This window comes from Thermoanaerobaculia bacterium, assembly GCA_035593605.1.
In the GTDB taxonomy this organism is placed as follows: domain Bacteria; phylum Acidobacteriota; class Thermoanaerobaculia; order UBA2201; family DAOSWS01; genus DAOSWS01.
Map to the genome: position 1 here is coordinate 1 of DAOSWS010000025.1, position 53758 is coordinate 53758.

At 54.4% G+C, this 53758-nt stretch carries 52 protein-coding genes and 1 tRNA gene; 28 read left to right on the forward strand and 25 right to left on the reverse strand.

Going from position 1 to position 53758, the window contains the following annotated elements; all coding sequences use genetic code 11:
* Positions 1-52: 52 nt before the first annotated feature.
* The 9 genes from PLD04_11940 to PLD04_11980 form a co-directional block, all read right to left on the reverse strand.
* Entirely contained in the window at positions 53-1270 is a 1218-nt protein-coding gene (locus PLD04_11940) for a sugar phosphate nucleotidyltransferase (protein ID HXK69045.1), read from the reverse strand.
* A 69-nt stretch (positions 1271-1339) separates the two neighbouring features.
* A complete protein-coding gene (locus PLD04_11945; protein ID HXK69046.1) occupies positions 1340-2203 on the reverse strand; it encodes a tetratricopeptide repeat protein in 864 nt (287 codons plus the stop codon).
* 64 nt (positions 2204-2267) lie between these two features.
* On the reverse strand, positions 2268-3203 hold the full coding sequence (locus PLD04_11950) for a PHB depolymerase family esterase (protein ID HXK69047.1): 936 nt from the start codon (positions 3201-3203) through the stop codon (positions 2268-2270).
* A gap of 27 nt (positions 3204-3230) precedes the next feature.
* Positions 3231-3377, reverse strand: coding sequence for a hypothetical protein (locus tag PLD04_11955; protein HXK69048.1), 147 nt, complete (start codon positions 3375-3377; stop codon positions 3231-3233).
* A gap of 6 nt (positions 3378-3383) precedes the next feature.
* A complete protein-coding gene (locus PLD04_11960) occupies positions 3384-3620 on the reverse strand; it encodes a hypothetical protein (protein HXK69049.1) in 237 nt (78 codons plus the stop codon).
* A 9-nt stretch (positions 3621-3629) separates the two neighbouring features.
* Positions 3630-4337: a hypothetical protein gene (locus PLD04_11965; GenBank protein HXK69050.1), complete on the reverse strand. Its 708-nt coding sequence runs from the start codon at positions 4335-4337 to the stop codon at positions 3630-3632.
* Positions 4338-4639: 302 nt separating this feature from the next.
* Positions 4640-5245: a LysE family transporter gene (locus PLD04_11970; protein HXK69051.1), complete on the reverse strand. Its 606-nt coding sequence runs from the start codon at positions 5243-5245 to the stop codon at positions 4640-4642.
* A 402-nt stretch (positions 5246-5647) separates the two neighbouring features.
* Complete coding sequence (locus PLD04_11975; GenBank protein HXK69052.1) at positions 5648-10720, reverse strand: hypothetical protein; 5073 nt, start codon at positions 10718-10720, stop codon at positions 5648-5650.
* A gap of 687 nt (positions 10721-11407) precedes the next feature.
* A tRNA-Asp gene (locus tag PLD04_11980) sits at positions 11408-11485 on the reverse strand.
* Positions 11486-11596: 111 nt separating this feature from the next.
* Here PLD04_11980 and PLD04_11985 point away from each other — a divergent pair.
* Positions 11597-12562, forward strand: coding sequence for a LuxR C-terminal-related transcriptional regulator (locus PLD04_11985; protein HXK69053.1), 966 nt, complete (start codon positions 11597-11599; stop codon positions 12560-12562).
* Here the strand turns inward: PLD04_11985 and hemG are convergent.
* Both hemG and PLD04_11995 read right to left on the reverse strand, forming a co-directional pair.
* A complete protein-coding gene (hemG, locus tag PLD04_11990) occupies positions 12494-13837 on the reverse strand; it encodes a protoporphyrinogen oxidase (GenBank protein HXK69054.1) in 1344 nt (447 codons plus the stop codon). The genes PLD04_11985 and hemG overlap by 69 nt on opposite strands.
* Positions 13834-14925 (reverse strand): NAD(P)-dependent oxidoreductase, encoded by a 1092-nt coding sequence (locus PLD04_11995; protein ID HXK69055.1) that lies wholly within the window; start codon positions 14923-14925, stop codon positions 13834-13836. Before PLD04_11995 ends, hemG begins: the two co-directional genes overlap by 4 nt.
* Positions 14926-15030: 105 nt before the next feature.
* Between PLD04_11995 and arcC the strand changes: the two genes are divergently transcribed.
* The 17 genes from arcC (at position 15031) to PLD04_12080 (ending at position 29527) form a co-directional block, all read left to right on the forward strand.
* A complete protein-coding gene (arcC, locus tag PLD04_12000) occupies positions 15031-15978 on the forward strand; it encodes a carbamate kinase (protein HXK69056.1) in 948 nt (315 codons plus the stop codon).
* Positions 15975-16886 (forward strand): ornithine carbamoyltransferase, encoded by a 912-nt coding sequence (gene argF / locus PLD04_12005; GenBank protein ID HXK69057.1) that lies wholly within the window; start codon positions 15975-15977, stop codon positions 16884-16886. Before arcC ends, argF begins: the two co-directional genes overlap by 4 nt.
* A gap of 67 nt (positions 16887-16953) precedes the next feature.
* Positions 16954-17469: a type II secretion system protein GspG gene (locus tag PLD04_12010; GenBank protein HXK69058.1), complete on the forward strand. Its 516-nt coding sequence runs from the start codon at positions 16954-16956 to the stop codon at positions 17467-17469.
* On the forward strand, positions 17470-18786 hold the full coding sequence (locus PLD04_12015; GenBank protein ID HXK69059.1) for an ATP-binding protein: 1317 nt from the start codon (positions 17470-17472) through the stop codon (positions 18784-18786). It abuts the gene before it with no gap.
* Positions 18779-20164, forward strand: coding sequence for a sigma-54 dependent transcriptional regulator (locus tag PLD04_12020; GenBank protein HXK69060.1), 1386 nt, complete (start codon positions 18779-18781; stop codon positions 20162-20164). The genes PLD04_12015 and PLD04_12020 overlap by 8 nt, the downstream gene beginning before the upstream one ends.
* Positions 20151-21113: a PhoH family protein gene (locus tag PLD04_12025; GenBank protein ID HXK69061.1), complete on the forward strand. Its 963-nt coding sequence runs from the start codon at positions 20151-20153 to the stop codon at positions 21111-21113. The genes PLD04_12020 and PLD04_12025 overlap by 14 nt, the downstream gene beginning before the upstream one ends.
* Positions 21110-23398, forward strand: a complete 2289-nt coding sequence (locus tag PLD04_12030; GenBank protein HXK69062.1) for an HDIG domain-containing protein — start codon at positions 21110-21112, stop codon at positions 23396-23398. Before PLD04_12025 ends, PLD04_12030 begins: the two co-directional genes overlap by 4 nt.
* Positions 23346-23741, forward strand: a complete 396-nt coding sequence (ybeY, locus tag PLD04_12035) for an rRNA maturation RNase YbeY (protein ID HXK69063.1) — start codon at positions 23346-23348, stop codon at positions 23739-23741. The genes PLD04_12030 and ybeY overlap by 53 nt, the downstream gene beginning before the upstream one ends.
* Positions 23738-24952: a hemolysin family protein gene (locus PLD04_12040; protein ID HXK69064.1), complete on the forward strand. Its 1215-nt coding sequence runs from the start codon at positions 23738-23740 to the stop codon at positions 24950-24952. Before ybeY ends, PLD04_12040 begins: the two co-directional genes overlap by 4 nt.
* Positions 24921-25211 carry a hypothetical protein gene (locus PLD04_12045; protein ID HXK69065.1) on the forward strand — a complete coding sequence of 97 codons (291 nt, stop codon included), beginning with the start codon at positions 24921-24923 and terminating at the stop codon, positions 25209-25211. Before PLD04_12040 ends, PLD04_12045 begins: the two co-directional genes overlap by 32 nt.
* Before the next feature lie 10 nt (positions 25212-25221).
* A complete protein-coding gene (locus PLD04_12050) occupies positions 25222-26238 on the forward strand; it encodes a GntG family PLP-dependent aldolase (GenBank protein HXK69066.1) in 1017 nt (338 codons plus the stop codon).
* The gene (locus PLD04_12055; GenBank protein HXK69067.1) at positions 26238-26654 is read left to right on the forward strand and encodes a S24/S26 family peptidase; all 417 of its coding nucleotides are present in this window, start codon (positions 26238-26240) and stop codon (positions 26652-26654) included. The genes PLD04_12050 and PLD04_12055 overlap by 1 nt, the downstream gene beginning before the upstream one ends.
* The gene (locus tag PLD04_12060; GenBank protein ID HXK69068.1) at positions 26635-27567 is read left to right on the forward strand and encodes a hypothetical protein; all 933 of its coding nucleotides are present in this window, start codon (positions 26635-26637) and stop codon (positions 27565-27567) included. The genes PLD04_12055 and PLD04_12060 overlap by 20 nt, the downstream gene beginning before the upstream one ends.
* Entirely contained in the window at positions 27531-27803 is a 273-nt protein-coding gene (locus tag PLD04_12065) for a PqqD family protein (GenBank protein ID HXK69069.1), read from the forward strand. The genes PLD04_12060 and PLD04_12065 overlap by 37 nt, the downstream gene beginning before the upstream one ends.
* Positions 27793-28860 carry a radical SAM protein gene (locus PLD04_12070; protein ID HXK69070.1) on the forward strand — a complete coding sequence of 356 codons (1068 nt, stop codon included), beginning with the start codon at positions 27793-27795 and terminating at the stop codon, positions 28858-28860. Before PLD04_12065 ends, PLD04_12070 begins: the two co-directional genes overlap by 11 nt.
* Positions 28857-28982: a hypothetical protein gene (locus tag PLD04_12075; protein HXK69071.1), complete on the forward strand. Its 126-nt coding sequence runs from the start codon at positions 28857-28859 to the stop codon at positions 28980-28982. Before PLD04_12070 ends, PLD04_12075 begins: the two co-directional genes overlap by 4 nt.
* A 5-nt stretch (positions 28983-28987) precedes the next feature.
* Complete coding sequence (locus PLD04_12080) at positions 28988-29527, forward strand: sigma-70 family RNA polymerase sigma factor (GenBank protein ID HXK69072.1); 540 nt, start codon at positions 28988-28990, stop codon at positions 29525-29527.
* 8 nt (positions 29528-29535) lie between these two features.
* On the opposite strand, the gene PLD04_12085 is transcribed toward PLD04_12080, so the two are convergent.
* The 9 genes from PLD04_12085 to PLD04_12125 all read right to left on the reverse strand — a co-directional run bounded on the left by PLD04_12085 (position 29536) and on the right by PLD04_12125 (position 36479).
* The gene (locus PLD04_12085; GenBank protein ID HXK69073.1) at positions 29536-30021 is read right to left on the reverse strand and encodes a superoxide dismutase [Ni]; all 486 of its coding nucleotides are present in this window, start codon (positions 30019-30021) and stop codon (positions 29536-29538) included.
* Positions 30022-30065: 44 nt separating this feature from the next.
* A complete protein-coding gene (locus PLD04_12090) occupies positions 30066-30377 on the reverse strand; it encodes a non-heme iron oxygenase ferredoxin subunit (GenBank protein HXK69074.1) in 312 nt (103 codons plus the stop codon).
* Positions 30367-30768, reverse strand: coding sequence for an iron-sulfur cluster assembly scaffold protein (locus tag PLD04_12095; GenBank protein HXK69075.1), 402 nt, complete (start codon positions 30766-30768; stop codon positions 30367-30369). Before PLD04_12095 ends, PLD04_12090 begins: the two co-directional genes overlap by 11 nt.
* On the reverse strand, positions 30768-31967 hold the full coding sequence (locus PLD04_12100) for a SufS family cysteine desulfurase (GenBank protein ID HXK69076.1): 1200 nt from the start codon (positions 31965-31967) through the stop codon (positions 30768-30770). Before PLD04_12100 ends, PLD04_12095 begins: the two co-directional genes overlap by 1 nt.
* Positions 31957-33006, reverse strand: a complete 1050-nt coding sequence (locus PLD04_12105) for a SufD family Fe-S cluster assembly protein (GenBank protein ID HXK69077.1) — start codon at positions 33004-33006, stop codon at positions 31957-31959. Before PLD04_12105 ends, PLD04_12100 begins: the two co-directional genes overlap by 11 nt.
* On the reverse strand, positions 33006-34406 hold the full coding sequence (gene sufB / locus PLD04_12110) for a Fe-S cluster assembly protein SufB (protein ID HXK69078.1): 1401 nt from the start codon (positions 34404-34406) through the stop codon (positions 33006-33008). The genes PLD04_12105 and sufB overlap by 1 nt, the downstream gene beginning before the upstream one ends.
* A complete protein-coding gene (gene sufC / locus PLD04_12115; GenBank protein HXK69079.1) occupies positions 34403-35152 on the reverse strand; it encodes a Fe-S cluster assembly ATPase SufC in 750 nt (249 codons plus the stop codon). Before sufC ends, sufB begins: the two co-directional genes overlap by 4 nt.
* Positions 35149-35553: an Rrf2 family transcriptional regulator gene (locus PLD04_12120; GenBank protein HXK69080.1), complete on the reverse strand. Its 405-nt coding sequence runs from the start codon at positions 35551-35553 to the stop codon at positions 35149-35151. Before PLD04_12120 ends, sufC begins: the two co-directional genes overlap by 4 nt.
* Before the next feature lie 194 nt (positions 35554-35747).
* The gene (locus PLD04_12125; protein ID HXK69081.1) at positions 35748-36479 is read right to left on the reverse strand and encodes a Stp1/IreP family PP2C-type Ser/Thr phosphatase; all 732 of its coding nucleotides are present in this window, start codon (positions 36477-36479) and stop codon (positions 35748-35750) included.
* 64 nt (positions 36480-36543) lie between these two features.
* Between PLD04_12125 and PLD04_12130 the strand changes: the two genes are divergently transcribed.
* The 9 genes from PLD04_12130 (at position 36544) to PLD04_12170 (ending at position 46786) form a co-directional block, all read left to right on the forward strand.
* On the forward strand, positions 36544-39162 hold the full coding sequence (locus PLD04_12130; protein HXK69082.1) for a CBS domain-containing protein: 2619 nt from the start codon (positions 36544-36546) through the stop codon (positions 39160-39162).
* The gene (locus tag PLD04_12135) at positions 39131-39766 is read left to right on the forward strand and encodes a hypothetical protein (GenBank protein ID HXK69083.1); all 636 of its coding nucleotides are present in this window, start codon (positions 39131-39133) and stop codon (positions 39764-39766) included. The genes PLD04_12130 and PLD04_12135 overlap by 32 nt, the downstream gene beginning before the upstream one ends.
* Positions 39735-40259, forward strand: a complete 525-nt coding sequence (gene rsmD / locus PLD04_12140; GenBank protein ID HXK69084.1) for a 16S rRNA (guanine(966)-N(2))-methyltransferase RsmD — start codon at positions 39735-39737, stop codon at positions 40257-40259. The genes PLD04_12135 and rsmD overlap by 32 nt, the downstream gene beginning before the upstream one ends.
* A 79-nt stretch (positions 40260-40338) precedes the next feature.
* Positions 40339-41010, forward strand: a complete 672-nt coding sequence (gene hypB, locus PLD04_12145; GenBank protein ID HXK69085.1) for a hydrogenase nickel incorporation protein HypB — start codon at positions 40339-40341, stop codon at positions 41008-41010.
* Positions 40959-43358, forward strand: a complete 2400-nt coding sequence (hypF, locus tag PLD04_12150) for a carbamoyltransferase HypF (GenBank protein ID HXK69086.1) — start codon at positions 40959-40961, stop codon at positions 43356-43358. Before hypB ends, hypF begins: the two co-directional genes overlap by 52 nt.
* Before the next feature lie 83 nt (positions 43359-43441).
* A complete protein-coding gene (locus tag PLD04_12155; protein ID HXK69087.1) occupies positions 43442-43669 on the forward strand; it encodes a HypC/HybG/HupF family hydrogenase formation chaperone in 228 nt (75 codons plus the stop codon).
* Positions 43666-44763: a hydrogenase formation protein HypD gene (gene hypD, locus PLD04_12160; GenBank protein ID HXK69088.1), complete on the forward strand. Its 1098-nt coding sequence runs from the start codon at positions 43666-43668 to the stop codon at positions 44761-44763. Before PLD04_12155 ends, hypD begins: the two co-directional genes overlap by 4 nt.
* Positions 44760-45779: a hydrogenase expression/formation protein HypE gene (gene hypE, locus PLD04_12165; protein ID HXK69089.1), complete on the forward strand. Its 1020-nt coding sequence runs from the start codon at positions 44760-44762 to the stop codon at positions 45777-45779. The genes hypD and hypE overlap by 4 nt, the downstream gene beginning before the upstream one ends.
* 350 nt (positions 45780-46129) lie before the next feature.
* Complete coding sequence (locus PLD04_12170; GenBank protein HXK69090.1) at positions 46130-46786, forward strand: hypothetical protein; 657 nt, start codon at positions 46130-46132, stop codon at positions 46784-46786.
* A 42-nt stretch (positions 46787-46828) separates the two neighbouring features.
* On the opposite strand, the gene PLD04_12175 is transcribed toward PLD04_12170, so the two are convergent.
* The 5 genes from PLD04_12175 to PLD04_12195 all read right to left on the reverse strand — a co-directional run bounded on the left by PLD04_12175 (position 46829) and on the right by PLD04_12195 (position 51321).
* Positions 46829-47287, reverse strand: a complete 459-nt coding sequence (locus PLD04_12175; GenBank protein ID HXK69091.1) for a hydrogenase maturation protease — start codon at positions 47285-47287, stop codon at positions 46829-46831.
* Between the two features lie 81 nt (positions 47288-47368).
* Positions 47369-48685, reverse strand: coding sequence for a Ni/Fe hydrogenase subunit alpha (locus PLD04_12180; GenBank protein ID HXK69092.1), 1317 nt, complete (start codon positions 48683-48685; stop codon positions 47369-47371).
* Positions 48682-49443: an NADH:ubiquinone oxidoreductase gene (locus PLD04_12185; GenBank protein ID HXK69093.1), complete on the reverse strand. Its 762-nt coding sequence runs from the start codon at positions 49441-49443 to the stop codon at positions 48682-48684. Before PLD04_12185 ends, PLD04_12180 begins: the two co-directional genes overlap by 4 nt.
* Entirely contained in the window at positions 49440-50288 is an 849-nt protein-coding gene (locus PLD04_12190) for an FAD/NAD(P)-binding protein (protein ID HXK69094.1), read from the reverse strand. Before PLD04_12190 ends, PLD04_12185 begins: the two co-directional genes overlap by 4 nt.
* Position 50289: 1 nt before the next feature.
* Positions 50290-51321 carry a 4Fe-4S dicluster domain-containing protein gene (locus tag PLD04_12195; protein HXK69095.1) on the reverse strand — a complete coding sequence of 344 codons (1032 nt, stop codon included), beginning with the start codon at positions 51319-51321 and terminating at the stop codon, positions 50290-50292.
* Positions 51322-51615: 294 nt separating this feature from the next.
* On the opposite strand from PLD04_12195, the gene PLD04_12200 reads away from it, so the two are divergent.
* Positions 51616-53758, forward strand: a 2143-nt coding sequence (locus tag PLD04_12200; GenBank protein HXK69096.1) for an FAD-dependent oxidoreductase, incomplete at its 3' end; no start/stop codon positions are given.

Consider the following 53758-nt stretch of genomic DNA (forward strand, 5'->3'; position numbering starts at 1 on the left):
ACTATGCCGACCCCTAACGGGGTCGGTTTTTCTTTTGTAGAAATGCGATAAATTAAATTTCTGAACCGGGAGGGATTACAACACTTTTGGGAATGATGACGATACCGTCTCTAATATGGTAAAAATCTCCATCCTCCTCCTTCACTCCCCGTCGATTCACGAGGATGGAACCTTCCCCTACACGTGCATTCTTGTCAATAATAGCTCCATGGATGACGCAACCTTTTCCGATACCCAGTGTCGGGATGCCGGGCTCGGAATCCACTTCGCTTTCATAGTAGTCGTTTCCCAGGATCAGGGTTTTAGAAATGGTACAGCCTGCCTGGATGACCGAACGAAGTCCAATACTCGTATCTTCGATTTTGCTGCCGTCCACCATTCCTCCTTCCCCGACAAGGACCCGGTTCAGGACGCTGTCCCGGATATTGGATACGGGGAGGAACCGTGGACGGCTGAAAAAGGGCCAGTCCGGATCCAGCATACGGAAGGAATTCTGGGCCGAAGTGAGCATAAGGTTGACATCATAGTAGGAACGGATCGTTCCAACATCTTCCCAGAAATCATCGAAGGGGTGAAGAACAAGTTTGTGGCTCTGAACCATGGAAGGAAGGATGTGCTGACCAAAATCCATGGCTTCATTATTGGCCAGAACTTCTTCCAGTATTTTGCGCTTGAAAATATAGATCCCCATGCTCATGGGAATGGAATCTCCAAGGTGGGCAATGGCGTCCGGATCGGGTTTTTCATAAAAACGGTTGATTGTGCCGTCTTTGGACCCGATAACCCCAAAGGCGGATGATCGTTCCCGGGGCATCATCTTCCCCGCGATGGTGACGTCGGCATCGGTAGTGAGATGGGTAATAAAGAAGTCGCGGTAGTCCATCCGGTAGAGATGATCCCCCGATAAAATCAGGACATGGTTGAAGCGCAGGTGTTCCAGATGGTGCAGGTTCTGGCGTACGGCATCTGCCGTTCCCTTGTACCAGTCACTCACCTGGCTCAGGGATGCCGCAAGAATGTCCACGTACCCGCTGCTGAAGTGGTCGAACTGGTACGTCTGGGCGACATGTCGGTTCAATGATTCCGAATTGAACTGGGTGATGACAAAGATTCGCCGGAAGTCGGAATTGATGGCGTTGGACAGAGGAATGTCGATCAGGCGATAGGCGCCCCCGATGGGAACCGCCGGTTTGGCGCGAAAATTTGTAAGAGGGAAGAGGCGGGAACCTGCGCCGCCCCCGAGAACCAGCGTGACGATATCGCTCTGCATGGGTGTATCGTACCGGAAGGAACCGGTCGGGTCAAACCTTGAAAGCAAACCTTGGAAAATTGTTACCGTTCACTCCTGCCGGGAAAGGTACTCCTGCTGCTCCATGGCCCTGGAGTACTCCGGGTCAAATTCAAGAGATTTTTTGTACATTTCCCTTGCCTGGTCCGGATCCTTACCTCCCTCACATGCCAGTCCCTTCAGGTAGAGTATGACGGCACAGACTCTTCGATTCACTTCATCCGATGAATCCACGGATTCAAAGAGATTGTCGAGGAGCTTTTTCGATTCATCGAATTCTCTCCTGTGTAACGTTTCGCAGACCATGTAGATCGATGATTTGATCATCCCGCCCTTCAGGGCGTCTTCTGATCCTCCTGAATTGGAATCAAGCGGAAGTCCCAGGTATTCAAGAACCGATGCCATTCTCCCCGGGGAGTAATCATCCGATGGTGTGGGTTGAGGAGGCAGGACCATCTGGGTCCTGGATGCCGGGCGGATCAGGAAATACAACACAGTCCACAGGGTGGTGATCAGGATAAAGAACAGGAAGACGGCGAACCCATCGACAAGGAGCATCATAAAAGCGCAGATCCCGGTAATAACTGCCAGCATTATGAAGAGGTCCGAAATCCGGTCTCTCCATCCATGTTTTTTTTGTGCGCCAGGACGGATGTCCCTATCAAGGTGCAGGTTATCTTCGTGCGCAGGTTTCCCAAAAAAGGAACTGATATCAAAGATGAATACACGATCCTTTCCGCACTGCCGGCACTCCGCGCGGAGATAGTCATAGGGTTGACCGGATGTTGCATCATGGATCAACTCCTGGCTTCTGGTTTGATATTGTCCCCCGCACGGACAGGTTGAGGCATGAATGATGTTGTACTCCTCCTGAACACTCTGAACCTTGATCGGGTTATTCACTGGCGAATCCATAGAATGTTAACCTCCAATGCTTCATTCGTCAGGATTTTAGATTCCGTCGGGATTCTTCGGAGAATCAAAAGGGTCTGACATGCCTTCGGCTCTCCCGTTTTCCCTGGATGTCGTACCGGGAAAAGAACTCCCAGATCTCTTCCGATGCGTCGATGTCGTTGTTTGTACCGGGGCTGGGATAGTTTGTTCCGGGCCAGGTGTGGGCACCGCCGATTACCCTGTAGAACTTGACGGCTGTGCCGCTTTCACAGTCCCCGTAGGTGATCAGTTCCACAGTACTCCCATCCGTGAAGTCAACATCGTCAAGAGGAATGACCACGGCCGAGGGTGAGCAGCTGTTTTCCTGTACCCAGAATTCCATGACATCTTCGACAGGAAGGGACCATGTATTTCCATTATAGGGAACGACGGGGTCAGCGGTTCCGTGAATCTGCAGAACCGGCACAGGATGGACCGGGTTGCATCCAAGATAGGTTTCGGGGGTCATTGAACCGGTCACCGATGCGATGGCTGCGATCCTTTCGGAAAGCTGACAGGCAAGGAGGTAGCTCATGTATCCGCCGTTCGACATGCCCGTCGCGTAGATCCTGGAAGAATCGATCGTGTATTCAGACATGAGGAATTGGATCAGAGCCTCCATGAATCCCACATCATCCACGGTGCTGCCCACCGTCCATCCCCCGACATTCCAGTGCTGGTAGCCCACATCGTCCTTTGTCCCATCCGGATGAACCAGGATGAAACCCTCCCGGTCGGCTATGGGTCGGAAATCTCCATAATACATCTGGGTGTAGGCGTTACTACCGTATCCGTGGAAATTGAGGAGCAGCGGAACGGCTTCCTCTCCTGTATAGGATTCCGGAACGTAGAGGATGTAATCCCGGTAAACACCGTCAAAATAAATCGATCCTACCGACGTGTGCTGGGCAAAGGCGGAAAGGGACATTCCAATCACAAGGATCCAGGTCAAAACGGGGAAAGGAAGGCAAATGCACTTCATGGAATTATTATACACATAGCTGAATTCTCAGTGGAGCCGGAACGTACGATTGGACGGGAAGAGCATCAGAAGGGCCAGAATCAAGGCGCCTGCGGTCAGGCCGATCTGGGTTCTCTTTTCGAAGCGGTACTCCCGCTTCAGAAGGCGGAGAGAATCCATAATCTGTGTAACCACAGGTCCTTACTGCACGAGGGCGTCATCGTGCATGACGCTCGTGACAATATACGCAACGTCCCGGCCGGGCACGCAGGTCTGGATGAACTGCGCGATCTTCTCTTTCTGGGTGATTTTATCGCTCTCGTTGTAAACAAGATGCAGTGTGCGGTTGTATTCATCCATTCCGTTGTCCCCGAGGGAATCCTGCCAGGTGTCCACGATCGATTGACTCTCTACCTGAAAGGCGTCGATGTCATCCACCGAAGCCAGTCAGATGGAGTGGATCTTGTAGCCTTTAAAAATTTGACTAAGCTGCTCCTCCAGTTCCGCCTTGAACCACTTGATGTTTTCTCCATCGACTTTGAAGGGCAATTTTCTGGAAACCGCGATATTGACCACCGGGGGGAAGTCACTCCAGTTGTTCACGTCATGGGCGATGACGGCAATATCCAGCTTTTTGAAGCTCATCTCCATGCTGATGATCGACGTCTGGGGATTTTCATTCGATAGTTCCTTATAATTGTCATTCGTGAAAACAGCCCGTCCCTCCGGAACGGAAAAGGCAAAATGGTTTTCCTCATCAATATAGGCATCGTTGGGAACATCTCGACCATCAGGAACCCGGAGCCATACCACAAAGGCCAGAGAAGAGACCATGAACATTAGAAAGCAGATCCCCCAGAAGATGGAGCGTTTCATTGGAAGGGTTTCATTTCCGGGAATCTTTTCCGCACCCATGATTTCGTAGGAGTCAATGCTCCGAAGAAGATCTTTTTCCTCTCTCAAGGCATAGAATCGGTTGGAGACGATACCGATCATCTGAATATCGGAGAGTGTGTATTTGCTTTGGTACCACAGGGCCATGGCGTATTTCAGTTCATCCCCGACGGTGTCGGCCGCGATCCCCTGCAGCATCACATCCACACGTTCGATGGTTTTTTTCTGGGGTCGTACAACCTGTGAGAAGCAAAGTTCCAAAAAGAAAAAGGTACGCAATCACAATTACCTTTCTGGACATGGTCGCTTCATTCTGTAGAATATTCTGGCAGTCTACCTTACAAAAAAAGTGAGTTCCATGAAAAAATATACTGTCGTAGTGATAATTGGGACCCACAGGCGCGAATTTTTGTGTCTTACACAAAAGAGGGCTCTTCAGTGACGCCATCCCGGTTCACGAGTGGTCCGTCCATGTCCCGCCGGGTTCATCAGGGTCTTTCCCACGTCCTCCAGGTCATATCCCCGGCGAAAACCTGCCGTCCTCTTTCCCGATGACCGCCTCCTTACCAGGGAAGGAGATCAGCCAGGTCCAGGGCTATATAGACGAGCGCGGAAGAGAGCACCACACCCAGGGCACGCGCTCTGCCCGGGGTTCCAAGCCGCTTCATGATCGCCTGACCACCAAAGGCCCAGATTGCATTTGCGGAAAATCCTACAAGGGCAAGGAGAATCGGCACCCAGAGGAGCGTGAGGAAAGAGGTGGACCATTCAGAGAGAAAGAGAGAAAAGAGGGTGAGGCCGAAGAAGGCGACCTTCGGGTTGACAAACTGTAGCGCAAAGCCGTTGAGGAAACCGAGAGGCCTGGCCTCCTCACTCTTCTCCAGGAGTCTGCCGCTGCTCTGGTAGACTCCCCACGCCAGCCACAGAATATAGCCCGCACCGACATATTTCAAAACTGGAACGGCACCCGGCACCAACCTGTTTAATCCCCCGGCGAGAAAAGCGCAGAGAGCCATGACCAGCCAGAACCCCGCGACCGCTCCCATGATGAAAGGTACGGTACGTCGATAGCCGTAGAGAGCCCCTAACGACGCACACAGAATATTGTTCGGACCGGGAGTATAGAGGGTCACGGCAATGAAGGTAATCGTCGCATCGAGATCTATCATCAAACGTGTGGTTTCCTTTTTAAAAAGAGAGCCGCGCACGGGGGCCTGTCCGCCCTGGCGGCTGGGTCATCTGCAGAAGAATATTCTTCTGCATGAGCGTAACGGCTCGCTGACATTAAGTCAAGAACCCGGGGTCAGCCATTTCACTTTACCCTGTGGGAACAGATTCGATTCGTTTTTCACGGCCAGCTCAGGAAAGCAAACCATGGAGTGCGAGGCGAGGAATTTCGAGAGCCAAGGTAGGGACACGATTCCGATTCCATCCCTGGAGGAAGACGGGGGGCCAGGGGTGAAGGAAAGTCAGCTATTTATCTATATTTGATTGAGGTTTAGCAGAGTTATTAAACGACTAAAATTAATAGTAACTGATAATTTTATACACTCTCCCCGTTCGAAGGTTCTTTAACGTTTGCAGGTATCGTTGGCGTCCCTCTCCGTGCCGGAGGAGGCAAATCCGAGGCTTCCTTCCGTCATAATCCCGGCATCAGCACTCATGAGGAAGAACAGTTTGGACGTGTCTCCGTAAATATCACCCTCCAGGTCGAAATCCTCCAGGAGCAGCATGCCGTTCTGTGAGGGAACCCACCCCGTGATACTGCATCGGGGCTGGCCGTAGGAGTAGTCGTCCACCTGAAAGGAGTCTGTCTGAGGAAAGGCGGAGACGTAGATATGATAGCTTGATAGGGCCAGGTCCTCAAAGAAAATATCAACGTTTTGTCCGTTTTTAAGAGCCTTCAGGTGATGGGACGCGTCACCGGACACCTCCGGGACCAGCGAACCGCAGAGGGCGTTGTGGGTATCGCACCCGCTCCCTGATCCAGCATCGCCGATGGACAATGTCGTAAAAGACAGATTGTCACTGTAGGAGTAAGCGCCGCCGTTGGAGGTGAGATCCGTCAGGTCCACCGCGGTGGACGCCCCGCAGGGATGGACGCCATAGTAATAGGCAGGATTGACGATGAACTGAAATGTGTAGTCCGCCGTCATACCGGCCGCAATCGTCCCGTAAGAACCGGGGTTGTTGCAGACGTGGAGACCCACACCCCCGAAGACAGCTTCCGTGCTTGTGGCGGAGCTTTCTCCCTGGTTCAGAAGGGAGACCGTGATCTGCCACTTCTCCCCGGCTTCCGCCTGTGAATCACCATCCCCGTCCACTTCCGATAGACCGGTGAAAGAGTGGTAAACAACGTCCGGCGGCCCGCATTCGACGATGGTGACACTATGATAGCCGGAGAGCCCCTGACAGCCCTCAGCGTTGGAGTAGGAAACGGTGTAGGAGCCGCTCAGTGAGGCGTAATGGACGGAGGACGTGGCACCGAAGATGGATCGGTTGTTCCGATACCACTGGTAGTTGGACATTCCCGTCTGCGTTCTGAGCTGTACCGTCGTATCGGGGCAGATATTGGTGGATGCCCCGGTGATGGTCGGCTCCGCCGGCGTGAGGGCGGAGTCCTTGACGCATGCTGTGTATGCTGAACGACCGCAACTGTTCCTGGACCGGACCTTGTACCCGTAGAGAGTCCCCGGGGTGGCCTCGCCGTCGAAATAAGCTGTGGTGGAGACGGTGCCCAGAACGGCAATGTCCGTGCAAGTCTTGTTCGTGGTCCGAACGACCTCGTAGGAACTGGCCCCCGGAACGGAATCCCACGCCACCTGAATCCCTCCGCACTCACCTACCGCAGTGATCGTCGCGGGAGCGTCAGGAATCTGGAGCATCATGGCCTCCACACAGGAGGGCAGGGGCGATTGTCCACAGCCATTCTCCGCCCGAACCGTGTAGTAGTAGGATGTGTTTGGATTGGGGGGCGTGTCCGTGTAAGCCGGGCCTGTTGCCGTACCCACAGGTGCGGGGTAGTTACAGCTGCTGTTTGATGAACGGAGCACGGTATAGCTGTCCGCGTCCGGCACCGGGTCCCATACGAGCTCGACGCCGGTGCATTCCGAAGAGGCTGCGAGGTTCTGAGGGGCGGAGGGGAGCCCTGCCGTCGTGACCGAGGCGCATTCCCCGTCTTCCGAATTCCCGCAGGTTGGATTCGTGGCGACAACATAATAACTGTACTGGGTATCGGGATCCACGTCGGTATCGAGGTAGGTGTTGTCGCCCTCGTACCCTACCTGCACGCCGGTCTCGCAGCCGCCCTCTTTACGAAAGACCCGGTAGGACATGGCACCATCGACATAGTCCCAGGAAATAAGCAGTGACTGGCAGGTCACATTGCTGAACTGGGGAGCACCGGGTGCCGCAGACGTATCAACGAATTTGACGTTTATGCAATCCGATGGAACGGACAGGCCGCAGGCGTCCTCCGATCGCACGTAATAATCATAATACAGGCCCGTTTGACCTGTCGTGTCGGTGAAGCTTGTTCCCGTTGTTGATACGAGCAGAGTTCCGCCCTCCGGGCAGTTGACGTTGGAGCGATACATCTTGTACCCGGATGCGCCCGCCACTGGATCCCAGGACATGTCAACCTGTCCGCAGGAAGTATTGACCGAGAAATTGGCCGGGGGGTCCGGTCGAAGGGAGGAGGCACTCAAACAATTGCTCGCCGGAGACCGGACCGTGCCGTCCGTGTCGCATGCCCCCATGACGACGTACGCATACGTCGTGTTGTAGGAGGCTGTTTCATCCCGAAAGGTGGTGCCGGAGATGGGGCTGACCAGGACCTGCCAGGTGCTGGTGCTGGAACAATCTCCCTCCCTGCGCCATACCATAAAACTATTGGTGGTGCCACTCCCCGCCGTCCAGGCAAGATCGACCCCTTCGCAATCGCCCGTTGCGGAAATGAGGGAGGGCGCACCCGGGGCCGAGCAGCAGAGGACGGTACAGTAGGATGATGCAACCGATCCTTCCGATTCGCACGGCCCGTTGGTGGTCTCGTAACTGACCACCCTGTAGCGATAATTCCTTCCGCAGACAGCGGAAGAATCGACAAAGGAGGTCACCGTCATGTCTCCGGAGACGAGAACCCACAGATGTTCACCCTCCTTTTTCCGGTAGACGCGGTAACCGTCGCCGGTCCCGTCATCGTTCCAGGTTACCGTGATGGCACTGCTTCCGGCCGAGCACTGAACGCCGGTGGGTGGAGCGGGCACGGTGCATGTCTCGCACCCGTAGGGAGTGGAGGAAAGGACATTGCTCACCGGTCCGGCGCACGAAGGGTTGCCGGAGACCGCCCGGACCGTGTAGTAGTAGATCACACCGGGAGCCACCGACGTGTCAGAGAAGGCGACCTTCGAACCCTTTACCGTCGCAAGGAACATGAACCCTTCGTCAGGCCCCGACTCGTTTCGATAGACCCTGTACTCGACGGCTCCGGCGACCCCCGTCCAGGCCAGGTCCAGGCGGCAGGGCTCCGCTGTTACCGCCGTGAGCGTCGGAGCCCCGAGGGTCGGGCAGTCGGTATGGTCGATGTTTTCGTCCGGGCACCCGATGGAGGGCGGACACGCGATTCCATGGCGATTGAAAGCCTCGTAAATCGCAGCCCCGTGGGGCGTTCCGTCGCAGAGGTTGCCGTTGTCGTCGTTCACGACGCGGAAGGTCCGATACCAGTTACCCACGCTGCACCCATTGGAGAGCCACCCAGCACAGACGAGGTGGGGCAGGCAGGTATACATTGCACCGGAAATAGGACGCGAAAGGAAGAAAAGACGCTGAAAATCGATCCAGGCCGTTTCCTGTGAAAGGTCAGATACGCCGGGAAGATCTCGGACGGCCAGATCGTACATCGTCTCCCCCATGCCCGAAGCGGTACAGTGCCCTTCCCTTCCGCATGGATCGAAATATGTTGACTCCACACAATCAGTGCAGATAAAATTCTTCGGTGTGGAAGGAATGCCGCGGGTTTTCATGGCATAATCCATCTCCCGTATACCCGAACAGTCCAGGCAGGTGTTGCCATACCCGTCGCAGTCCACGAACCAGGCATACTCCGCGTGGCAGGAGTTGTGCAGGTAGAGAAGGTCCATGGTATCGGCATAGACTTCGCTCGATCCCTTGTCTACGACTTCCAGGCCGTCATAGTGGTCGAGGCCGTGCCCTGTTTCGTGGACCAGAATTCCCGCATTGAGGCCCAGGTTATTGCATTCTGGATCCCCCTGCCGATCGTACAGCTTCAGGTACGTATTGTCTGAGAAGGCGGCATTGCAGGTGTAGCCGCCGCTTATATTGACCATGATGCGCAGCGGATCGTTGAGCCATGTGTTGGTCGGGAGGTAACTGTACGCGAGGAGTTTAGCCATCGTTACATGGTAGGCCGCCATGAGGGCTTCTTCCGTGGCGTACCCGTAAGAAGCCCCGGTGTTGTCACAATCCTGCCCCGTCGTCCCTCCCCAGTCGAGAGAGCCGCTGGTACTGGAAAGAGAAGGTTTCACGGTGCACTGTTCATCGATCCAGACCAGCGCATCGCCGTTGTCGTGGTGATTGCCATTCAGGGAACAGGTGACCGTTCCTCCCGGATACGTGTAGAGGCCGTTTCGCCCCGTGGAGGTCAGGGTCGAGTCCTCCACCATGTAGGGAAAGACGCGGGTCACCAGGGTGGCCCCTCCTCCGATCTGTTCTCTGTATACATTTGCGCGGATCCTGCGGTATACATCGAAGAACGTAGTATCCTGAAATTCCACTACCTCTCCCGTGTGAGCGTCCACCCGGCAGAGCCGTGATCCGTCCATTCCTTCGCGTGAAAAGACCATCTCCCATACGAGACGGTAGCCTACGCGGTCTCCTTCCGCCCGATCCTCTCCCAAATAGACCGGGACAAAGAGCGGGCTTCCGGGGCCTGCGACATTATCCCCCGGAAGAAAGCCTCCCAGGTGCTCCTCGAGAATGGCGAGAGCTTCTTTGGCGGAGACCAGTGGAGCCGGAGAAATGGCGGGAGGGCTGTAGTGTCCCGTAAAACCCATATCCACCAGATTGCCGTGGTTGATCCTGACCTGAAAAAGAGCCCCGTCCACTTCGATGCCCTGATGATGGATCCGGTAGTTGAGATAACAGAGGTAGTGCCCTTCTCCAGCATACCCGGATCCTTCCATTAGGACCAGGTCGTCGGGGTGGACACCGAAGAGATCGCTGTGACTGAGGAGCAGGGTCTTCACCCGGCCCTCAACGATATCCAGCGGTACCGAATCATCACAGGAGAGGTCACTGAGACCGAGGTCCTCCATCGACAGGCTGTTTCCCTCTCCCGGAATGACCGGAATACCCTGACCACCGATGTAGGAGGGGTACCCTGTATTACCGTCTATGAAGATACTCCACCCTGCACCATGTTGTATCCGGAAGGTCTCGTAGGCGCTGCGGTTGGGCAGAAGGGTTGCAGAAGCGTTGTCCATAGAAATATTCTCGCCAGGGATAAAGCACGTCTCACAGGCAACTTCGGCGTCAATGAGACCGGCCGGTCGTTCGACCGCCACGTAGGCCGTGACCGCAGGTGGTAAGACATGTATCACGAGGGCCAGAAACAGCCAGCGTCTCATCTGCACCTCCTCAAGAAGCAGGCGGGCGTGGATCAAAGGGGATGGAATCTTCCTGGTGAATGCCCTATATAGTAAAAAAGTATATCATGCGCATTTCTCTACCTTAGAACCAGGTGGACGACCAGCCTTCGCTCATGAAGCCCTGGCAAGGCCCGCCGTCGCCCTGCGGGCTATGTCGAGGCAAGCAGGCGAGACAAGCCCTTCCTGAAAACACCCTCCAACGGGGAGAGGATACAGATGTAGCATCAATCCCAGCTCCTAAAACCGCTCACTTCAGGGACACGATCCCGATTGAAAACAGCCCTTGAGGGACACGTAGCCAGCACATGTCCCGTCGGGCTTCAATCGGGTCATGTCCCACGTTCGCTCATAAATTTTCGACTGGGGTGTGAATGGCCCGCCTTCGTTAGAAGACAACTACGGCGTGGCAAATTTTACAGGGAAAAATTTGGCGGGGACGACGGGTGGGTGGGGAGACTCGTTCCGGTGGGCAATCCCGCGATGAGGCATACCGTTCCACCGCCGAGGCTCGGCGTCATGGGGGGAGGGTGATTGGGAGGGGTGAGAGTGGCGGGGACAACGGGTGGGTGGGGAGACTCGTTCCGGTGGGCAATCCCGCAGTGAGGCATACCGTTCCACCGCCGAGGCTCGGCGTCATGGGGTGAGGGTGGTTGGGAGGGGTGAGAGTGGCGGGGACGACGAGACTCGAACTCGCGGCCTCCAACGTGACAGGCTGGCGTTCTAACCGAACTGAACTACGTCCCCGCGCGGGGGGGAGTATACACCACTCCCGTCATGAAATGCAAGATGGCACGATGAATACTGCCGCCGTCCCGCAAAAGAGGCTCCGTTCACCCGTGATATACTGAATGAGGCATGCCTTACTCCTACCTCTCCTTCATCTCGGGCGAGACACTCTACGATAATATCCGCTCCGAGGTTCAGGATCTGACCCGCTCCCTCTTTGCCTCACTCTCCCTGAGACGCATCGATCTCTATATCCGGGTCCATGTTCTCCAGCTCAACATCCTTTTCAGCCGTGTCCCCGGGAAGGACTGTACGGTCCAGAAGCTGGAGGATAATCCGAACTGGACGATTCCTGAGCCGGAGTGCAGAATTACAGGAGATGTGGAAAATCTTATCGATTATGACCTTCTCCTGACGCCTGAAAAAAATGTCCCATCCCGGAGAGAGCGGACTCTTTTGAAGCATCTGGTTTATAAGTCGCTGCAGTCGCTCTTCCTGCGGGAACAGCTCCTTTTTGCCCTGGTTCTGGAAGAGAATCAAAAAATTGCCCTGATCGTCTTTGGCCCGGGGGGTCAGATCCTTGCCGTGAATCGCCGGGGAGACCGGATCCTGGGGGAGCAGACAGAGGACCTTCTGGCTCTTCCCCTGGGAAACCGCAATTTTATTCCTTTCATCACTTACCTGTCTACCCTGGACGATCAGGTCCGGAATGAGAACCTCTATCTCACCTCCGGCCAGCAGTACGTGATCGACGTACTGAGCATCGATGATGCACTCCTGGGTCCGGTCCGAATGGTGATTCTCAGGGAAATGCTTCCCTTCGATCACGAAGCTCTCAGCGAACACCTGGACAAAATGGGGTTCACCCGCCGGGAGCAGGAAATTTCCTTTTATCTTCTCCGGGGTCTGACCAATGAACAGATTGCCGACATCATCGGAATCTCAGCCCTGACGGTAAAGGATCACCTCTCCCACGCCTACAAGAAGCTGGCCGTCAAGTCCAAGCATCAGTTTATCTGTAATCTCTTAGGAATGAAGCAGCCGGTCCATCAGAACGGAAGCATTTCCGATACAATCGGCAACGGATACGCCTGATAAAAGGTTTCCTGCAAATTCAAGGCCGGGGTGGGTCTTCCGCATTTCCTCCGCCCACCGGACCCTTTCCCCGTGTCCAATCGTGTACTGTGGAATGGCCCGGGGCCAATGCTTCATTCGGACAAAGGACGGATCTCCTGTAATGCCCAGCAGGGGGCGAAGGAAATCCATCGTGGTCGCCATGACCCGGTCGTCCTCCCAGTCCAGGACATCCATATGCATGCTGCCTCCCAGAAACGCGGTCAGGAGCACACGGTCTTCTGGAGCCCTGCCCGGGAACAGGGTGCTGGGGAAGAGGCAGCCCAGAATTGGTTTGTTGTAAAAGGGAGGCACCAGGAATCCAAATCCATCGAGGGGGTGTTTCACCGCATCCCTTGAAAACCCCATTCCCACCACAATGACACCTGCGTAGGGCATCGAGGACAGGGGCTCCGTTTCCCCCAATGGATCCAGGATTCTGGCAGCATCTTTTGCGTCGCCCGTGATGATCACCCGGTCTGCCTGATAGGTGCTTCCATTGTCAGAAATTATGGAGAACCCTTTTCCGTCCGTGTGGATCGACTGGACCGCGCAGCCATGGTGGAGATTGGACCCCAGGTAATTCCCCAGGGCATTGGGCAGGGCCCCCAGGCCTTCCCGGAAGGATAGAAGGCCGCCTGCCGGCTGGGGGCCTTTCCGTTTGGCCAGGGCGCCCCGGATGAGTCCCCCGTATTTTTCTTCCAGCGCATAGATTTTTCGCGTAGCCCAACGGACGGAGAGGCGGGATGCGTCTCCGGCGTAGACGCCGGATACGAAGGGACCCACGGCCCAGGTGAGAAACTCGGGTCCGAGACGCCTCGTCACGAATTCGGCAATGGTCTCTTCCCTTTCCGCCCGGCCGATGAAGGGTTCTGCCAGGAGGCGGAATTTGGCTTTCCAGGAAAAGACGGGCGTCGTGAGAAAACCGATCGGACCCCCCGGAAGAGGGACAAGCCGATCGTTTCTGAAGATAAACCGCTTTCTGGAAGTCTGCCCTGCGATGAGCTTTTCTTCCTCCAGTCCGACTTTTCGGATCAATTCGTCAATAGCGACGTTATTGTTGAGGACGGTATTGGGTCCAAGCTCAAGAAGGTACCCATCTTCCTTGAGGGTTTCGATGCTTCCCCCCGGCCGTTCCGACCGCTCCAGGACGGTAACCTTCTGATTCGCTTCGTGAAGCAGACAGCCGAGGGTCAGACCACTGATGCCCGCCCCGACGATCAGCGAAGAGAGAGGCCTGGATTCTTCATGGTTCACGAGAGGTCGAAATACTCCTTAATCCAGGGTTTGAGAGGCGTACCCAGGTGAATGTACGTCCCTGTATTGATTGCGGGCATCGAGACGAAGGCCTCTTCAAAACCGATCAGGGTCATCTTCTTCAGGTAGGGAAGAAGAGCTGCTGTCAGGGCGTGCGTTGCCGTACGCGGAACGTTGGATGACATGTTGGGCACACAGTAATGAATGATGTTTTCGAACTCGAAGGTTGGGGAGGAAAGCGTGGTTGGACGAGAAGTTTCCGATATGCCCCCGTGATCGATCGACATGTCAATGAGGATACTCTTGGGTCTCATCAGCTTGATCATATCCTGTGTGATCAGGACGGGAGCACGCTCTCCATGGACCGAAGCGGCTCCTATGACCACATCGGCAAAGGTCAGGGCACGTTTGATGTTGTACATGGTGGATGCCGCGGTGATAACCCGGCCATTGAAGGTGTCATAGAGAAATCGCATGGTCTCCGTATTGGTGTCCAGTACCATGACCTGGGCTCCCAGACCGGTGGCGGCTCGAGCGGCAGCACGCCCCGCCACGCCGCCTCCGAGGATGACCACGGAAGCGGAAGGGATTCCGGGGCCGCCGCCGAGAAGGACACCACGACCCCCTTCGGAATCCTGGAGAAGAAACTGGGCGACCGAGGCTGACAGCTGTCCTCCGATTTCACTCATGGCCCAGAGAATGGGAAAATTTCCTGAATGATCTTCGATAATTTCAAGACCCAGACAGGTGATTCGCTTTTCGATAAGTTTTTTGATTACGGCCTGTTTTGCCATGACCAGGATCCAGTAACATGCGACAATCTGCTCATCCTGCATGGCGTCGACTTCTTCTTCTGTCGGTGCAGAGATCTTCAGGACCAGTTGAGATCGACCCAGGGTCTCCTTGAAGTTATAACAGATGGTCGCTCCGGCTTCCCTGTACGCGTCATCGGGAAATCCGCTTCCGTTTCCAGCTCCGGTTTCGACACAGACACTGTGTCCGGCACGAACCATCGCTGCAACCCCCATGGGGGTCAATGCCACCCTGTTTTCATCTTTCTGGCGTTCTTTCAGTATGCCAATATTCATAGTTCCCCCTTCCGGCCAAGGATACCAGATTCATCAAGGATAGAAAAGGTCTGAGTATCTTAAAACAGGGACCATGTGAAAAAATGAATTTGATATAATGGCGCGATGATCGCCGTTATTGCGTTCGGAGGGAATGCCATGCTGCGCCCTGAGGACAAGGGCACGCACCTGGATCAGCTTGCCCGGGCCGAAGAGGCAGCACGACTGCTGGAACCTCTTCTGGCCAAGGGCTACCACCTGGTCGTGGTCCATGGAAATGGTCCGCAGGTGGGAAATATTCTGATCCAGATGGAAGCGGCATCCAATCAGATTCCTCCATCTCCTCTGGATGTATGCGATGCCATGACCGAAGGTTCCATGGGATACCTTCTTGAACTTGCCATCCACAATACCTTCCTGAAGGCCGGACGCTACGTGAGGGTTTCAACAGTCCTGACACCGGTTGCCGTCAGTGGGGACGATCCAGCCTTCCGCCATCCGACCAAGCCTGTCGGTCCCTTCTACACCATGTTCCGGGCTCATCAACTGATGAAGGAAATGGGTTGGCAAATGGTAGAAGATTCCGGAAGGGGGTGGAGGAAGGTGGTTCCCTCTCCAAAGCCCCGGGAAGTCATGAACATGGATGTCATTCGTCAGAGTCTCAAAACCCAGGATGTTATCATTGCCGGGGGAGGGGGCGGGATCCCTGTGATCCTGGAACCTGATGGCTCCTGGAAGGGAACCGAAGCTGTGATTGACAAGGATTACACGGCATCACTCATCGCAAGAGAGCTCTGTGCTGACCTTTTTATTATCCTGACCGGTGTACCCCGTGTCTACGATCACTTTGGAACGCCGCAGGAACGCCCACTGGACAGGATTAACCTTGCCAAGGCACGGACCATGATCGAAGAAGGCCAGTTTCCCCCGGGATCGATGGGTCCCAAGATTCAATCCGCCATCCAGTTTGTCGAAGCCACGGAGCGGGAAGTTCTGATCACTTCCGCCGAAGCCCTGACCGAAGCGATGAAGGGCGAAAGCGGCACCTATATCGTTAAGGAGATCCAACCATGACTCAACACATGATCTGTCTCAGTGACTGGTCCACCGATGAAATCAATCACATCCTCCAGCTTGCCGCCACCGTAAAACAATACCCCGGCCGCTACAGCGGAGCCCTGTCGGGGAAAACCCTGGCCATGCTCTTTGAAAAACCTTCCACGCGGACTCGTATTTCGTTTACGCAGGCCATGGTGCAGACCGGAGGATTTCCCCTCTATCTCTCAGCGTCCGATCTTCAGCTTGGCCGCGGGGAAACCATCGCCGATACGGCGAAAGTCCTGTCGCGGTATGTGCAGGCCATCATGGCCCGGACCTTCGCCCATTCCACAGTTGAGGAACTGGCCCGTTTTGCCACAATTCCTGTGATCAATGGATTAACCGATCAGTATCATCCCTGCCAGGCCCTTGCGGACGCCCAGACCATTCAGGAGCGATTCGGAACTCTCAAGGGTCTGACCCTTGCCTACGTAGGTGATGGAAACAACGTGGCCCATTCTCTCATGATGGTCGGAGCCAAAACCGGCATGAATGTGGTCGTGATTTCCCCGGATAACTTTCAGCCTGACCCTCATGTCGTTCGTATCGCGAAGGAGGCTGCCCAGGAAACCGGAGCCGTAATTTCTGTAACCAGCGATCTCCAGGCCGTTCGAGGAGCCAACGTCGTCTATACGGACACCTGGGTGTCCATGGGACAGGATACCGAGCGGGAAGCCCGTTTAAAGGTGTTCACGCCTTATCAGGTAAACCGCGATGTCATGGCGATGGCCGATCCCAAAGCGATCTTCCTCCACTGCCTGCCCTGCCATAGAGGAGAAGAAGTCTCCGCCGAAGTCATTGACGGTCCGCAGTCCGCCATCTTTGACGAAGCCGAAAACCGTCTTCACGCCCAGAAAGCCGTTTTAGTCCATCTCTTATCCTGATGGCACCGACCCCGTTGCGGGTTGAGTTGCCAGGAAATCCGAAGTCGGACTATAATAGTTTTGGCCCATGAAATCGAGCCGAAAGGGAGGGATTACCCTCATTGAACTCGTAGTTGTTGTTACCGTGATCGCCATTCTGACCATGGTGGCTGTCAGTGCGGTTCTGTATGGACTCAAGGAGGCCCGCCAGAAGGTGAGCATGGGGGAACTTCAGGAAGTCGCCCGGGCTCTCGAACTCTACCAGGTGGACAACGACGGATATCCTCCCCTGGGTGTTCCCCCCGTCGCCATCGCCGCTCTGGAACCCTATCTGGTGCCAGCCTATATCCAGTCTCTACCGGAGCATGATCCATGGGGTCATACCTATATCTATTCCAGGGCAACCCCGATGGAAGGCGCATGGCGTGTGGAACCGGGTGGTGGAAAGTTGAACACCACCTATTTTCTCCTCTGTTCCGGTATGGACGGAGCTGTCGAGAACGATCTCAGCACGCTCTTTCCAGGGATACCCACCGAAGAACCCCTTGACAAATACGATGAGGATATCGTCATCAGTCAGGCTTCCTTTATTCACCTTCCCTGAATGTGGATCCGCTCTCGGCTTTCTTTACTCTTTCTCACACTTTTCCTGATTTATCTGGCCCTTGCCCTGATCTTCATCAGAATTTATCAAAACTATGAAAGCAGTCAGACGGCAGTGTACTTTATCAACATGGCGCGGTATGAGGTGCAGCATTACCTTCGTGATCTGCAGGGAGGCATAAAAAGTGTTGATGTTCTGCTGGAGCACAGGAACCGCATGATCTTTATTGCGAATTCAAGCCATGGCCTCACGGAAGAAACGCGGATAAAACTCTTTTCCTTTGGATCGAGAGATTTGGGTCCCGAAGATCCGGATCTGGTCCTGGACCTGCAAAACTTTCAGAATGACCTCTCCTCAACCCTGATCACCATGGAACACAGGCTCGCTGCGAGCGCAATGGTCTGGCCCACGGCCATGGGTGTGATTCTGATCCTTGTTGTGGGCGGAACTCTGATTGCCATCTACTCCATCAACCAGAGTATTCATATTCCTATTGTACGACTGGCGCAACGAGCGGAAGCCATCGGAAGGGGAAACCTTTCGGAACCTGTGGAAGTGGGTCGGGAGGATGAAATCGGTCTGATGGCGAGAGCCGTGGAGGCCATGAGGCTGGATCTTCTTCGACTGATCAGTGATCTGGACGAAGCGAACCGAAAAATGAAGGACCAGGAAAAGATGGCCTCGCTGGGTGAAATGAGTGCGGCCGTCGCCCATTCCATAAGAAATCCTCTTGCCGCGATCCGTTCTTCCGCACAGCTTGCCGCACGGACGGAACGGTCCGAGGCCCTGGACGACATTATCCGGGAAGTGGATATTCTGAGTGAACGCCTGACGATCCTGCTCCATACGGTTCACCCGGGCTCCGATGTTCCGGAATCCGATCTGGAACAGGTCGTCCGGGCCGTTCTTCCATCCCTTGATCGACTATTCAGTTCCAGGGCCATTCTCTATCAGGTGGATGTTCAATCCGGGCTCAAAGTGGAAATTCCTCCATCCCTGCTTGAATTGAGCCTTATGACTCTCCTGGAAAATGCCAGCGAAGCATCTTCCCCTGGAGGGGTTGTTCGTCTGGCAGCAGGTTTTCAGGATGGATCTGTTCTGATCGAGGTCCACGACAGGGGAAAGGGAATGGATTCGGAAAAACTCAGGCAGCTCTTTGTGCCTTTTACCTCAAGAAAACCCGGTGGGGCCGGAATTGGGCTCTCTCTGACACGAAAGATCATCGAATCCTACGGTGGCTCTATTCGCGTCGAAAGTGAGGTTTCCAGGGGTACATGTGTATGGCTGACCCTTCCGGGAAAGGAATGTCATGCGTGATGTCCTGTTGATTGAGGATGAAGAAGTTCTTGGAAAGAATCTACAGAAATTTCTTGAGATGGAAGGATGGAACCCAACACTGGCTCGAACCGGTAAGGAGGGGATTATCCATTTTTCCGCCTCTCATCCTCAGGTCGTTCTTCTCGACCTGAACCTTCCCGATATCCATGGACTGGATGTTCTGAAAAATATCCGCCGACTCGATGGTTCCATACCCGTATTGATATTGACCGCCTATGGGTCAATTGAAAGCGTCGTTTCAACTATGCGGGAAGGAGCGACGGATTATCTGACCAAACCGATTGATCTGGATACCCTGGCGATGACCCTTGAGCGTGCGGTGGAGTCGTACAGGATGAAAATTCAGCTCTCCTATTACCGTCGCTCCCGGGGCTTTTCCGAGCAGATCGAGGTCATCGGGTCATCACCTGCAAGTCAGGAATTCCGGTCGAATATTCAGAAAATTCTTCAGATCCTTCAACACCAGGGCAGGGACCACAATCTTGTCATCGTCGGGGAGACCGGTTCCGGAAAGACCTTTACGGCAAGATCGATTTTTCATATGAGCCCCAAAAAGGACGGGCCCTTTGTCGAAGCCTACTGTCCTAACCTTCCGGAGGAGGATCCGCTTCTTGAAATCCTGGGGTCCGACGGAGAGCAACCTCTCCTGGGACTTGTGGAAATTGCCGCAGGCGGTGCACTGTTGCTGGATGGGATCGATCACCTTCCTCCTTCAGCCCAGGTCAGACTTCGACCGTTGCTGGAAGAGAGGCGATACCGGAAGCGGGGAGGAGGCAGAGAATTTCAAACGTCCCTCTTTTTTATTTCGACCATCTCTGCAACCTCGCTTGAAAACGAAGATCCGTCCCTGTGGGATCCATCCTTTCGCGAGACAGCTTCACAAATTGTTCTCAGGGTCCCTGCATTGAGGGAAAGATCGGAGGATATCCTCGAATTGATGGATATCTTTTCTTCCCATCTGGCGGTTCGGCACCGGGTCCGGATGAAATCGTTCACATCCTCAGCCCAGACCTATCTGCTCCAGTACCCCTGGCCGGGGAATATTTTAGAATTGAAAAATTTTATCGAGCGGGTTTACATGTTATGTGAGCAGACAGTCCTGGATCGGGATGATTTGAAGTCTCATCTTCCCATGGCCATGGAATCTTTTTCCCTGACGCTTCCCCCGGAGGGTATCAGTGTTCCTCTGATGGAACAGGATCTTATTCGACAGGCTCTTCAAAGGAGCGGGAATCGATTTCGGGAAGCTGCGAGACTGTTGCATCTTACCCCCGGCCAGCTACAGGCAAAAATGAGGTCTTATCAGATGCAGACACCCAGAGAAAGCACCGGAGACATGATCGATGACGAATCGTGAACATCATCTGCAGATTTCCCTACCCGCTTCGGTTCAGCGGACCCTCTTTGGAAGCCATGACCGCCATCTCGTCAAGATGGAAAAAACCTTCCAGGTCAAAATATCCGCCCGGGGAGGAAAGGTCACCCTGCGGGGAAAAGAGGAAAACGTCGCCCTTGTGGGGCGAATTCTCATGGAGCTGAGCGATTTGATGGAGTCGGGTCATCCGCTGAATGGAGCCGATATCGAAAACAGTATCGACATGGCTTCCCATAACCACGGAGCATCCCTCACAGAGTTCTTTTCAGAGGGGGAAGTTCAACCTTCTATCATGCGCTTCGTTCAACCCAGAAGTCCGAAGCAGAAATTGTATCTGGAAGCCATCAAGGACGATGACATGGTCATCGCCATTGGTCCCGCAGGTACCGGAAAAACCTATCTGGCCGTAGGCATGGCGTGTGCGTACCTGATGGAACATAAGGTACGTCGGATTATTCTGACCCGACCTGCTGTCGAAGCCGGGGAAAAGCTGGGATTTCTTCCCGGTGATATCGCGGCCAAGGTCGATCCATTTCTGCGTCCGCTCTACGATGCCCTCTACGATATGCTGGGGTACGACAAAGTCACACAGCTCATCAAAAAGGGTGTCATCGAAATCGCTCCGATTGCCTTCATGAGGGGAAGAACCCTGAATGAAGCCTTTATCATCCTTGATGAAGCACAGAACACGACGACGGAACAGATGAAGATGTTTCTGACCCGGATGGGCTTCTCATCGAAGGTTGTGGTTACGGGCGATATCACGCAGATCGATCTTCCTCCAGGAAAGCGTTCCGGCCTGAAGGAGGCAAAATGGATTCTCGATGGCGTGGATGGTATCATGATCGTAGAAATGGACGAGCGAGATGTGGTGAGACATCCCCTGGTGCAGGAAATTATCACAGCCTATGAGAGGGCGGAAGATTCATGAAGTCAAAGTCCCTCACATGGGCCAGCCTGGAGCGGACCCGTACCATCTGGAAAGGTCTTCTGGAACGGTACTGGGTCTGGGCGATTCTTTTCGCTGCGGCCGTTGTCCTGTTGAATATGCCTTCGCTGGGGATTCGCTGGCAGGATATGCGGGAGGGAGAAGTATCGACGGAGGATATCGTACTTCCCATCGATATCCAGGTAGAAGATGTCGAAGCTACCGAGGCCCGTCTTGAGGAGGCACGAAAATCGGTAAAGCCGGTATTTGACTACAACCCCTTTATGGCATCCTCCATTGTGGATCACATATCCACCTTTTTCTCCCTTAATCGTGCGGAGTTGAGCCGGGGCGCAGAACCGATTCGAGGAGGGGGGGATATCGTTCTGAAGGATGACACCTTTGCCTTCTGTGTGGAAAAGAAATTTTCCCAGGATCTGGAAGAGACGTTAAATGCTCTGATTCCAAAGATCTATCGAAATCCGATCGTTGCCAACAAAATCTTTCTCATGAGCCTTCACTCCACAGGATATGTTGAGCAGACGATTACATCCTCACGGGAAACGGAAACCTTTGACGTCTTCAATCCGAAGGGGTATCCCGAGGAAGTTGAGGAATTTCTCCTGACGGAACTCCAGGCCGTCCGGGGGTACACCCGCAAAGATAAAGGGCTGATGAAACAGCTCCTTCTCGATAATATCCAGCCAAACCTGACCTATAACGCGCTGGAAACGCAGAGGCGAAGGGAAGCTGCGGCATCCCGAATCCATACCATCGTGAGAAACTACCCGGCCGGATCCATCCTGGTCCGTCGAGGTGAGCGGTTTGAGCGCGAAGATCTTCAGGTTCTGGAAGTTTTACGGCAGCAGCAGCGGATGGGAACTCACTGGACTCACCAGATTGGAGTTTTCTTCTATGCTCTGCTCGCCATCATCTTCTTCATCGTCGTGGTCCGGCTCAGAAAGGTCACATTGTACGGTCAGAGCCCGGATATGACCCTGGGTGTCACCTTCATTCTCTCCATTCTTTTTCTCTGCCTTGTCAAGGTGCTTGCGGCCTTTGGTGTCCGGCTTTCCCTCTCGTTCACTTCATTTCCCTTTGATCAGAAAACACTCTATCTTTATGCCATTCCCTTTCCTCTGGGTGCCTTTATCATTCAGCTTTTGAGCGGATACCCTCTGGTTGTGGCTTTTTCTCTTGTTTTTGCCCACTTTGCCTCCATGATCGCGGGAAATTACTCTATCTTTTTCCCCTATGTTCTTGCGGGGTCTCTGGCTGTGGCCATCTCTCTTCAGCGGATACGGACCCGATCGGATGTGACCAAGGCGGGGATTCTTGCCGGCGGGGTGAATGTGATGATCGTCGTGATCCAGGCTCTCACCTCGCAGACCGTCTCCGGTGTGAGCAGTCTCTTTTTCACGATTCTCTTTGCCTTCGGTGGAGGTATCCTCACGGCCATCCTGGTCAGTTTTCTCTCTCCGATCATCGAAACCATCTTTGGAGTCACGACCGATCTGCGCCTCATGGAACTCTCGAATGCCACACACCCCGTCCTGCGACAGCTGGCAATCTCTGCGCCCGGAACCTATATCCATTCCTTCAACATGGCCCTTCTTGCCGAGCGGGCTGCGGAAATAATCGGAGCCAATCCCCTGATCGTCCGGGTGGCCTGTCTCTTTCACGATATCGGAAAGATTAAACAGCCGCAATATTTTATTGAAAATCAGAAGGGTGATAATCCCCATCACCAGCTGCAGCCTGGAATGAGCAGGATGGTTCTCAGGAACCACGTACTCAAGGGTGTCGAGATCGCCAAACAGTACCGGCTGCCCCAGGTGGTTATCGATGCCATCCGCCAGCACCATGGAAAAAAATTGATGACCTATTTTTATGAGGCTGCGAAGGAGCGAGAGCAATCTTCCGTTGAAGATACAGACTATCGATATCCCGGGCCGATACCCCAGACCAAGGAAATGGGAATCCTGCTTCTTGCGGATGCCGTGGAAGCTTCGGCTCGAAGTCTGGATGAACCTTCTCCCGGGAAGTTCCGAAATGTGGTTCAAACGATTATCCAGCGAAGCATAGAAGATGGTCAGCTGGTCGAGTGTCCAATTACGCTGGATGATATGAGGCAGATTACCCAGTCGTTTTCAGAAACCCTGACATCGATGCACCATAACCGCATTGCCTATCCGGGGTATTCTTTTGATGAAGATCAAAAAGAAAAGGAACAGAATGGAAATCACAGTACTGAAGCGAAGACCCTTCAAGACCCCGAATCCCGGTAAGATCCGAGGATGGGTCTTCACTGCATTGAGTCGGATTGGAAAGAAATACAGCGGGGCAGGCTTACTCTTTTGCGGCCCCAGGACCATGGTGGCCTACCAGAAAGCGTATCGAGGAAAGGATGTTGTCACCGATGTTCTCTCTTTTCCCGGTGAAGAAGGATATCTTGGCGACATAGTGGTTTGCGTGGATCAGGTCAGACGTCAGGCAGAAGAATCGAACGTCGAATTTGAAGCGGAACTGCAAGCCATGGTCGTTCATGGTGTTCTGCACTGTGCCGGGTTTGATCACGAAAAGGACAGAGGGGAAATGATGAAGCTGCAGAGGGAGATTCTGAAATCATGAAACCTGCCTGGCTCTATGTTTTTCTGGCTATCTATTCCCTGTTTCATTTTTTTGGACATACTCTGCAGCGTGTCAACCTGTTGAAATGGAAACACCTGTTGGAAAAATACCCGCAAAGGTTCACCGTCGTCGCCCGTCTGGGAGAAAATGTGAACCTTATCAAGGCCGTCATTGATCTTTACCGCTTTGTTTTTTTTGCCGCTGCGATGATCTTTGCCGTCAGTCTTCTAGGTGTTCGGGATGCGGCAATTGGTACAGCAGTCTATTTTCTAATCATTACATTTGTCACCGGTCTTTTTCTGAGGGGAGAAGGTGCAGAGAAAGCCCTTCTCTTTCTCTTTCCCCTCATGAAAATCTTCCTCGTCCCCCTCTTTCCCTTCATATCCGCAGCGAGCCATGACAAAATCGACCTGGATCAGGAGGAGGAGCCGACCGATGAAGAAGTCAGCGCCTATATCACCCTTGGGAAAGATGAGGGATTTATCGAGCCCATGGAAGAGGAGCTGATTCAATCGGTTGTGGCCTTTTCCGATACGCTGGTCCGCGAGGTCATGACGCCAAGGACCGATATGGTCGTAGCCAAAGCGGATGACTCATGGAATGATCTGGTGCGGGCCTTTATGACCTCCCGCCATTCCAGAATTCCTGTCATTGGTGAAAATCTGGACGATGTCCTGGGAGTAGTGCACGTCAAGGATTGTCTGGAAATTGTATATGGAAACCAGATGGATAAGCCGTTACAGACCATTATCCGCAACCCATGGTTTGTGCCCGAGACAAAGAGGCTCTTTGATCTTTTGACTGAGATGCGGGAGTCCCATCAACATATGGCCATCGTCGTGGATGAATATGGGGGCACCGCGGGTCTCGTGACCCTGGAAGATCTCCTTGAGGAGATCGTAGGCGACATCGCCGACGAGCATGAAGATGATGAGAGCGAAGTGGTTGAATTATCCTCGGGAGTGTTCAGCCTGGACGGGAAAGCCCACGTTGACGTTCTGGATGACCTTTTCGATCTTTCGATTGAGGACGCGAGCTACGATACGATCGGCGGACTGCTCGTCACAGTCCTGGGACAGGTTCCGGAACCCGGAGCGGTTCATGTCCATCGAGGTATACGTTTTGAAGTCACCGATTCGGATAACCGTCGAGTCCGAAGGGTGACGGTTTCCCGCGCAAATGGAGGAGTCGGGTCATCTGCTGAACCGTGAGGCTTCCTTTACCCTGATTCAGGTGGAGACACATGACAGTGCGGTTTCTCCAGGGGAGCCCAGAAGATTCCACTTCGACAGCCGATGGTGGACCGTAAGCCGGATTCTGGATCGCTGGTACGAAGGAAGTATTGATCCGGAGCGCCCCTATCTTCTTTATGTGAAGGTCGAAGCGGGTGGAGAGACGTTCCTCCTTCGTTATCTGCCCTATTTTCAGCGCTGGCAGGGATTGCTTCTCCCGAATGAGGGCGGTGTATAATGGACGTTCCATGATCGACCTTCGTTCCGATACTGTAACCCGGCCCACCAGGGCAATGCGCCTTGCCATGATGAACGCAGAGGTGGGGGACGATGTCTATGAAGAAGATCCCACTATTGGCAAGCTGGAATCCTCCGTCGCCGACCTTCTGGGAAAAGAAGCCGCCATCTTTGTTCCCACGGGAAGCATGGGGAATCAGATTGCCGTTCATATCCATGCCTCTTCTGGTGACGAAGTCATCCTTGAAGCGAAGAGCCATATCTATAACTTTGAAATGGGAGCCATGGCGGCCCTTACCGGAGCGGTACCGAGGATTCTCCCGGGGGAGGGCGGTCTTCCCGATCCCGAAGCCGTAAAGAAGGCAATCCTTCCCCCTCTTACCTATCGATCGAAAACGGCATTGATCGCTTTAGAAAACACACACAACCTGCACGGGGGAAGAATCCTGCCACAGAAAGGTGTTTCTGCTGTTCTTCAAGTAGCCCGTGAGAATAATCTTCCCACTCATCTTGATGGAGCACGTCTCTGGCACACCGCAAAAGCACTGAATGTCCCGGAGTCCGATCTGGCGCAGGGATTCGATTCGGTCATGGTGTGCCTGTCCAAGGGATTATGCGCTCCGATTGGCAGCGTACTGTGCGGCTCTCGCACCTTTATTGCAAAGGCGAGACGTGTCCGAAAGATGTTCGGAGGTGGAATGAGACAGGTCGGAATCCTGGGAGCCGCAGGGCTGGAGGCGCTTGCTATGCGCGACCGGCTGGGGGAAGACCATGAGAAAGCGCTGCGCGCGGCCCGTCGCCTGGCTGCTCTCCCGGGAATCAGCCTGGATCTGGATTCTGTGGAAACGAATATCCTGGTCTTTACCCTGGATCACCCCCTGGGGCCCGATGTTTTTCAGCGGAAATCCATCGAGAAAGGTGTCCTTCTTTCACGACTCGGAGATACCTTCCGGCTGGTGACCCACCATGATGTTTCCTTCGAAGAGGTGGAACGGGCGGTTGACATTCTGGAGGAGATATTGAGATAATGTCTCGAATGGAACACGCGCATCGTGAGGCACTTCAGAATGTTCTGATAGAATCCACAACGGGCTCTTTCCGGGTGAAGGTGTCAGGGGAGAGCATGGTTCCGTCCCTTCGGGATGGGGATAATGTTCTGGTTCGAAAGTCCTGGCTCTATCTTCCGGGAGATATTCTGGCCTTTCTCCAGGGGGATCAGATCATTCTCCACAGGCTCCTTGGATGGAATTTTATCTCCGGGCACTGGTCATGGATTGCCAAGGGAGACAACCGATCCGCACTGGATCGACCCTTTCGTAGAGCATCCGTTGTGGGCAAGGTAGTTCAAATTGAGCGGGACCAGCATACCTGGAAGGAATCGGGTATTGCACGGTTGGGCCACTGGCTTGCAAGCCTTCGTCACTATGTCTCTTCCCGGATTTAACGCTTGCCTCATCGATCGGCCGGGCATTCCGTCCGATCTCTGGAGTTCATCAAGTCAGCCTGCGGGAGATGAGACCTTTGAGCTCCAGGTCTACGATCTTACCTTTCGGTTACGGGGTATCCCTTCGGAGGTACTTCCCCATCTGGATCGTCTCCGCATGGGGCCCAGTGAGATTCCTTCACGCCGATATCTGGATATTGATGCGATCCAAAGCCCTCATCCGCAGTTCAACAGCCCGGAGCTGACCGGACTGACCTATACGATCAACTTTGATGTCGGCGAGGATGCAATCACCTTTTTCGGCTATTACTTTGCCGCCAGGTTCTTCCTGAATGCGAAAACGTTTCAGCTCTTTCTTGCTCCGTCGGACCCGGAAACCCTGGCCCGGGATGTGGAAAACTTTCTCCGAGTGTCCACAAGCCTCTACCTGCAGTTTGAACAGGTGTTCCTCTTTCACTCTTCCGCCGTATGCACGGGGGACCACACCTTTGGCTTTTTCGGACCCCACGCCGCGGGCAAGTCGACGATCGCCCTCCTGGCCCCGGAAGGGACCCTGGTCCTTGGCGATGACCTGAACGCCCTTGTCGTGAAATCAGCTAGAGTACATATCATTTCCGTACCGTTCCCGTCTGAGGTGACAACCCTTCGGCCGATCGTGGATCGGCCGGTTACCGCACTCTTCCGGCTGGTTCAGAGTCCGGAATTTGGTTTCAAAGCTCTGTCTCACTCCCGGAAGTTCGCGGCCCTGATCGGTTCGATGCCCGTTTTGAACAAGATGCCGGATTGTATGCCCCTCCTGAAAGCATCGATCGAGACCCTCATCGATACCGTTCCTATCTGTGAGCTTCACTTTTCCAAGCGAAAGGAGATCTATCCATGGATCGAGGCAAACCTGCACTCCATGCCCAGGTAAGATATACCACAGTCAAAGATGAAGGTATTCTCATTGCCCAGGACGAAGGCGAAGTCCATATCGTCTCCGAAGTGGCGGCCTTCCTTCTTCCTCTTCTCGACGGCTCCCTGACGGTCGAGTCCCTGATTGAAAAGGTCGTAGACGCTTACGAAGTGGATGGCGGAACCGCCCGGAATGACGTGACCGCCTTTTTGGATGCCCTCGAGACAAAGAACCTGCTGACCTATGTCCCGTAGCCTCAACGAAGTTGTCTCCAGGGCCTGGGAGAATCACGTCCTCCTGAGCCTGATGCTGGAGCTTACCTACGCGTGCGAACTCAAATGCCAGTTCTGCTACAACGACCGAAAACGACGGGGCCGGATTCTTACCTTCGGCAAATATGAGGAAATCCTGAAGGATGCCCGTGACCTCGGATGCCTCTACCTGACGCTCACGGGGGGCGAGCCCACCCTCAGCAAGGACTTTTTCCGGATCGGGGCCCTGGCAAAGGTACTTCGATATGCCGTAAGGATCAAGACCCATGGATCGTTCATGGATTCGTCCCTCATTGAGCGGATAAAGAAGGAAGTCGATCCCGTGGGTCTGGATGTTTCCATACACGGAGACAATGCTGAAACTCACGATGAACTCACTCAAATTCCGGGTTCTTTCAACCGGCTTCTCCGCCATCTCCAGCTTTTCAGCGAGAGCGGTCTGAGTGTCACCCTGCGGTGCCCGATTACCCGCCTGAACCAGGATCAGATCGAGGGGATCCTGGAGATCGGGGACCGCCACGGCATGCGGGTGAAGTTCAGTCCGGAGATCACCTATCGGGACGACGGAGATCGATCACCCAGAAACCTGGCACCGGATAGAGAAAGCGTTAACCGCTACTATCAAATTATGCGACAGAGGGCTTCACGTGGCATCGAGTTTGTTGATGAAGAGTCGACCGATGAGAACCGGGAAAACCTGACGACCCGTTATAACTGCGGCGCGGGAACGGGAAGCCTGACGATCGACCCTTACGGGGAGGTTCTGCCCTGTGTGGCATGGCGGAGGGGGCTGGGAAATATCCGGGAAACCTCCTTGAGGGAGATCTGGGCCAGCTCGCTGGAACTGGCCCGGGTCCGAAGGGACAATGAAGCCGCCCGAAAGTTTCACGTGGATCATCAAGATAAGATCGGGGGTATCGTTTACTGCCCTGGGAGGGCAGAGCAGGAAAGCGGAAGCCCCTTGACTTTATATGAGGATGCCGTTACAATGTCCGTTGCCGTGCGAGCGGCGAACCCGTCAGAGGAGGAAGTGTCATGAAAAAGAAAGACTATGTGAAGCCTGAGATTATCCATACAGAACCCATCGAGGGAATCGCGGGTGCCTGTGGTGGTGGAAAAGCCCATTCCGGCACCTGCCAGGCTGGCCCGATCGCATCCTGACCTGAATGCCGCGTGGGGGAAGAGATGATTCCCCGGATGATCCGTCTCTCGATGACCTGCTACCGGAGATTTACAGGTTCGCCCTCTACCTCACCGGTGATCCCCACGACGCAGAGGATGTAACCCAGAACGTCTGCTTCAAATTTCTCAAGTACCGAAAATCCTACGACCCCCGAAAAGGGGGTCTTAAAGTTTATCTTCAGCGCCTGACCGTCAATGAATCCAACACCCTCTTTTCGCGAAAGAAGAAGAAAATTCCAGAGGATTACCCTGTGTGGGAGTCCGAACCGGAATCCCGCATCAATGAGCGTATGGAGGAACGAAACACCGCAGCCGTGATTCTCTCTCTCCTGGTGGACCTCACCGAGAGGGAGCGGGAAGTGTTCGTCATGCGGGAGGTCATGGATATGGACTACCCGTTAATTGCGGAAGTCCTGCAGGTATCTCCCGTAACTGTGCGAAGGTTTTACAGCCTGGCCCGGCAGAAGCTGAAAGAGTTACTTCTGACCCGGTTTCCCGAATACCGGCATTTGATGAACGAGTAGCCTGACGCTCAGTGACCGGCGTGGGCATCCTCCTTCAGATAGGAAGCCCGAAAGCTCTTCAGCAGATTCTTCAGGTCCGCCACGGGATCGGGATCTGTCGTCTGCTTGGCCTTCATGGCGGCCACGATGATTTTGTGCAGTAGGGAGAGCTGGTCCTGGTAGATTTTGACGGCGGCAGGATCCTCGGTTGCGGGAACCTTGATCCGCTGGGCCAGGAAGTACTCGGCCGCCGTATCCTGAATCTTTTGGGCGTGATCTTCCTTGGTCTGAACCCAGCGGACAATCTGGTTGTAGTTGGGAGATTCGGCCTTGCTCAGATCGCTGATCTGCATCATGGCTTTTTCAATCGTGGCAATGTCTTCTGCCATGAGATCCAGGCGAAGTGCATCGCCGTAGATCCCGCAGGGTACCTGGCAGTGAGCCATGCCTGCTGCGGGAAGAAAAACCAATATCCATGCTGCAGTGATAAGAAGTACTTTTGATTGAATTGACATAAAACCTCCTGAGATAAAAGATGGGGGGTGATGTGAGGGAGAGATTAGAAAAAATCACTCTCGATATAAATTTCATCTCCTTCAACTGAGACAGTAAACGATTCAATGGGTGAAACGGCGGGAAGGGAGAGAGCGTTTCCCGTTCGGATATCGAATCGTGCGCCGTGGTAGGGGCATTCCACCTCGGTACCTTCCATAATCCCGTCTGCGAGGGATGCATCGGCATGGGAACAGGTATCGGAAACGGCATAGAAGGTTCCCTCGATGTTGGCTATTAAAACGGGTTCTCCATCAACCTGGAACCGGTGCTTGGAACCGGGAGGAACGTCCGTAATACTGCATACCTTATGTTTCATCGATCGACCCTCCTTCCTGTCCCAGGTGTTTCACCAACGCCATCTTAAGAATCTTATACGCCAGGAGAGCGCACTTCAATCGTACCGGACCGAGGGGTATCCCGAGAATCCCCAGCATCTCCTCTTTAGACATCGCAAGGATTTCTCGGGCCGGACGGTTCATGATCTCAGCACAGAGCATATCCGCCGCCGCCTGAGAGATGGCACATCCATGGCCGTGAAAGGTACACGCGCGGATCAGGCCCTCGGAATCAATTTCCAGGTCAAGCGTAAGGTCGTCTCCACAAAGAGGATTGGCATCGTGCTGACGAACCGTGGGACAGGTAAGCTCCCCCTTGTGCCGGGGGTGCTGATAGTGGTCCATAATTGTCTCACGATAGAGGGGATCCATCAGGCCGCTCCAAGAAAGAGACGTCGAACGTTCTTCAATCCTTCTTCCAATCGTTCGAGATCTTCAATGGTGTTATAGCAGCCCATGCTGATTCGAGCGGTTGCCTGGATGCCCAGGTGATCGTGAAGGGGCTGGGCGCAATGGTGTCCGGCCCGTATGCAGATGCCATCGTGCCCGAGAGCTCCTGCGATATCGTGGGGATGTACCCCCTCAAGAGTGAACGCAAGGACACCGGTTCGATTGTCCGGCCCGGGGCCGTAAAGAGTAATTCCGGGCAGGGGGGAAAGGCGGTTCCATGCATTTTGAATCAGACGATGTTCATGAGATCGAATCTCTTGTAGTCCGATGGTTGTAACATAATCAAGGGCGGAGGCCAATCCGACTGCCTGGGCGATAGGAGGAGTTCCGGCTTCAAATTTATAAGGGGGAGAGGCGAATGTGGTTCGATCGACATGGACCTCGGCAATCATCTCTCCTCCAAAGAGAAAGGGAGGGAGATCCTCCAGAAGATCGTGTCGACCATAGAGGACACCAATGCCTGTGGGACCATAGATCTTGTGGCCGGAAAAGGCAAAGAAGTCGACTTCCAGGTCGCGGACATTCACCTCCATATGGGCAATCGCCTGGGCTCCGTCCACGACCAGAAGGGCTCCGTGTTCATGAACCAGCCTTGCCAGGTCCCGTATGGGCATTGTCGATCCCAGGACATTGGAAACCATTGTACAGGCCAGGACTTTGGCTCCCTTGACCAGGGCCTGTTCGACCTGCTTCAAAGGGAGTGTGCCGTTTTGGTCAACGGAGAGCACCGTGAATGGGTTTCCATTCTGCAGGGCCAGCTGCTGCCACGGTACGAAGTTGGAATGGTGCTCCGCCACGGTAACGGCAACGCCGTCTCCCGGTTGCAGATGGTGACGGATAAGGCTCGATGCGACAAGGTTCAGAGCTTCAGTTGTGGATCGAACAAAGATGGTTTCCTCCGGATTCGCACCCAGAAATGCAGCGGCCGTCGATCGAGCCGCTTCATATCGCTCCGTCGCAGCTTCAGAGAGCGGGTACACACCCCGATGAACGTTCGCATAGGTTGTTTCGTAGAATTCACGCTCAGCATCAAGGACGACGAAGGGTTTCTGAGTGGAGGCTCCACTGTCGAGATAAACCAGGGAAGAGTCTCGGAATGCGGGAAAGTCTTCACGCCACATTCGAATCTCCTTTGTAGTTTCCCCGCGCCAGGACGGGAGCAAGAAATCCTTCCACCAGGAACTCCTCGGCCTGCTGGCGGGTCAATCCGCGGGACTGAAGATAGAACAATGCGGCTTCATCAACACTCCCTACCGTGGCACCATGGCCGGCTTTCACGTCATCGGTGTCGATCATGAGTTTCGGAATGGAATCGGCGCGGCTGCGTTCGGAAAGAAGCAGATGCCGGGATGTAAAGTACGTATCTGAACCGGGGCTCGTACGGGGAATGGAGGTTAAACCGTGGTGAAGACTGTACCCTCGTTCGTAGACCACGCCACGACCCTCAATCCTTGAACGACAGGATGGGCTGGTGTGATCTGCTCCAAGAAGTGCATCGACGTGACCACGTCCCCGTACCACGTCAATGAAGAGAGTATCCAAATCCGCATGGTCTCCCGCAAGGGTGGATGTCTCTTCATATTTGAAGAGTTGATGAGTTTCGAGAAATGTGGTCAGTTTCAGCGATGCACCGGAATTCAGACGATTGTGCGCTACTGAAAACGCAGTTCCTGAGGGAGTCCACTGTCGGCGGAATGTGAGGGAAGAGTCCGATCCGAGATGAAGGAAGGAAGCTGCAAGAAGTTGGCCGTTTTCTCCCCCGCTCAGTGACTCACTCAGAACCACACGGCTGCCCTCACCGATCAGCACAACGCATCGCATGGCATGGTATTGCCCGGATGGGACCGAAAGAGAGATCTCCACAGGTTTCTCCGGCGATAATCCAGATTCAACGATCAGGACGTATCCAATCCTCGCTTCCGCATGAATCAGGGCGGAGAGCCCGGATTCCGAAAGTCTGTCTGATGGGATACCGGTGCTTCGGCCGGAGAGGAACTTCAGGCCTTCCTTGAGAGGCAGTACGTGAATGCCGGAAACTTCCGCCCCGGTTGCATGGAATGTGAATTCGCGGGACAGCTCCTCCGGATGCGGAAGGGTGAATCGATCCGGCCGGGTTCTACGCCACAGTTCATTGGCAGGATGGGGAAGTTGATATGTCATCAGCCTACGCTCCCTTCCATCTGTAACTGGATCAGCCGGTTCATTTCAACGGCATATTCCATCGGAAGTTCCCGCACGATCGATTCCACAAATCCCGATACAATCATGGCCCGGGCCTCTTCTTCGGGAATTCCCCGGGAAGCCAGGTAAAAGAGCTGGTCTTCCGACACTTTGCTGACACTGGCTTCATGCTCCACATAGGATGTAGAATTGCCGACCTCCATATAGGGAAAGGTGTCCGAAGAACTGCTCGGGTCCAGGATCAGGGCGTCACATTGGACATTAACCCGTGAACCTGATGCTTCCGGATGGATCTTGACGAGCCCCCGATAAGAGGAGCGACCTCCATGAAGACTTACCGATTTTGAGGTGATGGTGGATGTCGTATCCGGGGCCACGTGGGTCACTTTGGCTCCGGCATCCTGATGCTGGTTCTTTCCGGCCATGGCCAGAGAGAGGATGTCCGCTCTGGATCCGCGGCCTTTGAGAATTACAGCAGGATACTTCATGGTTGTTTTACTTCCCAGGTTGCCGTCCACCCAGATCATGGTCGCATCCTCCTCGGCCACGGCACGCTTGGTGACAAGGTTATAGACATTGGAGGACCAGTTCTGGATTGTGGTGTACTGAACACGTGCACCCTTTTGAACGATGATTTCGACCACGGCAGAGTGAAGAGAATCTCGAGAGTAGATCGGAGCCGTGCACCCCTCCACATAGTGGACACTGGATCCCTCACCGGCAATGATCAAGGTCCGTTCAAACTGTCCCATGGCCTCGGCATTGATTCTGAAATAGGCCTGCAGGGGCACGTCGATGTGAACACCCGCCGGAACATAGATAAAAGATCCTCCGCTCCAGACCGCTGAATTCAGGGCGGCGAATTTATTGTCTTCGGGTGGAATGACCGACCCGAAGTATTTCCGGAACAGGTCCGGGTGTTCGCGAAGGGCTGAATCGGTATCCAGAAAGATAACGCCCTGCTCTTCCCACGACGCCTTCAGGTTATGGTACACAACTTCGGATTCGTACTGGGCTCCGACGCCTGCGAGAAATTTTTTTTCAGCTTCCGGAATGCCCAGCCGGTCAAAGGTTTCTTTGATTTCCTCGGGAACTTCTTCCCAGGTATGCTTTTGCCCGGATGGCTTGATGTAATAGTGGATTGCATCAAACTCGATCGAGGAGAGGTCGGCTCCCCACGTGGGCATAGGCTTGGAATGAAAAATGTCAAGAGCCCGAAGTCTGAAATTGAGCATCCACTCGGGTTCGGCTTTTCTCTTTGATATTTCGATGACGGTGTCGCGGGTGAGTCCGGGACGGGATTTAAACTCATATCGTTCCGGAACGTGAAATCCGTATTTGTATTCGTCGGTTACGAGAAGATCATCGCGTGTCGTCATGAGGCCGCCTCGATCTCCGCATAGCCCCCCTGCTCCAGGGTTTCGACCAGATCCTCTCCTCCAGAACGGACAATTCGTCCTTCCTTCATGATATGGACACGATCGGGCCGGATCAGGGAGAGGATTCTCTGATAATGAGTAATGATCAGGAAAGACCGAGCATCGTCTCTGAGGGAGTTTACGACGGTGGAAACACTTTTCAGGGCATCAATATCCAGTCCGGAATCGATCTCATCCAAGATCACGACACGGGGACGAAGCATTCCAAGCTGCAGGATTTCTGCCTTCTTTTTCTCTCCTCCGGAGAATCCCTCATTGGTCTCCCGAGAAATCATGTCCGCAGGAATGGCCGCAAGGTCTCGAAGTGCGTGAATATTCTGGAAAAGTGATTTTGAAGTCGGATAGGCATCCGGTCCCAGCACACAACCGGTGGACTTCTTGATGAGGCTCAGGAGTGAAATTCCGGGAAGAGAAACGGGATGCTGAAAACTTAAAAACAGGCCAAGCCGGGCGCGCTCGTCCGTGGAAAGCTCAAGAATGCTGGATCCGTGGAAGAGGATATCGCCTCCCTCAAATTCGTAAGCTGGATTGCCCATGATGACATTGGCCAGCGTACTCTTTCCGGATCCGTTCGGTCCCATGATTGCGTGAACTTCACCGGGAGGAAGTTCGAGATCGACACCCTTCAAAATGGATTTTCCTTCGATGCCGGCCTTTACGCCGGAAAGGGATAATAGCTGAATCATGAATGTCCTCCTAGATCATATAAAGTTGTTCGGGAAAGGCTGTTTACCATCTGCTCTTTCAGGTCTGACCAGTAGATATGGGCATCGCAGTCCTGAACATGGTCACAAACGTGAGAACGCTCTGCACAGCTGACGAGGTTGAGCGGTCCCTCAAAGATCTGGACGATATCCCACAGAGTGATGCCCCGGGTTTCTTTTCTCAGGGTCACACCTCCCCCGGCTCCCTTTGTGGTTTTCACGATCTCGTTCCTCGCGAGCTGATGCACGATGTTGGCCAGAAAACGACGGGATATGTTCAGCGATTCTGATGCCTCACGAACGTTCCACTGGCGGTCGGGTTGCCGCGCAAGGTTTGTAAGGAAGAGAAGAGCGTAGTCGGTTGCCTTCGACAGTTGCAGCATAAATCATTCTCCTTCTACAATATCTGTAATACCATAAACATAATGATATTATATTCTATTCCCTGAAACATAGATCCATTTCCTGCCCGCATCGAGGGTGCATTTCAGTCTGATGAAAAGGATTTCGAAAACTGGAAAAATTAGAAGGCTATGGTTATTTTAATAGTGGAGAAGCAGGTCACACCCAAAAAATGTTATCGAATTTTTGCAAGAATGACGGAAATATTGTCCGAACCGTCCCGTTCATTGGCACTATGGACCAGGGACTCAGCAAAGGATTCAAGGTCGTTGTGGTTTTCATTCAGGAGGTCTTCAATTTCTTCGTCACTGAATCCCTGATGAAATCCGTCCGTACAGAGAAGAAAGAGATCACCGGAAGCGACACTGCCTTCAAAAAGATCGGCTTCAATGGTGGGCTGACCGCCGATGGAACGGGTCAGGATATGACGCAACTTTGAATGCCGTGAATCTTCCTTTGACAGAAGGCCCATCTGAACCTGGAGCTGAACAAACGAATGGTCGTCGGTAATCTGAATCAATTCTCCCTGGCGAAGGAGGTAGGTGCGCGAATCTCCTACGTTGACAACGTGATACCCACGATTGGAAAGGAGAAGGCAGGTTATTGTCGAACCCATTCCCTGCCTGGCTGTGCTTTCCTGACTGTCTCTGTAAATGATATCGTTTGACCGTTCGATCAATGCCATGAGACGCTTCCCGGGGTCGAGATCCTCGAACTCATCGAGACCTTTGGTGAAGATGTCCACGATAAGATTGGAGGCAACCTCTCCCGCCTGGTGTCCGCCCATCCCATCTGCAACGAGGGCAAAGGCATGGTCGGCGTCATAAATGAGACTGTCTTCGTTATGTCCTCGTTTTTTGCCGACATCGGTGTGACCGGCGAAGGTTACGTCGTAGGGTAGTCCCATGGAGCATAGCATACATAAAATCGATGTGGATTGCAAAGTGAAATGAATCTGCTACTCTAAGGGTGTGAGACTGGTCACGACTCATCGGAATGCCGATTTTGATGCCTTCGGGGCCATGGTGGGACTCCGTCTTCTTGATCCTGCCGTGGTTTTTCATTTCCCGGGAGGGCAGGAAGTGGCTCTTCGGTCCTTCTTAAAGGCCGGTCTTTATTCGTATCCGGAGATAAAAACAGGAAACCTTCAAACGGCTGAACTGGAAAAGGTCTACCTTGTCGACACCGTTGAATATGCCGGTCTGGAAGGTGTCTTTGAGCGCATTCTCCAGGAGAGGGTTCCCCTGACCATCATCGATCATCACGATGAGCCCGGATCCTGGCTTGAGGACCATCCCCACGAGAGAATCTACCGTCGGCGCGGAAGTACATGCACGATCCTGACGGAACTTCTCGCTGAACAGAACATGGCCATCCCTTCCCTCGAGGCGACGCTCCTCCTGATGGGGATTCATGAGGACACGGGTCATATGCTCTTTCCGGAAACAACACCGGAGGATGTTCGGGCGGTGGATCTGCTTCTTCAATCCGGAGCCGATCTTTCCCTTGTGAAACGCTTTGCCCATCGGGAGCTGACCCCCCATCAGCTTCGCCTGCTCAACGGACTGGCCTCGAATGCGAGGACCTACACCATGCGGGGGCATCGGGTGACGCTGGCATCCCTGAACCTCGAGGCCTTTGAGGAAGATCTGGCCTATGTGGTTCACAAGTATGTCGATCTTTTTCAGGAGTCGGTTTTCATCGGCCTCTTTAACGAAGGGGGAAAGATTTTCCTGATCGGCCGGTCCCGCCACCCGGATGTGGACATTTCCGCCATCCTTTCATCCTTCTCCGGGGGGGGGCATGGTGCGGCTGCCGCGGGTGTGGTTCGAGGAAGGACCATCGTTGAAGTGCGGGAAGATCTGCTTCGTGTCCTGCAGGAATCTCTCCCGCCAAGACTCACAGCCCGGAGCGCCATGTCTCCGCATATTTACGGAATAAGGAAGGAACAGCAGGTTCAGGAGGCGCTGAACCGGCTGAATGAACTCAGGATCAACGCCATGCCGGTTTTTGAAGAAGAGGAGATCTGCGGTTCTGTAACCCGACAGCTTGTGGATGCCGCCATTCATCACGGTCTGGGCGGGGTCCCTGTGGATGAGATCATGCTGGGGAACCCTCCTGTGGTTTCACCGGATGAGCTTCTGGAAGACGTTGCAGAAACGATGAGGCGAAGCGGAATTCGATTTGTCGTAGTGCGGGAAGATGGAACTTATCAAGGTCTTGTTACCCGCATGGATGTCTATCGACATCTTCTTCCCGTGGCGCCGGATATTCTCCGCCATCTTGAAGACCGGTTTGCCCGGCTGGCTCCCAACCGTAGCTCTGTAATCCGGATCCTGGATCGTCAGCTTCGTCCGGAGGCGCTGGATCTCCTGAAAGTCATCGGGCAGACGGCGGAAGAGATGTCCATGAAAGCGTACCTTGTGGGCGGTGTCGTCCGGGATCTGCTGCTGGGAATTGAAGATGAAGATGTGGACATCGTTGTGGAAGGCGACGGAATCGCGTTTTCCGGAGTCCTGGCCAAACGTCTGGGTGCCCGGGTCCACACCCACGATACATTTCTGACCGCAAAAATCATGCTCGACACGGGCCGAACCATCGATATCGCCACGGCGCGTTCGGAATACTACCGGGCGCCGGCAGCCCTTCCGGATGTTCAGGCGAGCGTCCTGAGGCAGGACCTCTACCGCCGCGATTTCACCATCAATACCCTCACCCTGGCTCTCAACCCGGAAGATTTCGGTCATCTCATCGACTTTTTTGGCGGATATCAGGATCTGAAGAGTCAACACATCCGAATTCTTCACAGTCTCAGCTTTATCGAGGACCCGACGCGATGTTTCAGGGCGGTACAGCTCTGTGTCCGCCTGGGCTTCAAGCTCGCCTCGGACACGGAAAAGCTCATACTCCTTGCCGCGCAGAGAGATATTTTTGACCAGCTCAGCGGGAACCGCCTGTGGGAAGAGCTGAGGGAGATCTTTCTCCTTCCCGGAGTTGATCGGGCCATGGATATGATGGAACGGCTGAACCTTGTCAAGGTGATTCACCCGGACGCACAGGTCGGGAAACATTTCCGGCAGAAACTGGCAGGAGTTCGGGAAGTTCTATCCTGGTCCGCCATTGAAAAGCTGGACCCGCCTTCTCCGGAAATTCTTATCCTCTTCATTCTGCTGGAAAATGTGAAGGAATGGCATCTTGCACGTGTGGCCGCACGGCTGGACCTTCGAGGCCGGATGGCCGGGGTGATCGCAGATCATCGGCGGATTTCCCGGCAGCTGGAGGATGCATTGACGGGATCACTCTCCCCATCCGGTATCTATATCCTCATGGAACATGTTGATGATTATTACATCTACCATACGATGGCCGGGACCGGGCACGGGGAGGTTCGAGAGCGTATTCGCACCTTTCTTACCACCCTGAGGAAGGTTTCTCTTTCCATTCGGGGTCGCGATCTTATCGAGCTGGGGTTGTCGCCAGGTCCCATGGTTGGACGGGTACTCAGGGAAACCCTGCTGGCCAAGCTGGACGGACATTTAAAAACCCGGGAGGAAGAATGTGATTACGCTCTTCGCCTTGCTCGCGTTTAGTATCTCTCCGATGACTGCACCGACGCCTCTCCTTGAATACCAGAAGGCCAATGAGATCGCTTCCGAGCGGATCACGCTCTTTTCCGATGGAATCCTCGTACTGCTCCAGAAGGGCCCGGGAGAACAGGAGTCTCAGCTCCAGAGACAGCTCTCTCCGGAGGAACAAAAGGTCTATCTTCAGGTGCTAAATGAAATTGCCTGGAATGAGCTCAACCAGAAGATGGGGCAGGTCCATGGCGGAGATCTCACGGAACGGTTTTCGATTCGATATCAGCAGGGCAGTGCGAACTGGACAGTGACCGGCACGATGATGGACACCTTTCCCCTCCCCATGAACAGGCTGTTTGCCCTGATCGACGATCTTCGCGATCTCCTCATGACGCGGACCACCGATGTTCATCCTCTGATCTCCCGGCCTCCGGTCCCGGGTGACCGCCTGGTGGACTATCTCGGGAGAACCTTTGTTCTCCGATCGATACGCCCTGAAGATGGCGTGTACGTTCTTCAGGGAGAGAAGGAACCCTTCACGCTGGAGGTGACCCTGGAGCAGCTCCCATCGGTCATGAAAGATTATGCGGATTCTGGGCGGGACGCTTCGAGGTAGAACCATTCACCTGCCCCGGAAGACGGAGGTGCGTCCAACCACAGGGAGGGCGCGGGAAGGCTTTTTTTCCCATATCCAGAACGAGCTTCCCGGAGCCTCCTTTCTGGATGTCTTTGCCGGAAGCGGGTTGATGGGCATCGAGGCTCTGAGCCGGGGAGCCCGATCGGTTACCTTTATTGAAAGAGATGGTAACGTTCTGCAAGCTCTTCAAGGCAACCTTGCCGCTCTTCATCTGACAGCTGAGATCGTGAGTGGGGACGCCATGAAGATCCTGCCTCAGCTTCATGACAGGGGGAAATGCTTCACCATTGCCTATGCAGATCCTCCGTACGGATTTACCCGGTACGATGAACTCTACGATCTTCTTGTCAGCCTTGTTCCGGAGGGGGAGATTGCCATCGAAGCGGTAAAACCCCATCCACTATCCGTTGCCGGGGATCGTATCCTTACCTATGGGCAAACCATCATCGCCTGTTTCTACCGGCCAACCTGATGGACGGATCCTCCATTGGCCGGGATGGCTGTAAGATTTGGACCCTATCTGAGATAATGGGTTTCCAGGAGAGATCGATATGAATGAAACCGTTGTGGATGTTCAGAAGCGAGTCTTGAGTGACAATGACCGAATAGCTGAGGAGCTCCGGCAAAGTTTTTCTGACCGCGGTATTCTGGTCGCAAACCTGATCTCGTCACCCGGATCGGGAAAAACGACGCTTCTTGAATCTTCCATTCCCTCCCTGGTTCAACGATGCCGGGTGGCCGTTCTGGAAGGTGACATTGAAACGGAAAGGGATGCGGATCGATTGCGGAGCATGGGTGTGCCCGCCTATCAGATCCTCACGGGAGGAGCCTGTCACCTTGATGCCCGCCAGATTGCCCGTGCCCTTTCGGATGCCGATCTGGGACAACCCGATCTTCTCTTCATTGAGAATGTTGGAAATCTCATCTGCCCGACCTCCTATGACCTGGGGGAAGATTTTAAAGTAGCGCTTCTATCGGTGACGGAGGGAGATGATAAGCCCTTCAAGTATCCGGCGATCTTTTCGGCCGCCAACGTTACCGTCATTACGAAAAGTGATCTCTTAGCCCATGTCCGCTTTGATCTTGAGGCGGTGAAGAGGCAGATCCGGACATTGCGGCCCGATGGATCGATCTTTCTCACATCCTCCACGGGGGGGATCGGGATCGATTCATGGGTGGACTATCTTCTCCAGTGCCTGGAGACCAAGAGGACCGGATCCTGAATCGGAGCCGGGTCCGAAAGAGACTGACCTGCACAGGGCTGGTGCAGGGAGTCGGCTTCCGGCCGCTCGTACACCGTCTCGCGATCGAACGGGGACTTACCGGATCGGTATGGAACGATCCGGATGGAGCCGCGATCGAGATTGAAGGCTCAGAGGAACAAGTCCGCTCCTTTCTCGACGCACTGCCGGTGAGCCTTCCGGCCCTGGCCCGATTGGATCATCTGGAAATCCGGAACCTTCCTCCGAAAGGGGGCGCGGGATTTCGTGTGGATATGTCTCGAGTCGGTCAGAGGAAACGCGCTCTTCTTCCTCCCGATGCGGCCCTCTGTCCTGCATGCGATACGGAGATGTCGGATCCGGAAGACCGCCGGTACCGGTATCCCTTTACAACATGCACGGAATGCGGACCACGTTACACCCTGGTCCATGCCCTGCCCTACGACCGGTCCCGCACCTCCATGGCCTGTTTCCCCCTCTGCGAAGCCTGCGAGATGGAATATTCGACGGTCTCGGACAGGAGGTTTCATGCCGAGCCGATTGCATGTCCGGTCTGCGGACCCCGGTTGTGGCTGGTCGATTCCGGGGGCGGCCTGATCACCCGGGAGCACGTTGTAGATCGCGCGCGAAAGATGCTTGCAGAGGGATCCATCCTTGCAGTGAAAGGTCTCGGAGGATTTCAGCTCGCCTGCCGGGCTGACCGGAATCAGCCGGTCCGCAGACTCCGAACACTGAAAAACCGTTTAACCCGCCCCTTTGCACTTATGGGTCGCAGCATCGATGTCCTTAAAACGCTGGTCTCGCTATCCAACGAGGGAGAAACCCTGCTTCGATCCCCGCGGTCCCCCATCCTTCTTGCGCCGGTGCGGTCGGGCAGTTCTGTCGTTTCCGAGATCGCCCCGGGCCTCAAGGATCTGGGTGTGATGATCCCGACGACGCCGCTTCATCGGGAGCTCTTTCGGGATGCACCCTACGAAGTGCTGGTCATGACCTCGGGAAACCTGTCCGAGGAACCGATCTGTCGTGGAAACCGGGAGGCTATTGACAGGCTGGGACCCCTTTCCGACGCACTCCTTCTTCACGATCGGGACATTGTCCGGAGGGTGGATGACTCCGTTCTCCGACAGATAGACGAAGGTCCCGTTATGATTCGACGCTCCCGGGGATGGGTTCCCGATCCCCTGCCGCTTCCCCTTTCCCTGAAGGAACCGGTGCTTGCCCTGGGAGGGCACCTCCAGGTCACCGCCTGTATCGGGATCGGGGATCAAGCCTTTTTAACCCAGCATATTGGAGATCTGGATACACCGGCAGCCCGTGCCTTTCTGGAGGAGGCGGTGGAGGATCTGGAATCCTTTCTGGAAGTACGCCCGAAAGTGATCGTAACCGACATCCACCCAGATTATCCGACAACCTGGCTGGGGGAAAAGATGGCCGATTCGCGCGGCGGAAGGGTCATGCGGGTTCAGCACCATCTGGCCCACGCCTTCAGCCTGATGGGAGAAGAGGGCAGGATCCCCGGAGCGGATGAAAAGCAGCTCTCTATTCTTCTGGATGGAACCGGGTGGGGTCCCGACGGGAGTTCATGGGGGGGTGAGTGGATCTCAATCGGTCCTGAATTGGACTGGTCCCGGGTTGCCCATCTTGAGCCCCTGCCTCTCGTGGGAGGGGAGCAGGCCGTTCGGGAACCATGGCGCATCCTTGCGACAGCCCTGGCCCGATCGGGACGGACCGATCTCTTTGAAAAGATCCCTCTTGCCAACCTTGTCCCACCGAAAAAACTTCTTGAAGTAGGTCAGCTCTCTCTCTCCGGAACCTGGCCGTCAGCCTCAGGTGCGGGGCGAATCTTTGAGGCGGCGGGGGCCATGCTGGGTCTCGCACCCGTCAACCGCTACGAGGGGGAAGCGGCACAGCTTGCGGAAGCCGCCGCGGGCGGACGGAAGGGTTCAACCGTCTGGGGGGAGTTGGAATTCCTTCTTTCCAGAGAGACGAGAATTCTTCCCTCCGCCGCGCTGTTGACTGAAGGAGCCCGTCGTCTTGCGGAAGGGGAAGACCCGGATGAGGTGGCCTCGTCGTTTCACGCCACCTTTGCAAGGCTGGTGAGGTGCATGACTCGAAACGTTGCACCCTCAAGAACTCTTCCCGTGGCCGCGGGGGGAGGGTGCCTGGTCAATCGGCTTCTCCGATCCGGTCTTCGGAATGAATTTTCAACCGAAGGAATCCCTCTATTCCTGCCTTCGATCCTTCCTCCCGGGGACGGGGGGCTTGCCTTCGGCCAGGTTGTGGCTGCATCCCTGGTCCTGCAGAATCATCTCGATCCTGTGTACCTGGAAAGCCCTTGTTCCGTTCTATAAACATATCATAAAGGTAGATCCGAATCGGAGATATTTTCTGCCTGCCATGGTAAGATGAAAACTCATCCACGGAGGTTTTCACCATGTGCCTGGCCGTTCCCATGAAACTGATCGAACGCGCGGATACCGAGGGTGTCGTTGAGCTGAACGGTGTTCAAAGAACCGTCTCTCTCATGCTCTTACCCGATGCCCGCGTGGGAAACTATCTTCTCATTCACGCCGGCTATGCCCTGAGCGAAATCGACGAGACGGAAGCCCGGGAAACCCTGGCACTCCTCGGGGAACTTGCCGCATGCGCGGAAGAGGCATGAACACCACCGATCTCTATCATGACAGCCGGGTCGTTCGGTCCCTGGTGGATCAGATTCACAGGGCTTCCCGTGGCCTTCCCCGTTCGATCACGATCATGGAAGTCTGCGGTACCCATACCCATGCCATCGCCCGGGCCGGGCTGCGTCACCTTATGCCGGAAGAAATCCGCCTCATATCAGGGCCGGGATGCCCTGTCTGCGTCACCCCGGTTTCCTTTCTCGATCGGGCCCTGGTTCTGGGCCGAAGACCTTCCACCCGTCTGGCCACCTTTGGCGATCTCTACCGCGTTCCTTCCAGTTCCCTCTCCCTGGAGACGGCCCACGCAGAGGGAATTCAGGTGGATATCGTCTATTCTCCCCGGGACTGCATGAAACTGGCCCGGGAAAACCCGGATGAGTTGATCATCTTCCTGGCGGTCGGGTTCGAAACGACCGCACCTACGATTGCGGCCCTTCTTGTAGAGGCCGATCAATCCAACCTTTCGAACCTCATGATCCTTCCCGGCAACAAAATCATGCCCCCCCCGCTTCGTACTCTGTCCGAAGATCCGGACCTGCAGGTGGATGGGTTCCTTCTCCCCGGACACGTTTCGGTGGTCATTGGAGCGGCGGCCTACGCATTCCTGCCGGATGAGTATGAAAAGTTCTCCGCCATTGTCGGGTTTACGCCCGCGGATATCCTGCGGGGTGTCCTGGAAATCGTAAAACAGGTGAAGGATGAGACGCCCTGTGTCCGGAATCTCTACGAGCGGGTGGTGAGTGACGGGGGGAACCGGAATGCCCTTGCACTCATGGACCGGGTCTTTCACCCCTGCGATGCGGAGTGGCGGGGGCTGGGAGTGATCCCGGGCTCCGGCCTGACCCTGCGGGAGCCCTTCGCCCACCGGAATGCGGAGAGGATCGATGTGGACATGTCTCCCGCACGGGAACCGGCCGGCTGTCGATGCGGGGACATTCTTAAAGGGACCCTCGATCCGCCCGGGTGTCCGCTCTTTGGTAAAGAATGTCATCCCGATAGCCCTGTCGGTGCCTGTATGGTGTCCAGTGAGGGCTCCTGTTCCGCCTGGTATCGGCACGAGAAGAGATCGTTATGAAACCGGAACGATTAATCCAGTTAGCCCACGGAGCCGGCGGACGGGCCATGCAGAGCCTGATCCGGGATCTCTTTCTGAACCATTTTCAAAACCCCCATCTGGAGCCCCTGTCCGATGCAGCGGTTCTCTCCCCGATTTCGGGTGGAAGACCGGCACTGACGACCGACGGCTTTGTTGTGGATCCCCCGATCTTTCCCGGCGGAGATCTCGGCCACCTGTCCATCTGCGGTACGGTGAATGATCTGGCAGTGGCAGGGGCCCGTCCCAGGGAAATTACCTGGGCCCTGATCCTGGAAGAGGGTTGCCCCATCGACCTCGTGGAACGATGCGTGATCAGCGCCGCGAAGGCCGCCCGAGAGGCGGGTGTCTCCATCGTGGCGGGAGATACCAAGGTCGTACCCCGGGGCCGGGGAGACCGGATCTTTATCGTCTCGGCCGGTCTGGGTATAGTCCCGGAAGGAAGAGACACGGGAGACCACCGTCTCTCAACCGGGGACCTGCTGATCCTTTCCGGTCCGCCCGGGGATCACGCGGCCGCGATCATGGCCGCCCGGCACGGCCTGGCCCCGGGTTCCCTGGTGTCCGACTGCGCACCGGTCAACGGCCTGGTGGAAGCACTCTTTGAAGACAAAGTGGATGTCCACACGATGCATGACCCCACCCGGGGAGGATTGACGGCAGTCCTGAACGAAATGGCGTTCCGTTCCGGTCTGGCACTTCGAATTCATGAATCCGATGTTTCCATCAATCCCGCTGCCTCCACCGTGTTTGAGCTTCTGGGCCTGGATTTTCTTTCGATGGCATCCGAAGGAAGGATCCTCCTGGCTCTCCCCTCATCCCATGCAGAACGAGCCATTCGGTGTCTCCGTTCCCATCCCCTCGGCCGGGATGCCTCCGTGATCGGAGAGGTTCTCGGGCCCCATCAGGATCGCGCCCCCGTGACCATAAAGAACGCATACGGTGTGGAAAGGGTTCTGGACCTGCTTTCGGGATCGGACCTGCCAAGGATCTGCTGATCGTTCCACTTTAACCCTGTTTCTCCCGGAACTGTTTGTGGTACGATGTCGGCAGGGAATTATAAATAAATACCATGCGGGAGAAACAGCGACAATGTTGAGGGGGGATTCCGATAGACAGGAAGGAATACGAGAAACCCGAGATCATTCACTCTGAGCCCATCGAGGGGGTTGGCGTTGCCTGTACACCAAGCGGCAAAGATTCCCCCATCACCTGCCCGTCAGGCCCCATCCAATCGTAAATGAGTGCTATGAAATGAGGCTGAGGTTGGAGAAGGAGTGGAGACATCAAAGATGATTGAAAATTTGAACGACGCGATAAGCGTTCAAGTTCTGGTCCCGGTTTTTATATGATGTTACATAAAGAGAAAACTGAACAGAACCAAATTCCTTACCCATTATTGTTTGCATCTTATGATACATATTATTTTTTGCCAATTATGGGTTATGCTGTTAAATTACTTGATTTTATAGTAAGTGAAATTGATAGAGTATTCCTTGATAAGTTAGATGCCTTGGTGTTTTTTGATAACATTTTAAGTGATGGAATCGTTACTCCTGAGGATTATGTGTCTTTTGAATATTTCCCTGAAGGTGCTAAATATGAAGGTTGGAAGGAATTACATTTATATATATATGAGTCGATGCTATCGACAATACACTTTCAATACCGAGATACTTTATATTGGAAATATATTAGATTGACAGATATATTATATTTTTTGTTCCATGGTCATACATATTTTGAATATTCTTTAATTTCGGCTTTAGTGTATTTTAGAAATTCTCTATATAATTCTAGTATAGATACCGGAGATATGACTGAAGAAATTACAGATATATTACTGAGATATCATGTTTTCAGATACGGAAAGAATGCAAAAAATAAAGCTTATTTTAAATCTCATTTATGTACAATAAGACATTTTCTTGCAAAAGGAAGAAAATATCAATGGGAAAAAAGAATTAGGGAACATAAAACCAATAAAACAAAGATCAGACCTTGAGTACTGGCTGTTATTAACTGCACCAATTATGAGTAGCGGTGGTTATTCTGTTTCAATCACGGCCGAAAGGGTTGTGGAAATATACTCTTTCATTCGTGACTGGAGGAGGGGCGACAGCTCCATGACGGAGGCCATGGTCCCGGGCTGAATTCCCAGGATTCGGATGGGGGGAATCGTGTATCCGAGCTTTTTCCCCAGCTGGATCACCTTGAGGATGTCGCTCTCGTGGGTGGTCATCCCGGTCGATGGTTTAAAGGAATCGACATCTTGGGGCGAAAAGATACGAAATTCACCGGGAGATATCCCCATGTCCACCGCGTCCACGATGACGATCTTCTCCGTTTCCTCGGTGCAGTAGAAGAGCAGGTTCATGGCGTTGGCGGAAAGGTCGATAGCCCGAAAGTCCCGGTCCAGGTTCTCCTGGATGATGTGCTCCACGATCCTGAGCCCGATGGAGTCGTCGCCCATCGTGTAGTTGCCGAGGCCAAGGAGATATCGCATGGACCGGATGGTACCACGGCTCCGGTGCAAGAAAAAGGGCGTCCTACAGGACGCCCCGGTTGTCTGGCATGGACTGAACCTTTAGTCCTTGAACCGGACCTTCAGGTAGTGAGTGGAACAGGATATACAGGGGTCATAGGCACGAACCAGCATTTCCATGGCCAGTTCCAGCTCCTTCTCCGACTTCCCGGCCTGGAGGAGCTCGGGAAAGAACTTTTCGAGGTCGAGCTGGATGTTGGCGTGGTTCTGGTTGGTGGGAATGATGCAGTTCCCCGCCCTGCACATGCCCTTGTTGTCATAGGTGTAGTCGTGAAAGAGAATGCCGCGGGGAACTTCCACGGCACTGGCTCCCTGACCGAAGCGGGTGGGCTGCACAAGCTCTTCGATGCGGAGTCCCTCTTCAAGGATTTCGTCCAGGAGACGGATCGATTCAAAGACGCTGTGAGCGGCTTCCACGAGTTGTGCCACGTTGTTCATGAAGGGGTTGCAATTGACGGGTTTCAGACCGAAGGCATCGGCGATCTGCTTTGCCTTGGGGTGGAGCTGGTCGTAGTTGTTGTTGAAGCGGGCCAGGGCCCCGGCCATGTAGCTGTCCATTTTGTTCTTCGTGTACTTGGCCGTGGAGCGGGGATGTACGTACTCATTGGTGATTCGGCGATACTCGGAGACGGGCCATCGTTCTTTTGTCCCGTCGGGCATAACCGTCTGGACAAAGCCGCGGAGGAAGGCATAGTCTTCATCATTGGAAAGGGCCATGTACTCCGTGGGCCGCTCGAATGCGGGCAGATTACCGGCAACAGAGAGAACTATATTAACCGTGGCTTCGAGATCGGGATTCAGGCCCTGCAGGTCAGCCCGTAACTTGCGGAGCTCCTCCATGGTCGGGTATTCGGAAAAACCTCCGGGAACCGGGCGGGTGGGATGAGTGCTTCGTCCGGCAAAGAGAGACGCCCAGTCCGCGCCGACTTTCTTCATCCGGAGAGCCCGGATCACTGCCTCCCCGTGGGTGGGAACGAGGGGAAAGACGGAAGGAGCGCCCAGCAGGTCGGGAGCCACGAGGAAGTAGAGATGGAGAATGTGGGAGTCAAAATTCTCCGCATGCATCAGGATGTCGCGGAGCTTTTGCGTCTGCGGGGAGACTTCAATGCCCAGGGCGGCCTCAGTGGCCTGGACCGAAGCCAGGGTGTGACCGACGGAGCAGATGCCGCAGATACGGCTTGTGATGCGTGCCACTTCGGTGTAGTGACGGCCGCGCACCATGGCTTCAAAGAACCGGGGCGCCTCGGGAACCTGCCATTCGATGCGGTCGATCGTCCCGTTGGTTACATCGGCAATGATATTCCCGTGGCCTTCGACCCGGGTGAGGTGGTGAACGTTGATGGAGATGTTCTTGCTCATTGTGCATCCCTCCTCAGGTTGGCGGTGAAGATCCGGGAGAGGTTTTGTGCCCGTTCCGCGGGAAGGTTGGCGCGTGTAACAAGGACTTCCTCCAGAGCCTCCTCGTTCGGATGGTCCACAAATCCACGGCAGGCTTCACAGGGAATGCCGTCGGCAGGGCAGGGGGCTCCGCATCCGGCGCGGGCCACCAGTCCGAGGCAGTGACCTCCCACCTGGTATCGGCACACGGTCTCCCGCATTTTGCATTCCACGCACACGGGATGGTTCGGGATGACGGGATCCTTCCCGTGAAGCAGGTGGGAAACGATATAGACAAATTCTTTGCGATCCATGGGACACCCGTTGATCGTATAGTCAACCTTGATAGCCGCAGAGATGGGACGGGCAAAGGTGGAGTCCAGATGCGGGAGAGAGGCATCCTTGCCATAGACATCTTCTTTGTAATCGCTCTGATGGTTCTTCAGAGCGTTTATGCCTCCCGTCGCCGCACAGGCACCGAATGCAATCACGACCCCGGCCCTCTGACGAATCGACTCCAGGCGCTTCCGGTCCGCTTCCCGGGTAAAGCTTCCTTCCACGAATGCGATGTCAATCGGTTCCGTAGTCTGTTCTTTCATAACCTCCCGGAATTCGACAAACTCCAGATGGTTGAGGAGCTCCAGAAATACGGGATCGGACAGGTTGGTCAGTTCAACCTGACATCCTTCACAGGATGCGAAATCAAAAAATGCGACCCGGACCTTTTTCTTTTCGCTCATGAGAAGGCCTCCTCGAGATTTTTGATGTCCTTGAAGCAGAAGACCGGTCCGTCGGCACAGACGTAGACGTCGTTAATCTGGCAATGACCGCACTTGCCGACGCCACATTTCATTCTCCGCTCCAGGTCGACAAAGATGTGGCTGTGGGGAACACCCAGGGTGACAAGGTCGGCAATGACGAACTTGTACATGATGGGAGGGCCGCAGATGACTGCCCAGGTATCGGGCGTGATTTCTGTCTTTCGAAAGAGCGTCGTGATTACGCCAACATTTCCGGTCCAGGTATCGTCGGCCCGATCCACCGTCTGATGAAAGTCCACATCGCTGGATGCTCGCCATGCCGCGATGTCATCCAGAAAGAGTTGATCCGAGGGGGTCCGGCATCCAAAAAAGAGAGTGAATTTCTGAAAGTCCTGCCGGCAATCCAGAATGTATTGGATCAGGCTCCGTGTCGGGCAGAGTCCGATCCCTCCCGCCACGATCAGGATGTTCTTTCCCTTGAACTCCTCCACGGGGAAGCCATGGCCCAGAGGTCCCCTGACCCAGAGGGAATCACCCTTTTGAAGCTTGTTGATGGCCGTGGAGACACGGCCCACGGTCCGTACCACGATGTCAAAGGTATTCTTTCGTGTGGGTGAGGATGCTAGCCCGATGGGAATTTCGCCATATCCGAAGAGAGAGACCTCCAGGATCTGTCCCGGCTGAAAGTCCATGGGGTTTCCATCCTTCATCTTCAGGGTGAAGTGCTTTTCTGTGGGTGAAACCATTTCTGCACGGACAATTTCCGTTTCCCGGGGAAGAAAGATGTTGGGATAGCGTTCCTGGTGATGTACCTGTGCGCTCATCTTATACCTCCATAATCCTTGAAACGATCCGCACCGGGTCTGCAATATCGGGCACACAACCAACAGAGCATCGGCCGCATCCGACACAGGCGGGACTGTCCAGCTTTTCATTCAGGTAAGCAGTCTTTCGCATGACCCGATGGCGGAATCTCTCGCTGCGGTCCTCCCGGAAATTTTCGCAGGCGCCGGCTCCCAGGGAGACTTTGGCAAAATCCTCACAGAGACAACCGTCCCACGAGCGGGTCCGACGGCCGGAAACCTGATCCAGGTTCCAGGTATCCTGAACGTCAAAGCAGTAACAGGTCGGGCAGACGATATTGCAGGTGCCGCAGGAGAAGCATTGTTTTGAAAGGTCGTCCCAGATGGGATTCTTGAAGGCATTGCGCACCTTCTCCGCAATTTCATCCGAGGAGAAGTCAAGCTTCTCCTGACAGAGATGGTGCATCTGGTTGTTGATTCGAGCGGCTTCGTCGATCTCTTCCCGGGATGCATCCTGGTGGTCTGCATGTTCAAGAAGAGTCATTCCCTTTACGGTCCGGACCTCAAGCACATACCCGCCATCGATCTTTGTCAGAAAGGCGTCATGCCCCTTCGGCAGCAGGTTCCGGCCCACACTGCCCCAGAAGGCCCGGGGAGAAACCTTTTGAACACTGGAGCCGACAAGGATGGTCTTTTCCCTCTGTGCAAGATAGTTATTGTCCGGATACCGTTCTTCGAAGAGAGTATCCAGCATGTCAATGGCTTTAATGTCGTAGAAGTGTACCCCAAACAGGACCATGGGAACCGGATTGATCCCGCTGGCCACTCCATCGGGCCCAAAGGTCACGAGATCCTGTTTTACCGGGAAAAAGACTTTTTTGGGAGGAAGAATTGTGACATCATAGTCCAGACGAAGGTCCTCAGCGGAAGCCAGGCGATCGAAGATGAACTTCGTCTTTCTGGCAACAGGACCGATGACCGGGTACGCCTTTACGAGCCTGTTGATAAAATCCGGGAAGCAGGCGTCACGGATAACAACGTGCTTGGTGTCCATTGACCTTGTGTCTCCTTTCACGTAAGGTGAAACTGTCGCGCGATCACGGAATCGTGATACACATTGACTTTATTAAATCTGCGCATTTTATAACGGAATGGCGGAGATGTCAACGCACAGGTATGGCTGAATGCGTTATTGTGAAATAACACACAATTTAGGACAGGCCCTGCTCTGAGCCGTGTTTTCTTCAACAATCCTGCGTCTTTGGGGTTTGGAAATGAATCTGGATCGGAAAATTCCATGTCGAGATTGACAGGCCCGATTCCGCTCCGATAGAATGAAAGCGGGAAAATGTCCACCGATAAAGGTATGAGGGGTTCCGGGAGGTATACAAAGTCAATCACTCCGCAGGAGAGAGAAGAAGATTCTCACGATCATGAGTTTCTGAGAGTCCTGGCTCACCAGATCAAATCCCCGATTAACACGATAGAATCGATGCTCCACTCTCTCTCGGAAGGTCTTGCCGGGGATCTTCCGCCCCGGGCGAAATATTTCATCGAAAAGGCCATCCATAAGGCGGACGAAGCCCGAAACCTGGTTGCGGACATTCTTTTTTTTGAAATGGTTGTGGACCGACCGGAGGAAAGCCGGATTGAGCTTGATTTTTCCAGTGTCATGGCCAACCTGGTGTCCAGTTATCACGCCCAGGCTTCAGATAAGAATGTGACACTTTCCTTTTATGCACCGACAGGTCTCAAGATCATGATGGAGGGAAACCAGACCGGCCTTGAGCATGCTTTTCGAAACCTGATTGATAATGCCATCAAGTACACTCCTGAGGGGGGAGAAGTCACCATCTCTCTGTCCTTTGACGAAGAAACTCATTTGGCTACACTGGCCATCACTGATACGGGAGCCGGAATTCCTGAGGATGAGCTGGATTCCATCTTTGAGCCTTTTTATCGATCGAGACAGCACCGCGGACAGGTATCGGGAACCGGTCTGGGGCTTCCCATTACGCGCCGTGTGATTCTGAACCATGGCGGTACGATTGTCGTCGAATCCGAAGTCGGCCACGGAACTACCTTCACCATTACGCTTCCCATCGTTCGTGTCGATGAACAGACCGAAGATTCAGTACCCAGAACCCGTGTGGTGATTATCGGAGGGGTGACGGCCGGTCCCAAGCTGGCGGCGCGTCTTCGCCGCTTGAACCAGGATATCTCCATTACCATTATTGAAAAGAGCGAATTTCTATCTTACAGCGGTTGCGGACTTCCCTACTATGTAAGCGGCAAGGTTTCAACCCCGAAAGCCCTGATGTCCACGACCGATAATACCCTGCGCGATGTCCACTACTTCCATGCCATCAAGGATGTGACCATCCGGAACAAGACGCTGGCCACATCCATCAACCGCCTGAATAAGAGTGTGGCCGTGCAGGATCTGTCTACCTATCGGACCGACAAGATCCCCTACGACATTCTGGTGCTGGCAACGGGGGCTGTTCCCCATGTTCCCGACATCCCCGGTATTGAAGAGCAGGGTATCTACTCGTTTTACAGGATTGAAGACGCCGAAGCCCTGAAGAAGCGTCTCCAGCATGCCAGGGCTCATGACGTATATATCATCGGAGGGGGTCTCATCGGAGCTGAAACCAGTGAGTCCCTCGCCGACGCCGGCGCCCGGGTTACGATCCTGGAAAAAGAACCCTGTCTCCTATCCAACCTTCTGGACCATTCGATCTGTCACAAAATTCAGAAGGATCTTGGAGCCAAGGGAATCAAAACCGTGACCGGGTGTGCGGTGGAGAGGATCCTGAAAAGGGGAGACAAGCTTTCCATTGTCACGGAGCAGGATGTCTTCCAGGCAGACTTTATCCTTCTCTCCGCGGGCGTCAAACCCAATACGGAGCTGGCCCGACAGGCCGGGTTGGAAATCTCTCCCTCAGGCGGGATCCGGGTGGATGAATATCTGCGAACCAGCGATCCCACGATTTTTGCTGTGGGCGATTGCGCCTCCACGCCTCATCGGCTGACCGATCGCCCCAGTTACTGGCCCCTCGGATCCGTTTCGACGCGCATGGGAAGGGTTGCCGCTGATGTGATAGCGGGCAGGGATGTTGTTTTCCCCGGGACGATCGGAACCTGCATGTTCAAGGTGTACGAGAATACGGTGGCACGGACGGGCCTCACCTGTGCCGCTGCTAAGGAGGCGGGATTTGATCCCGAATCCATCGTTGTATCCGGCCTGGATCGAGCGCACTACATTCCCGGTGCACACTCCATTCTTCTGAAGGTGATCGCCGACCGTTCCTCCCGTGTTCTTCTTGGAGCCCAGGGATACGGAAAAGGCGATGTGGACAAAAGAATCGAACTTCTGGCCGCGGCGATATTTCAGAAAATGACCCTGGAGGAGTTTGTCGATATTGATCTTGGATACTTCCCGGCCTTTAACAACCCCATCGATCTGGTTCAACACGCCTGCTGCTCCC

Bases quoted from the DNA above. Each gene is read 5' to 3' on its own strand.
- PLD04_11940 (HXK69045.1), bottom strand. From the start codon at position 1,270: ATGCAGAGCGATATCGTCACGCTGGTTCTCGGGGGCGGCGCAGGTTCC.
- PLD04_11945 (HXK69046.1), bottom strand. From the start codon at position 2,203: ATGGATTCGCCAGTGAATAACCCGATCAAGGTTCAGAGTGTTCAGGAG.
- PLD04_11950 (HXK69047.1), bottom strand. From the start codon at position 3,203: ATGAAGTGCATTTGCCTTCCTTTCCCCGTTTTGACCTGGATCCTTGTG.
- PLD04_11970 (HXK69051.1), bottom strand. From the start codon at position 5,245: ATGATAGATCTCGATGCGACGATTACCTTCATTGCCGTGACCCTCTAT.
- PLD04_11975 (HXK69052.1), bottom strand. From the start codon at position 10,720: ATGAGACGCTGGCTGTTTCTGGCCCTCGTGATACATGTCTTACCACCT.
- PLD04_11985 (HXK69053.1), top strand. From the start codon at position 11,597: ATGCCTTACTCCTACCTCTCCTTCATCTCGGGCGAGACACTCTACGAT.
- PLD04_11995 (HXK69055.1), bottom strand. From the start codon at position 14,925: ATGAATATTGGCATACTGAAAGAACGCCAGAAAGATGAAAACAGGGTG.
- arcC (HXK69056.1), top strand. From the start codon at position 15,031: ATGATCGCCGTTATTGCGTTCGGAGGGAATGCCATGCTGCGCCCTGAG.
- argF (HXK69057.1), top strand. From the start codon at position 15,975: ATGACTCAACACATGATCTGTCTCAGTGACTGGTCCACCGATGAAATC.
- PLD04_12010 (HXK69058.1), top strand. From the start codon at position 16,954: ATGAAATCGAGCCGAAAGGGAGGGATTACCCTCATTGAACTCGTAGTT.
- PLD04_12015 (HXK69059.1), top strand. From the start codon at position 17,470: ATGTGGATCCGCTCTCGGCTTTCTTTACTCTTTCTCACACTTTTCCTG.
- PLD04_12020 (HXK69060.1), top strand. From the start codon at position 18,779: ATGCGTGATGTCCTGTTGATTGAGGATGAAGAAGTTCTTGGAAAGAAT.
- PLD04_12025 (HXK69061.1), top strand. From the start codon at position 20,151: ATGACGAATCGTGAACATCATCTGCAGATTTCCCTACCCGCTTCGGTT.
- PLD04_12030 (HXK69062.1), top strand. From the start codon at position 21,110: ATGAAGTCAAAGTCCCTCACATGGGCCAGCCTGGAGCGGACCCGTACC.
- ybeY (HXK69063.1), top strand. From the start codon at position 23,346: ATGGAAATCACAGTACTGAAGCGAAGACCCTTCAAGACCCCGAATCCC.
- PLD04_12040 (HXK69064.1), top strand. From the start codon at position 23,738: ATGAAACCTGCCTGGCTCTATGTTTTTCTGGCTATCTATTCCCTGTTT.
- PLD04_12045 (HXK69065.1), top strand. From the start codon at position 24,921: ATGGAGGAGTCGGGTCATCTGCTGAACCGTGAGGCTTCCTTTACCCTG.
- PLD04_12050 (HXK69066.1), top strand. From the start codon at position 25,222: ATGATCGACCTTCGTTCCGATACTGTAACCCGGCCCACCAGGGCAATG.
- PLD04_12055 (HXK69067.1), top strand. From the start codon at position 26,238: ATGTCTCGAATGGAACACGCGCATCGTGAGGCACTTCAGAATGTTCTG.
- PLD04_12060 (HXK69068.1), top strand. From the start codon at position 26,635: ATGTCTCTTCCCGGATTTAACGCTTGCCTCATCGATCGGCCGGGCATT.
- PLD04_12065 (HXK69069.1), top strand. From the start codon at position 27,531: ATGGATCGAGGCAAACCTGCACTCCATGCCCAGGTAAGATATACCACA.
- PLD04_12070 (HXK69070.1), top strand. From the start codon at position 27,793: ATGTCCCGTAGCCTCAACGAAGTTGTCTCCAGGGCCTGGGAGAATCAC.
- PLD04_12075 (HXK69071.1), top strand. From the start codon at position 28,857: ATGAAAAAGAAAGACTATGTGAAGCCTGAGATTATCCATACAGAACCC.
- PLD04_12080 (HXK69072.1), top strand. From the start codon at position 28,988: ATGCCGCGTGGGGGAAGAGATGATTCCCCGGATGATCCGTCTCTCGAT.
- PLD04_12085 (HXK69073.1), bottom strand. From the start codon at position 30,021: ATGTCAATTCAATCAAAAGTACTTCTTATCACTGCAGCATGGATATTG.
- PLD04_12090 (HXK69074.1), bottom strand. From the start codon at position 30,377: ATGAAACATAAGGTATGCAGTATTACGGACGTTCCTCCCGGTTCCAAG.
- PLD04_12095 (HXK69075.1), bottom strand. From the start codon at position 30,768: ATGGATCCCCTCTATCGTGAGACAATTATGGACCACTATCAGCACCCC.
- PLD04_12100 (HXK69076.1), bottom strand. From the start codon at position 31,967: ATGTGGCGTGAAGACTTTCCCGCATTCCGAGACTCTTCCCTGGTTTAT.
- PLD04_12105 (HXK69077.1), bottom strand. From the start codon at position 33,006: ATGACATATCAACTTCCCCATCCTGCCAATGAACTGTGGCGTAGAACC.
- sufB (HXK69078.1), bottom strand. From the start codon at position 34,406: ATGACGACACGCGATGATCTTCTCGTAACCGACGAATACAAATACGGA.
- sufC (HXK69079.1), bottom strand. From the start codon at position 35,152: ATGATTCAGCTATTATCCCTTTCCGGCGTAAAGGCCGGCATCGAAGGA.
- PLD04_12120 (HXK69080.1), bottom strand. From the start codon at position 35,553: ATGCTGCAACTGTCGAAGGCAACCGACTACGCTCTTCTCTTCCTTACA.
- PLD04_12125 (HXK69081.1), bottom strand. From the start codon at position 36,479: ATGGGACTACCCTACGACGTAACCTTCGCCGGTCACACCGATGTCGGC.
- rsmD (HXK69084.1), top strand. From the start codon at position 39,735: ATGCGGATTCTGGGCGGGACGCTTCGAGGTAGAACCATTCACCTGCCC.
- hypB (HXK69085.1), top strand. From the start codon at position 40,339: ATGAATGAAACCGTTGTGGATGTTCAGAAGCGAGTCTTGAGTGACAAT.
- hypF (HXK69086.1), top strand. From the start codon at position 40,959: ATGGGTGGACTATCTTCTCCAGTGCCTGGAGACCAAGAGGACCGGATC.
- PLD04_12155 (HXK69087.1), top strand. From the start codon at position 43,442: ATGTGCCTGGCCGTTCCCATGAAACTGATCGAACGCGCGGATACCGAG.
- hypD (HXK69088.1), top strand. From the start codon at position 43,666: ATGAACACCACCGATCTCTATCATGACAGCCGGGTCGTTCGGTCCCTG.
- hypE (HXK69089.1), top strand. From the start codon at position 44,760: ATGAAACCGGAACGATTAATCCAGTTAGCCCACGGAGCCGGCGGACGG.
- PLD04_12170 (HXK69090.1), top strand. From the start codon at position 46,130: ATGATGTTACATAAAGAGAAAACTGAACAGAACCAAATTCCTTACCCA.
- PLD04_12175 (HXK69091.1), bottom strand. From the start codon at position 47,287: ATGCGATATCTCCTTGGCCTCGGCAACTACACGATGGGCGACGACTCC.
- PLD04_12180 (HXK69092.1), bottom strand. From the start codon at position 48,685: ATGAGCAAGAACATCTCCATCAACGTTCACCACCTCACCCGGGTCGAA.
- PLD04_12185 (HXK69093.1), bottom strand. From the start codon at position 49,443: ATGAGCGAAAAGAAAAAGGTCCGGGTCGCATTTTTTGATTTCGCATCC.
- PLD04_12190 (HXK69094.1), bottom strand. From the start codon at position 50,288: ATGAGCGCACAGGTACATCACCAGGAACGCTATCCCAACATCTTTCTT.
- PLD04_12195 (HXK69095.1), bottom strand. From the start codon at position 51,321: ATGGACACCAAGCACGTTGTTATCCGTGACGCCTGCTTCCCGGATTTT.